General features: G+C 68.0%; 47 protein-coding genes (1 of these 47 only partly in view). 28 read left to right on the top strand and 19 right to left on the bottom strand.

Translation table 11 applies throughout. From position 1 onward, the window contains the following. Nucleotides 1–243 precede the first annotated feature (243 nt). Nucleotides 244–678 carry a DUF1893 domain-containing protein gene (locus B5F85_RS06800; RefSeq protein ID WP_087315676.1) on the bottom strand — a complete coding sequence of 145 codons (435 nt, stop codon included), beginning with the start codon at nt 676–678 and terminating at the stop codon, nt 244–246. Between the two features lie 312 nt (nt 679–990). Between B5F85_RS06800 and B5F85_RS06795 the strand changes: the two genes are divergently transcribed. Further along, nucleotides 991–1764 (top strand): transposase, encoded by a 774-nt coding sequence (locus tag B5F85_RS06795; RefSeq protein WP_087315674.1) that lies wholly within the window; start codon nt 991–993, stop codon nt 1762–1764. Between the two features lie 81 nt (nt 1765–1845). Here the strand turns inward: B5F85_RS06795 and B5F85_RS06790 are convergent, their stop codons facing one another. Together B5F85_RS06790 and B5F85_RS06785 are read right to left on the bottom strand one after the other, a co-directional pair. Continuing rightward, the gene (locus tag B5F85_RS06790; RefSeq protein WP_087315672.1) at nt 1846–2850 is read right to left on the bottom strand and encodes a GGGtGRT protein; all 1005 of its coding nucleotides are present in this window, start codon (nt 2848–2850) and stop codon (nt 1846–1848) included. Nucleotides 2851–2868: 18 nt separating this feature from the next. Next, on the bottom strand, nt 2869–3603 hold the full coding sequence (locus tag B5F85_RS06785) for a hypothetical protein (protein ID WP_087315670.1): 735 nt from the start codon (nt 3601–3603) through the stop codon (nt 2869–2871). Between the two features lie 220 nt (nt 3604–3823). Here B5F85_RS06785 and B5F85_RS06780 point away from each other — a divergent pair, with 220 nt between their 5' ends. After that, nucleotides 3824–4699 carry a DMT family transporter gene (locus tag B5F85_RS06780; RefSeq protein WP_158094574.1) on the top strand — a complete coding sequence of 292 codons (876 nt, stop codon included), beginning with the start codon at nt 3824–3826 and terminating at the stop codon, nt 4697–4699. Between the two features lie 346 nt (nt 4700–5045). Beyond that, on the top strand, nt 5046–5939 hold the full coding sequence (gene nudC / locus B5F85_RS06775; protein ID WP_087315666.1) for an NAD(+) diphosphatase: 894 nt from the start codon (nt 5046–5048) through the stop codon (nt 5937–5939). An 81-nt stretch (nt 5940–6020) separates the two neighbouring features. Here nudC and B5F85_RS06770 read toward each other — a convergent pair whose 3' ends face one another. The 3 genes from B5F85_RS06770 to B5F85_RS06760 form a co-directional block, all read right to left on the bottom strand. Next, complete coding sequence (locus B5F85_RS06770) at nt 6021–6281, bottom strand: helix-turn-helix transcriptional regulator (RefSeq protein WP_087315664.1); 261 nt, start codon at nt 6279–6281, stop codon at nt 6021–6023. Between the two features lie 42 nt (nt 6282–6323). Next, nucleotides 6324–6812, bottom strand: a complete 489-nt coding sequence (locus tag B5F85_RS06765) for a hypothetical protein (RefSeq protein ID WP_087315662.1) — start codon at nt 6810–6812, stop codon at nt 6324–6326. A 378-nt stretch (nt 6813–7190) separates the two neighbouring features. Next, nucleotides 7191–8021 carry a Cof-type HAD-IIB family hydrolase gene (locus tag B5F85_RS06760; RefSeq protein WP_087315660.1) on the bottom strand — a complete coding sequence of 277 codons (831 nt, stop codon included), beginning with the start codon at nt 8019–8021 and terminating at the stop codon, nt 7191–7193. Nucleotides 8022–8179: 158 nt separating this feature from the next. On the opposite strand from B5F85_RS06760, the gene B5F85_RS06755 reads away from it, so the two are divergent. From B5F85_RS06755 to B5F85_RS06720, 8 genes are all read left to right on the top strand, one after another. Next, nucleotides 8180–9715, top strand: coding sequence for a 2-isopropylmalate synthase (locus B5F85_RS06755; RefSeq protein ID WP_087315658.1), 1536 nt, complete (start codon nt 8180–8182; stop codon nt 9713–9715). Between the two features lies 1 nt (nt 9716). Continuing rightward, entirely contained in the window at nt 9717–10979 is a 1263-nt protein-coding gene (leuC, locus tag B5F85_RS06750; RefSeq protein ID WP_087315656.1) for a 3-isopropylmalate dehydratase large subunit, read from the top strand. A gap of 510 nt (nt 10980–11489) precedes the next feature. Next, nucleotides 11490–12515, top strand: a complete 1026-nt coding sequence (locus tag B5F85_RS06745; RefSeq protein WP_087315654.1) for a Gfo/Idh/MocA family oxidoreductase — start codon at nt 11490–11492, stop codon at nt 12513–12515. Nucleotides 12516–12663: 148 nt separating this feature from the next. Further along, nucleotides 12664–14142, top strand: a complete 1479-nt coding sequence (gene xylB / locus B5F85_RS06740) for a xylulokinase (RefSeq protein WP_087315652.1) — start codon at nt 12664–12666, stop codon at nt 14140–14142. A 206-nt stretch (nt 14143–14348) separates the two neighbouring features. Further along, complete coding sequence (locus B5F85_RS06735; protein ID WP_087315650.1) at nt 14349–15851, top strand: fucose isomerase; 1503 nt, start codon at nt 14349–14351, stop codon at nt 15849–15851. A 297-nt stretch (nt 15852–16148) separates the two neighbouring features. After that, the gene (locus tag B5F85_RS06730; protein WP_087315648.1) at nt 16149–16655 is read left to right on the top strand and encodes a 3-isopropylmalate dehydratase small subunit; all 507 of its coding nucleotides are present in this window, start codon (nt 16149–16151) and stop codon (nt 16653–16655) included. A 1-nt stretch (nt 16656) separates the two neighbouring features. After that, nucleotides 16657–17787: a 3-isopropylmalate dehydrogenase gene (gene leuB / locus B5F85_RS06725; RefSeq protein WP_087315646.1), complete on the top strand. Its 1131-nt coding sequence runs from the start codon at nt 16657–16659 to the stop codon at nt 17785–17787. A 509-nt stretch (nt 17788–18296) separates the two neighbouring features. Next, the gene (locus B5F85_RS06720; RefSeq protein WP_087315645.1) at nt 18297–19502 is read left to right on the top strand and encodes an aminotransferase class I/II-fold pyridoxal phosphate-dependent enzyme; all 1206 of its coding nucleotides are present in this window, start codon (nt 18297–18299) and stop codon (nt 19500–19502) included. Between the two features lie 42 nt (nt 19503–19544). Here the strand turns inward: B5F85_RS06720 and B5F85_RS06715 are convergent, their stop codons facing one another. From B5F85_RS06715 to nrdD, 5 genes are all read right to left on the bottom strand, one after another. Then, complete coding sequence (locus B5F85_RS06715; protein ID WP_087315643.1) at nt 19545–20246, bottom strand: hypothetical protein; 702 nt, start codon at nt 20244–20246, stop codon at nt 19545–19547. 131 nt (nt 20247–20377) lie between these two features. Next, a complete protein-coding gene (locus tag B5F85_RS06710; protein WP_087315641.1) occupies nt 20378–21013 on the bottom strand; it encodes a GNAT family N-acetyltransferase in 636 nt (211 codons plus the stop codon). A 125-nt stretch (nt 21014–21138) separates the two neighbouring features. After that, nucleotides 21139–23868, bottom strand: a complete 2730-nt coding sequence (gene mgtA / locus B5F85_RS06705) for a magnesium-translocating P-type ATPase (RefSeq protein WP_087315639.1) — start codon at nt 23866–23868, stop codon at nt 21139–21141. Between the two features lie 264 nt (nt 23869–24132). Continuing rightward, complete coding sequence (gene nrdG / locus B5F85_RS06700; protein ID WP_087315637.1) at nt 24133–24690, bottom strand: anaerobic ribonucleoside-triphosphate reductase activating protein; 558 nt, start codon at nt 24688–24690, stop codon at nt 24133–24135. Nucleotides 24691–24864: 174 nt separating this feature from the next. Further along, a complete protein-coding gene (nrdD, locus tag B5F85_RS06695) occupies nt 24865–27087 on the bottom strand; it encodes an anaerobic ribonucleoside-triphosphate reductase (protein WP_087315635.1) in 2223 nt (740 codons plus the stop codon). 379 nt (nt 27088–27466) lie between these two features. On the opposite strand from nrdD, the gene B5F85_RS06690 reads away from it, so the two are divergent. The 3 genes from B5F85_RS06690 to B5F85_RS06680 all read left to right on the top strand — a co-directional run bounded on the left by B5F85_RS06690 (nt 27467) and on the right by B5F85_RS06680 (nt 30172). Continuing rightward, complete coding sequence (locus B5F85_RS06690) at nt 27467–28627, top strand: aminotransferase class I/II-fold pyridoxal phosphate-dependent enzyme (protein ID WP_087315633.1); 1161 nt, start codon at nt 27467–27469, stop codon at nt 28625–28627. A gap of 9 nt (nt 28628–28636) precedes the next feature. Beyond that, nucleotides 28637–29464, top strand: a complete 828-nt coding sequence (locus B5F85_RS06685) for an HAD-IIB family hydrolase (RefSeq protein WP_087315631.1) — start codon at nt 28637–28639, stop codon at nt 29462–29464. A gap of 129 nt (nt 29465–29593) precedes the next feature. Further along, nucleotides 29594–30172: a nitroreductase family protein gene (locus B5F85_RS06680; protein ID WP_087315629.1), complete on the top strand. Its 579-nt coding sequence runs from the start codon at nt 29594–29596 to the stop codon at nt 30170–30172. A 185-nt stretch (nt 30173–30357) separates the two neighbouring features. On the opposite strand, the gene B5F85_RS06675 is transcribed toward B5F85_RS06680, so the two are convergent. The 6 genes from B5F85_RS06675 to B5F85_RS06650 all read right to left on the bottom strand — a co-directional run bounded on the left by B5F85_RS06675 (nt 30358) and on the right by B5F85_RS06650 (nt 39868). Next, complete coding sequence (locus tag B5F85_RS06675) at nt 30358–31017, bottom strand: NAD-binding protein (protein WP_087315627.1); 660 nt, start codon at nt 31015–31017, stop codon at nt 30358–30360. 9 nt (nt 31018–31026) lie between these two features. Continuing rightward, nucleotides 31027–31680, bottom strand: a complete 654-nt coding sequence (locus B5F85_RS06670; RefSeq protein ID WP_087219319.1) for a TrkA family potassium uptake protein — start codon at nt 31678–31680, stop codon at nt 31027–31029. 6 nt (nt 31681–31686) lie between these two features. Next, nucleotides 31687–34530, bottom strand: coding sequence for a cation-transporting P-type ATPase (locus B5F85_RS06665; protein WP_087315625.1), 2844 nt, complete (start codon nt 34528–34530; stop codon nt 31687–31689). A gap of 205 nt (nt 34531–34735) precedes the next feature. Then, a complete protein-coding gene (locus B5F85_RS06660) occupies nt 34736–35437 on the bottom strand; it encodes a response regulator transcription factor (protein WP_087315623.1) in 702 nt (233 codons plus the stop codon). Further along, entirely contained in the window at nt 35430–36941 is a 1512-nt protein-coding gene (locus tag B5F85_RS06655; protein WP_087315621.1) for an ATP-binding protein, read from the bottom strand. Before B5F85_RS06655 ends, B5F85_RS06660 begins: the two co-directional genes overlap by 8 nt. Further along, entirely contained in the window at nt 36938–39868 is a 2931-nt protein-coding gene (locus tag B5F85_RS06650; protein WP_087315620.1) for an insulinase family protein, read from the bottom strand. Before B5F85_RS06650 ends, B5F85_RS06655 begins: the two co-directional genes overlap by 4 nt. Before the next feature lie 119 nt (nt 39869–39987). On the opposite strand from B5F85_RS06650, the gene B5F85_RS06645 reads away from it, so the two are divergent. Then, nucleotides 39988–40941: a DMT family transporter gene (locus B5F85_RS06645; RefSeq protein ID WP_087315618.1), complete on the top strand. Its 954-nt coding sequence runs from the start codon at nt 39988–39990 to the stop codon at nt 40939–40941. A 159-nt stretch (nt 40942–41100) separates the two neighbouring features. Here B5F85_RS06645 and B5F85_RS06640 read toward each other — a convergent pair whose 3' ends face one another. Both B5F85_RS06640 and B5F85_RS06635 read right to left on the bottom strand, forming a co-directional pair. Then, nucleotides 41101–42207, bottom strand: a complete 1107-nt coding sequence (locus B5F85_RS06640; protein ID WP_239386747.1) for a hypothetical protein — start codon at nt 42205–42207, stop codon at nt 41101–41103. A gap of 204 nt (nt 42208–42411) precedes the next feature. Further along, nucleotides 42412–42873, bottom strand: coding sequence for a universal stress protein (locus tag B5F85_RS06635; RefSeq protein ID WP_087315616.1), 462 nt, complete (start codon nt 42871–42873; stop codon nt 42412–42414). 185 nt (nt 42874–43058) lie between these two features. Here B5F85_RS06635 and B5F85_RS06630 point away from each other — a divergent pair, with 185 nt between their 5' ends. From B5F85_RS06630 to B5F85_RS06570, 13 genes are all read left to right on the top strand, one after another. Continuing rightward, nucleotides 43059–43991, top strand: a complete 933-nt coding sequence (locus B5F85_RS06630) for an undecaprenyl-diphosphate phosphatase (RefSeq protein ID WP_087315614.1) — start codon at nt 43059–43061, stop codon at nt 43989–43991. A 13-nt stretch (nt 43992–44004) separates the two neighbouring features. Further along, a complete protein-coding gene (locus B5F85_RS06625) occupies nt 44005–45501 on the top strand; it encodes a D-alanyl-D-alanine carboxypeptidase family protein (RefSeq protein ID WP_087315612.1) in 1497 nt (498 codons plus the stop codon). Nucleotides 45502–45509: 8 nt separating this feature from the next. Beyond that, nucleotides 45510–45956, top strand: a complete 447-nt coding sequence (locus B5F85_RS06620; RefSeq protein WP_087315610.1) for a low molecular weight protein-tyrosine-phosphatase — start codon at nt 45510–45512, stop codon at nt 45954–45956. Between the two features lie 175 nt (nt 45957–46131). After that, nucleotides 46132–47157 (top strand): alpha/beta fold hydrolase, encoded by a 1026-nt coding sequence (locus B5F85_RS06615; protein ID WP_087315608.1) that lies wholly within the window; start codon nt 46132–46134, stop codon nt 47155–47157. A gap of 564 nt (nt 47158–47721) precedes the next feature. Next, a complete protein-coding gene (locus B5F85_RS06610) occupies nt 47722–48159 on the top strand; it encodes a PTS fructose transporter subunit IIA (protein ID WP_087315606.1) in 438 nt (145 codons plus the stop codon). Between the two features lie 59 nt (nt 48160–48218). Further along, a complete protein-coding gene (locus B5F85_RS06605) occupies nt 48219–48716 on the top strand; it encodes a PTS sugar transporter subunit IIB (RefSeq protein ID WP_087315604.1) in 498 nt (165 codons plus the stop codon). 129 nt (nt 48717–48845) lie between these two features. Further along, nucleotides 48846–49703 carry a PTS sugar transporter subunit IIC gene (locus tag B5F85_RS06600; protein ID WP_087315602.1) on the top strand — a complete coding sequence of 286 codons (858 nt, stop codon included), beginning with the start codon at nt 48846–48848 and terminating at the stop codon, nt 49701–49703. Beyond that, nucleotides 49703–50554, top strand: a complete 852-nt coding sequence (locus tag B5F85_RS06595) for a PTS system mannose/fructose/sorbose family transporter subunit IID (RefSeq protein ID WP_087315600.1) — start codon at nt 49703–49705, stop codon at nt 50552–50554. The genes B5F85_RS06600 and B5F85_RS06595 overlap by 1 nt, the downstream gene beginning before the upstream one ends. Nucleotides 50555–50657: 103 nt before the next feature. Continuing rightward, nucleotides 50658–50999, top strand: a complete 342-nt coding sequence (locus tag B5F85_RS06590) for a hypothetical protein (RefSeq protein ID WP_087315598.1) — start codon at nt 50658–50660, stop codon at nt 50997–50999. 9 nt (nt 51000–51008) lie between these two features. Further along, complete coding sequence (locus B5F85_RS06585; RefSeq protein ID WP_087315596.1) at nt 51009–52763, top strand: class I mannose-6-phosphate isomerase; 1755 nt, start codon at nt 51009–51011, stop codon at nt 52761–52763. Next, nucleotides 52763–53605: a Cof-type HAD-IIB family hydrolase gene (locus B5F85_RS06580; RefSeq protein WP_158094573.1), complete on the top strand. Its 843-nt coding sequence runs from the start codon at nt 52763–52765 to the stop codon at nt 53603–53605. The genes B5F85_RS06585 and B5F85_RS06580 overlap by 1 nt, the downstream gene beginning before the upstream one ends. 142 nt (nt 53606–53747) lie before the next feature. After that, complete coding sequence (locus B5F85_RS06575) at nt 53748–54203, top strand: MarR family transcriptional regulator (protein WP_158094572.1); 456 nt, start codon at nt 53748–53750, stop codon at nt 54201–54203. A gap of 104 nt (nt 54204–54307) precedes the next feature. Then, nucleotides 54308–56133: the 5' portion of a UvrD-helicase domain-containing protein gene (locus tag B5F85_RS06570; RefSeq protein WP_087315590.1), read on the top strand. Its footprint extends 682 nt past the window's final position; only the first 1826 of its 2508 coding nucleotides appear in the window; the start codon lies at nt 54308–54310; its stop codon lies off the right edge, out of view.

Genomic DNA, 56133 nt, shown 5'->3' with positions numbered 1-56133 from the left:
CTCCCGAGCGACGGCCCCCACCGGAGAAGCCGCCGGAGCGACCCCCGCCGGAGAAGCCACCTCCGCCCCCGCCTGATCTGCCCATGCGCCTGCCCTTCTCGTCAGTGTGCCTGCCGTCAAGTATGACTGATTTTGCCGTTGCCCGCGCGGGCTCAACTCGGCACGAAAAAAGCCGAGAAGAACGGTCCCTGAGGTCGTCCTTCTCGGCTGGCGATTGCGCGAGGCCGCTGCTTCGGCGCGTCCCTACACCCCGAGCGACATCTGGCGCGCGCGATCCATCAGGACGCCCACGGCCTCGTAGGGCTCCCAGACGTTGGTGACGGAGGAGTCCATGGGGCACTGGCCGTTGTTGGCGCGGTTCTGGATGTGACGGACGAGCGTGTCATAGCTCGTGGCGATGCCGGAGGCGAGAAGCACGGCGCGGCCGGTCCAGGACATGACGGGGGAGAAGACGGCGTCGGGGCCCAGCACGGCGTAGAGCAGCGCGGGCGCCTTGCCCACGACCTTGTCCGCGACGGAGAACCCGCGCAGGCTGCGACCGTCCTTGATCATCTTGAGGAGGGGCTTCACGCCGCGCTCGCGGCAGACGTGGATCTCGTCCCCGCGCACGGCGACGAGGGTCGCGTCCTTCTCGGCGATGAGCAGGGCGCGAGCAAGATCGAGGTCGGTGGCGTCCATGTCTTCAATCCTCCCAGATTCGTGGGTGAATCAAGTCAGCGGGTACTCTACCACAACGGCTTTTGCCGGCAATACCGCTCGCCGAAATCGATATCACAGGTCGGATGTGACAACCCAACCTGTCCTCGCTTGACACTGGCGTCAGGTTATATTGTCAACCCTTCTCTTGCCGCTTTCTGCCGCGCGGCTGTCACGTCTCTATCACACAGCTATCAGAATACTATTACACAACAAGATAAAAACACATCATAAAACTTGACTATTAGGAGGTTGAGAGGAACTATTCTGCCACCTATCGAAAGGGGGGAGAAGGTGGCTGTTGGCGGAAGATCGTTGTCGGAGTCCGGCTACTATCATGTGGTGTCAAGAGGCAACGGGCGGCAGAACATCTTCGAAAGCGACGATGATCGCCGCTCCTTTGTCGAACTCCTGAGCGTCTTTGCCGGGAGAAATGAAGTCGGCGTGATCGCTTGGTGCCTGATGGGCAATCACGTGCACCTGATTTTGCGAGATGACCAAAGTCGCCTGAGCGAAACCATGCAGTGCCTGCTCACGACATACTCTCGCAGGTTCAATCGCAGGGAGCGACATGCGGGACACGTGTTTCAGGCGAGGTTTAGCAGCGTCCCCATCGAGGATGACCGTTATCTGCTTGCCGCCGTGCGGTATGTCCACCTCAATCCCGAGCGCGCCGGGATTTGCCCGGCGTCAGAGTACAAGTGGAGCAGCTACCGAGAGTATGTCGGCACTACAGAGCCAAAGGTCTCGGATACCGCGGTCGTGCTTGACATGCTCGGTGGCCCCGCGGGGTTTGTCGAGCTGTGCGCCTCGGCTTCGGCGGGCATGGTCTCGTATTCGCCCCATTCGCTGTGCAGGACGCCCGACGAGGTGGGTGCTCTTGCGCGGTCGCTGCTTAGTGACGCGGGGCTGGCATCGCCATCGGATGTCAAGGCGCTGCCGCGTGCGGAGAGGAACGAGGCGCTGCGGCTCCTGCGGGCAGGCGGTCTCTCGATACGAGAAATCGAGCGGGTGACGGGGGTGGGCAGGGGGACGGTTCATAACGCCGTCCGGGAGACCGAAAGTTGACACTATAACCTGACGATATTGTCAAAAAAACGGGCCGCCACCCGGAGGTGGCGGCCCGAGCCAAGACGCTGGCGAGAAGAACTAGCCGTTGAGCGCGGCGTTGACGGCGACGGCGCAGGCGACGGTCGCACCGACCATGGGGTTGTTGCCCATGCCGATGAGGCCCATCATGTCGACGTGCGCGGGCACCGAGGAGGAGCCGGCGAACTGGGCGCTGGAGTGCATGCGGCCCATGGTGTCGGTCATGCCGTAGGAGGCGGGGCCGGCGGCCATGTTGTCCGGGTGCAGGGTGCGGCCGGTGCCGCCGCCGGAGGCGACGGAGAAGTACTTCTTGCCGGCGAGCACGCGCTCCTTGAAGTAGGTGCCGGCAACCGGGTGCTGGAAGCGCGTCGGGTTGGTGGAGTTGCCGGTGATGGAGATGTCGACGTTCTCGTGCCACATGATGGCAACGCCCTCACGGACGTCGTCGGCGCCGTAGCAGTTGACCTCGGCGCGCGGGCCGTCGGAGTACGGGATGGTCTCCACGACCTTGAGCTCGCCGGTGAAGTAGTCGAACTGGGTCTTCACGTAGGTGAAGCCGTTGATGCGGGCGATGATCTGGGCGGCGTCCTTGCCGAGGCCGTTCAGGATGACGCGCAGCGGCTTCTTGCGGGCCTTGTTGGCGTTGAGCGCGATGCCGATGGCGCCCTCGGCGGCCGCGAAGGACTCGTGGCCGGCCAGGAACGCGAAGCACTCGGTGTCGTCACCGAGGAGCATGGCGCCGAGGTCGCCGTGGCCCTTGCCGACCTTGCGGTCCTCGGCGACGGAGCCGGGGACGCAGAAGGCCTGGAGGCCCTCGCCGATCATGGCGGCGGCCTCAGAGGCGCTCGTGGCACCCTTCTTGATGGCGATGGCGCAGCCGCAGACGTAGGCCCACTTGGCGTTCTCGAACGCGATGGACTGGACGCCCTCGACGATCTCGCGCGGGTTCACGCCCTTGTCGAGGCAGATCTGCTCGGCCTCCTCGAGGGAGGAGATGCCGTTCTCAGCGAGCACCTTGTTGATCTTGTCGATGCGGCGCTCATAGCCCTCAAACGAAACTGCCATTTGGTTTTCCCTCCCTTTCTACTCGTGAACGGGGAAGACGTTGGCGACCGTGTGGGTCTCCTCGTCCGTGCGCGGATCGATGTACTTGGCGGCGTTCTCCCACTGGCCGTAGTGGCCCATGGCGCCGGCGATGGCGTCCTCGGGGGTCTTGCCGGCCTTGAGGGCCTCGGTGAACTTGCCGAGGTTCAGGAACTCGAAGGCGATGATCTCGTTGTTCTCGTTGAGCGCCATGCGGGTGACGTAGCCCTGGGCGAGCTCGAGGTAGCGGGCGCCCTTGGCCTTGGTGCCGAACATGGTGCCGACCTGGGTGCGCAGGCCCTTGCCGAGGTCGTCGAGGGAGGCGCCGACGGGCAGGCCGTCCTCGGAGAAGGCGGTCTGGGAGCGGCCGTAGACGATCTGGAGGAACAGCTCGCGCATGGCGACGTTGATGGCGTCGCAGACGAGGTCAGTGTTCAGGGCCTCGAGGATGGTCTTGCCCGGGAGGATCTCGGAGGCCATGGCGGCGGAGTGGGTCATGCCGGAGCAGCCGAGGGTCTCGACGAGGCACTCCTCGATGACGCCCTCCTTGACGTTAAGGGTGAGCTTGCAGGCACCCTGCTGGGGCGCGCACCAGCCCACGCCGTGCGTGAGGCCGGAGATGTCCTTGATCTCCTTGGCCTGGACCCACTTGCCCTCCTCGGGGATGGGCGCGGGGCCGTGATATGCGCCCTTGGCGACGGGGCACATATTCTCGACTTCTGCGGAATACTGCATGTAATGCTCCTCTCCGTGGTGTTGAGGTCGGTGCCATGCGACCGGTCCTTGCCAGTCAGGGTCTAGTTTACGGCAAAACGGTCCGCGCATGAGTCCCGACGGCGTCGTTTTTCGGGCGCTCGCTCGCCGGCGTCCCGCGAGTGGGCTGCTATAATCGCGCTCCATGAATGCGGAAATGGACAGAGCGGTTACGAGGGGCTCGCGCCCCGGGCGACGTGCCGTGCCCCAGTGGGCCTGGAAGGTCGCCCTCGCCTTCTCTGCCGCCATCTGGGGCGGCTCGTTCGTCGTGATGAAGGACACGCTCGACGTCATCCCGCCCGCGTGGCTGATGGGCATCCGCTTTCTCGTGTCCGCGCTCATCGTGGGCGCGCTGTTCTGGCGCACCTTGCGTGACAATTTCGACCTGAGCCATCTCGTGATGGGTACCATCCTCGGCGTGGCATCGGGATCTGCCTTCGTGGTGCAAAACATTGGCCTCGACGACACCACCCCTGGTCGCAACGCCTTTCTCACCGCCACGTATTGCGTGATGGTGCCGTTTTTCAACTGGGCCGTCACGCGCCGCAGGCCCGAGGCAAACAACCTCGTCGCGGCGGCGCTCGCCATCGTGGGCGTGGGGCTGGTCGCCCTCGGCGACGACCTCTCGCTGATCATGAGCGGCGGCGACTGGCTCACGCTCGCCGCCGCGGCGCTCTTCGCCGTGCACATCGTGCTCGTGGCGCGCTTCTCCTCTGCTCACGACGTGATGACGCTCACGGTGGTCCAGCTTGCCGTGAGCGCGCTCGTCGCGCTCGGGACGGCGGCTCTCACCGAGACCCCGCCCGACCCGGCCATCTTCTCATCCGCCGACGTGTGGCTCTCGCTGGCCTATCTCGTCTTGCTCTCCTCGTGCGTGTGCATGGTGGTGCAAAACCTCGGGCAGGCTCACGTGCCGCCCGCCCAGGCGTCGCTGCTGCTCTCTCTGGAGAGCGTCTTTGCCGTGGCCTCCAGTGTGATCTTCTACCATGAGCTCGTGACGCCTCGCATTGCCGTGGGCTTTGGAACCATTTTCGTGGCGGTGCTGGTGAGCGAGCTCCTCGTGCGTCGGCGGGACTAGGCCTGGTCGGACGCGCGGGCGCTGCAAAATCGAGTTCCAATCCATTTTGCTGATGGCGGCAACGCAAAACCTCGCTTCGATCCATGGAAAAATGGGCTCAAAGCGGGAGCGTGAGGGCGCCGTCAGGACAAAACCGCAGATGGCGATTATTCGTTTTGGCCCGGAGGCGTGAAAACCCATGGATCGAAGCGAGGTTTTGTTTTCGGCGCGAGCTCATTATGGATCGAAGAGCGGTTTTGCATGAAAGCGGCGTCTCCCGCCCATGGATTTCCGAGTCCGGGCCGGCCGTCAAGCGTCATGATGTCAGGTAGCAGCCATTTTTGTGGGACCCACGTTGGGAGGAAGCATGATTCAGGAGGTCGGTCCAGGGCACGTCTATGACAACCGCTTCTCGTCGCTCGAACCGGCGGATGCGGACTATGTCCTGCACTTCACGAGCGACGGCTGTCTCGCGCGGGTAACGCACGTGGGTCGCGCGGACGCCGACGCCGGCGACGCAGGCGAGGAGGTCGAGCTTCCGCGCCTGGGAGACTACACGCGCAGGCCGGGCCGCACGACCTACCTCTTCTCGCTAGGGGAGGACCGATTCTTCCTCGCCCTTGACGACCGGGTTGCCGCGCCTGCGGGCTTTTCGTACGAGTCCGTGAGCTGGCTGCGCCGAGCCGAGCCGCAGCATCTGCTGTTTGCTGCCGCCACGGGCTCCCAGCTCGACCGCTGGTATCGCGGCAATCGCTTCTGCGGCCGTTGCGGCGCGCCGACCGAGCTCGCCCCGGCGAGCCGCGAGATCGTATGCCCGGAGTGCGCCCACATCGTCTACCCCAAGATCTGCCCAGGCATCATCTGCGCCGTGACCAGCTGCGACGGCAATGACGAGAAGATCGTGCTCACGCGCTACGCCGGCCGCACCACGGCGCTCTGGGCGCTCGTCGCCGGCTTCACCGAGATCGGGGAGCCGCTCGAGGACACGGTGCGCCGAGAGGTGATGGAGGAGGTGGGGCTGACCGTCAAGAACCTGCGCTTCTACAAGAGCCAGCCGTGGAGCTTCACGGACACGCTGCTCGTGGGCTTTTGGTGCGAGGTCGACGGCGACCCGACCATCGCGGTGGACCGCACCGAGCTCAAGGAGGCGCGCTGGTTCTCGCGCGCCGACATCCCCCTCGAGCGGACGGGGGACCGGGCGAGCCTCACCGGCGAGATGATCGAGCGCTTCCGCCTCATGGGGCGCGCCGCCTGGGAGTGAGCGCCTCGTCATGACGAACGAGAGGAGGGGGCGGCGGGATGTCCCGTCGCCCCCTCTCGCGTAGAGCTCGCGTGGGTGAGTCTACTGGTAGTTGCGCTCGCGAATCTCGCCGAGGGACTGCTCGGCGGCGGCCTCCTCGGGCGACAGGTAGTCGACGAGGTCGCCGGGCTTGCAGTTGAGCACCTGGCAGAGGGCCTCGAGCGTCGAGAAGCGCATGCCGCGGATGTGCCCGTTCTTGATGTTCGAGAGATTGACCGTGGAGGTGCCGATCCGCTTGGCAAGCTCCGTCGACGTGATCTTCCTCTCCGCCATTACGCGGTCGAGCCTCATGACAATGGGCACCTCGTCACCTCCGTGAACGTTTTTTACATAGGACTATATTATCTAAACGAAGGCGTCGGAATCCTCCTTAAGAGCGTTTCCATATCGAACGACCATCGCCAGGCAGACGAGAAACACCATCAAGACGGCGCCCTTGAGATCGAGGTCGACGTCGAGGGCGAGCGACTCCAGGGCCCCTGCCGGCGCCGTCCCGGCGACCACAAGCTCGAGCAGCAGATGGCCGAGCAGCAGCACGGAGGTCATGACGAGGCGCGTCGACTGGGCTCCGCCGAAGGGGGAGTCGTCCCTGCAGAAGTGCCTCAGGAACTCCGCGAGCAGGAAGATCGTGCCCAGCGTCATGCACTGGGAGAGGACGAGGGGCACCTCGAAGAGCAGGATGTCCCGGACGTCCGGGAGGCCCTTCCTGACGAGCAGAAGGCAAAACGCGATCTCCGCGATAGTCCCGAGCCCTGCGGCGCCGTGAAGGGCGACGGCGCCAAAGCGCGACCAGCGCCGCGCGACGCGACATTCCCTGTTGAGTGATGAGTCCATGTTCTTCTCCTCATGATTGAAAACAGAATCAAGGTGATAACCGGGGGATGTGTTTCGTGCTGGCGTGTCGTTGCCTGACGGACATCACCTCCCTTAGCAACTTCACCGTGTTCAAATGAGAGTTCTTCAATGATAGTTTTCAAACTGAAAACGTTTTCAGCTATGCCGTCAGCGGTATGAATTAACGGTCAATTGGTTATAGCGCAATGCTAATTCGTACAAACAGAAAGTTTTAATTTCAAGCTATTGGAGTTGAAAAATGTGGGCCCATACGCAGAACGCGGGGCAGCGCTGGTCACAACGACGTCGCTACGCTGCGGCGTCGCCCGACGTCTCTTGTCAATTGTGAGCAGGGGGGCGTCCCGGGCGCCCGGCAGGTCACGCGCCGAGCACGAACCGCTCGATCGCCTCGGCGACCCCGCCGGCGTTGTTGTCGTCATCGCAGACGTAGCCTGCGGCGGCCCGGGCCTCCTCGGAGGCGTTGGCGACCGCCACGCCGAGCCCCGCGGCGCGGATCATGGGGACGTCGTTGGAGTTGTCCCCGATGGCCATGGTCTCCCCCGGAGCGATGCCCAGGTGCTCAGCGAGCGCGAGCAGGCCCGCGCCCTTGTTGATGCCGGGCGCGTTGAACTCGAGGTAGCGGTTGGAGGAGTAGACGACGTCGAGGCCCGCGGTGAGCCCGGCGGCGGCGAGCTCGCGCTCGGTGCGGCGCAGCTCCTCCATGTCGAGGCTCATGAAGAGGAGCTTGACGACGACCTCGCCGTTCTTCTCGACAAAGTCGAGCGTGGGCTCGTGGGTCTCGACGATGTTCATGCGGCCTTCGATGTAGGAGCGCTCGACGGGCCAGTAGTTGTAGAGGTAGACGTGGTCGAGCGTGTAGACGTGAACGCAGAGCCCGCGCTCGATGCCCGCCTGGTAGAGGGCCTCGGCCACGTCGGGCGCGAGCGAGCAGGTGGTGAGCGGGCGGGAGGTGTCTGCGTTCTCGGTGAGCACGCCGCCGTTGAAGGAGATGACGTACTCGCCGGCCGCGTCGAGGAGCCCGAGGTCGGCCAGGGTGTCGTTGACCGACTCAAACGGCCTTCCCGTGGCGGGGACGAAGCGCGCCCCGCGCTCGCGCGCCGCGGCGATCGCCCGGCGGACGCGCTCGGGAATGCGGTGCTCGTCGTCGAGCAGGGTCTCGTCGAGGTCGCAGGCGATGAGACGATACATGTGGCTCCTTTCGTCGGCCACGTCACATTGTAGACGCGCCCCTGTTTGTTACGGCGCAGAATCCATCTGCCGCCCACGCCGCCCCGACGCGCACCGTTTTAGGCATAATCGTGCACTAACACTGGGCCACTGCGCCGCAGACGAGAAAGGCCAACACCATGACCAGGAAGATTCACATCTTTGACACCACGCTGCGCGACGGGGAGCAGTCCCCCGGCGCCTCCATGAACACCGAGGAGAAGCTCGTCGTCGCCCAGCAGCTCATTCGCATGGGCGTCGACGTCATCGAGGCGGGTTTTCCCATCTCCTCCCCGGGCGACTTCCGCTCCGTGCAGGAGATCGGCCGTCTCGCGGGCGACTCCTGCGTGGTCTGCGGCCTCACACGCGCCGTCGAGAAGGACATCGACCGCGCGGCCGAGGCGCTCGCGACGGCCAAGCGCCCGCGCATCCACACCGGCATCGGCGTCTCGCCGAGCCACCTGCGCGACAAGTTGCGCATCACCGAGGACGAGTGCGTCGAGCGCGCCGTCCACTGCGTTGAGTACGCCAAGCGCTACGTCGAGGACGTCGAGTTCTACGCCGAGGACGCCGGCCGCGCCGACCAGGCGTTCCTCGAGCGCGTGATCCAGGCCGTCGTCAAGGCCGGCGCCACCGTCGTGAACATCCCCGACACCACGGGATACCAGCTTCCCGAGGACTTCGGACGGCGCATCAAGGGCCTCGCGGACAACGTCATTGGCATCGAGGACGTCATCATCTCCGTGCACACGCACAACGACCTTGGCATGGCCACGGCCCTTGCCCTCCAGGGCGTCAAGAACGGCGCCCGCCAGATTGAGTGCACCATCAACGGCCTGGGCGAGCGCGCCGGCAACACCGCGCTCGAAGAGGTCGTCATGGCCATCAAGATGCATGGCGAGGAGCTCGACGCCCACACCGACATCGTGACCCAGGAGCTCACCCGCGCGAGCCACCTCGTCTCCCGCATCACCGGCATGAGCGTCCAGGCCAACAAGGCCATCGTCGGCGCCAACGCCTTCGCGCACTCCTCCGGCATCCATCAGGACGGCGTCCTCAAGGCGCGCGACACCTACGAGATCATCGACCCCGCCGACGTGGGCGCCGCCGGCTCCGAGATCATCCTCTCGGCGCGCTCCGGCCACGCTGCGCTTCGCCACCGCCTCTCCGAGCTCGGCTACACCTTCGCCGACACCGAGTTCGACGAGGTCTACCAGCGCTTCCTCGAGATCGCGGACCAGAAGAAGGAGGTCTACGACGAGGACCTCGAGTCGATGGTCCAGGAGCGCCAGCGCGACGTCGCTGCCGTCTACACGCTCGATGCCCTGCAGGTCTCCTGCGGCGACCCGCTGATCCCCACGGCCACGGCCACGATCACCGACGAGCTCGGCGTGGCGCACGTGGTCGCCGCCACGGGCACCGGTCCGGTCGACGCCGCCTACCAGGCCATCGACAAGGTCGTGGCGGTCCACGGCGACCTCGCGGAGTTCTCCGTCAAGGCCATCACGCGCGGCATCGACGCCATCGGCGAGGTCACGGTGCGCATCACCGCCGAGGACGGCCGCGTCTACACCGGCCGCGGCGCGGACAACGACATCATCGTCTCGAGCGCCAAGGCCTACGTCAACGCGATCAATCGCATGATCCAGACCACGCGTTCCAAGGAAGGGAAGTAGCATGGCACGTCCCCAGACGATGGCCGAGAAGATTCTCGCCGCCCACGCCGGCCTTGAGGAGGTCGTCCCCGGCCAGCTCATAGAGTGCGACCTCGACCTCGTGCTCGCCAACGACATCACGGCGCCCATCGCCATCAAGACGGTGCGCGAGATCGGCGCTGGCGTCTTTGACCGCGACAAGGTCTGCCTCGTTCCCGATCACTACGCTCCCAACAAGGACATCAAGAGCGCCGAGCAGACCAAGGTGACCCGCGACTTTGCCTATGAGATGGGGATCACCCACTACTACGAGCAGGGCTGCATGGGCATCGAGCATGCGCTGCTCCCCGAGCGCGGCGTCGTGGTGCCCGGCGACCTCGTCATCGGCGCCGACTCCCACACCTGCACCTACGGCGGCATCGGCGCCTTCTCCACCGGCGTGGGCTCCACGGACGCCGGCGTGGGCATGGCGACCGGTCGCGCCTGGTTCAAGGTGCCCGAGACCATCCGCATCGTCGTCGACGGCGAGCTGCCCGAGGGCGCCTCTGCCAAGGACATCATCCTCTACGTCATCGGCAAGATTGGTGTGGACGGCGCGCTTTACTGCGCTATGGAGTTCGCGGGCTCCACGATCGAGGCGCTCTCGGTGGAGGGACGCCTCACCATTGCCAACATGGCCATCGAGGCCGGCGGCAAGGCGGGTCTGTTCGAGGTCGACGACACGTGCCGCGAGTACGTGAGGCGCCGCACCCAGCGCGCCTTCGTCGAGTATCACCCCGACGAGGACGCCGTCTACAAGCAGGTCATCCACATCGATGCCGCCGACATCGTGCCGTGCGTCTCCTGGCCGCACCTGCCCTCCAACACCCATCCCGTCACCGAGAGCCGCCACATCAAGATCGACCAGGCCGTCATTGGCTCCTGCACCAACGGCCGCATCGAGGACATGCGCGCCGCGGCCGAGGTGCTGTGCGGGCGCACCGTCGCCGACGGCGTGCGCTGCATCGTCATCCCCGCGACCCAGGGTGTCTGGCTCCAGTGCGTCCACGAGGGCCTGATGGACATCTTCATCAACGCCCACTGTGTGGTCTCCACGCCCACCTGCGGCCCGTGCCTGGGCGGCTACATGGGCATCCTCGCGGCGGGGGAGCGCTGCGTCTCCACGACCAACCGCAACTTCGTGGGCCGCATGGGCGACCCCACCTCCGAGGTCTACCTGGCGAGCCCCGCCGTCGCGGCCGCTTCGGCCGTCGCGGGTCACATCGCCCTGCCGTCCGACCTGTAAGGTCTCTGACCTGCCCGGGAGCCCCCGGTCTTTCTCACCAAGCTCAGCGCTCGCTGCGCTCGCTCGCTTCGTGATTCGCTTGGCTAGAAGGACCGGGGGCTCCCTGCTGCCTCGCGTTCTTCTCGCATGCGGCATATGCCTGCAAAATCGATCTTCGGTCCATATTCCTATCCCGCGAAAAACAAAAGTCGCCTCCGATCCATGGAAAAATGCGACTGCGACGGCTTCTCGACGAGGGTCCGAGAGAAAAAGTCCAGTTGAGCAAAAGCACCCGCGTCCTTGAGTCTCCATTTTTCATGGATCGGAGGCGACTTTTGTTTTCGTCGACGACTAAAAATGGATCGAAGGTCGATTTTGCGGCCATGTGCCGCTCGCGCCGGAATCGGGGCCTCTGGCCGCGCCGCGCGCCGCGCCCGCCGGGTTCCCCCTTCCCTGAAATCGATATCCGGGTACTAGAGTCGGCCCCGAGGTCGGCCGCATCGGACGGCCGCGCGAGGGCAGGGAGCAACGATGGAGAAGGTCAAGGTTGTCCAGTACGGGTGCGGAAAGATGTCCAAGTACATCCTGCGCTACCTCTACGAGCACGGCGCGCAGATCGTGGGCGCCATCGACGTGGACCCGGCCGTCGTTGGCCAGGACGTGGGCGATTTCGCCGGCCTCGGCGTCAAGACGGGCATCGTCATCTCCGACGACGCCGACAAGGTCCTCGACGAGTGCGACGCCGACGTGGCCGTCGTGACCCTCTTCAGCTTCATCAGCGACATCTACGACCACGTGGAGAAGTGCGTCTCGCGCGGCATCAACGTGATCACCACCTGCGAGGAGGCCATCTACCCCTGGACCACCGCCGCGGCGCAGATCAACCGCCTCGACGCGCTGGCCAAGGAGACCGGCTGCACCATCACCGGCAGCGGCATGCAGGACATCTACTGGATCAACATGGTGGGCATCGTCGCCGGCGGCATCCACAAGATCGAGAAGATCAAGGGCGCCTACAGCTACAACGTCGACGAGTACGGCCTGGCGCTCGCCAACGCCCACGGCTGCGACCTCACGCCCGAGGAGTTCGAGGCCAAGATCGCGCATCCCGCCGAGTTCGAGCCGTCCTACGCGTGGAACGCCGTCGAGGCCATCTGCAACAAGCTCGGCCTCACGATCAAGTCCATCGAGCAGAAGCACGTCCCGTACGTCGCCGATCAGGACACCTACTCCGAGACCCTCGGCAAGACCATCGAGGCCGGCCGCTGCCTCGGCATGTCCGCGGTGGTCACGGCCGAGACCATGCAGGGCATCACCGTCGAGGAGGAGACCATCGGCAAGGTCTACGGCCCCGACGACGGCGACATGTGCGACTGGTGGATCTCCGGCGAGCCCGACACCGAGTTCCACGTGGTCAAGCCCGCCACGGTCGAGCACACCTGCGCCACGATCGTGAACCGCATCCCGCAGCTGCTCGCGGCGCCCTGTGGCTACGTCACGGCCGACCAGCTCGAGCCCAACGCCTACCTCACCTACCCGATGGAGTACTACTGCTAGGAACCGCTCGCCAGAGCCTGACCGCGCCCGGGGCCGACCGCTCGACCCCGGGCTTTTGCGTCGGCGGCTTTGACGCTATAACCTGACGTCAGTGTCAATTTGACGATGACGTCAGACGACAATGTCAAGTTCAGATGAGGGGGCTGCCATGTACTTCATCGGCGTCGATCTGGGAACGTCCGCCTGCAAGTTCCTGCTCATGGACGAGAAGGGTGCGATCCTCAACATCACGAGCAGGTCCTACGACGTGAAGTATCCGCATCCCGGCTGGAGCCAGCAGGACCCGGCGGACTGGTGGCGCGCGGTGCGCGAGGGCGTGCCGGAGCTGCTCGCCGGCTTTGACGCCTCCCGGGTGGCGGGCATCGGCTGCGGCGGCCAGATGCACGGCCTGGTTGCGCTGGACTCCGACGACCAGGTCATCCGTCCCGCGATCCTCTGGAATGACGGCCGCACCGCCGAGCAGGTCCGCTACCTCAACGAGGAGGTAGGAACCGCTCGTCTGCTCGAGCTCACCGGCAACATCGCCTACGCTGGCTTCACCGCGCCCAAGCTCCTGTGGATGCGGCAGGAGGAGCCCGAGCTCTTCTCGCGCATCGCGCACGTGCTGCTGCCCAAGGACTACCTGAATCACCTGCTCACCGGCGCGTACGCCACCGACGTCTCCGACGCGTCCGGCACGTTGCTCTTTGACGTGGCGCGGCGCACGTGGAGCGACGAGATGCTCGCGCTCTGCGGCCTCACCGCGGCGCAGATGCCGCGCGTCCACGAGAGCTACGAGCCCATCGGCACGCTGCGCCCCGAGGTCGCCGAGGAGCTGGGGCTCCCCCGCGGCGTGGTCGTGGCCGCCGGCGCGGGCGACAACGCCGCCGCCGCGGTGGGGACGGGCGCCGTGGGCGCGGGCACGATGAACATCAGCCTCGGCACGTCCGGCACCGTGTTCATCCCCACGGCGAGCTTCTCGGCAGGCGTGGGGGACCGCATCCACTCCTTCTGCCACGCGGACGGGGCCTGGCACCTCATGGGGTGCATCCTCTCGGCGGCGAGCTGCAACGCCTGGTGGGTGAACGACGTGCTCGGCACGGACGACATGGCGGCCGAGCAGGCGGGGATCGACCCCGCGAGCGCGCCGGCAGACCTCCCGTACTTCCTGCCGTACCTCATGGGCGAGCGCACCCCGCTCAACGACGTCAACGCCCGCGGCGCCTTCGCGGGCATGAGCATGTCCACCTCGCGCGCCGACCTCACGCGCTCCGTGCTCGAGGGCGTGGCCTTCGCCGTGCGCGACTCGGTGGAGATCGCGCGTTCGCTCGGCGTCGACGTGGCGTCCTCGACGGTGTGCGGCGGCGGCGCGAAGAGCCGTCTGTGGCTCCAGATGCTCGCCGACATCCTGGGCATCGAGCTCGTCCTCCCCACCACCGAGCAGGGGCCGGGCTACGGCGGTGCCATGCTCGCCGCCGTAGCCGCGGGCGCGTGTGGCTCGGTGGGGGAGTGCGCGCGGGAGCTGGTGAGCGAGCGCGAGCGCATCGCGCCCAACGCCGCCCTGGCGGGGGAGTACGAGCGGCGCTATCAGATCTGGCACGGGCTCTACCCTGCGCTCAGGGAGTCGTTCGCGCGGATGGGGGCGTAGCGGGCGGACGTTCTTCTCGCCAAAACATATAAACGTTTATAAACACCGAGAAGAACGACGGCTTGCTCAGAGACTGCCGATACCGACAGAAAAGCTACCGTTCGCAGATTTCTGACGCTACTAAACGTTTTCTAAACGGACCCTAGAGATAGCGCAATTTCAAAGGGGCGCCGCCGTCTGCGGCGTCTCGGGGAGAGGAGATAGACATGGCACTCAAGTCCAGCAACATCCCTGACGTCAAGCTCGGCATCGTCGCGGTCTCGCGCGACTGCTTCCCGATCGAGCTCTCCGAGCGTCGTCGCGCCGCCGTCGCGGCCGCCGTCGCCGAGCTCGGCGTCGACGCCGTCGAGGTCAAGAAGACCGTCGAGTCCGAGGCCGACGTCGAGCCCGCGCTCGCCGAGGCCGTCGCCGCCGGCGCCAACGCGCTCGTGGTCTTCCTCGGCAACTTCGGCCCCGAGACCCCCGAGACCCTGCTCGTCCAGAAGTTCGACGGCCCCGCGATGTGCGTCGCGGCCGCCGAGGGCGACGGCGACCTGGTCAACGGCCGCGGCGACGCCTACTGCGGCATGCTCAACTGCAGCTACAACCTCGGCATGCGTCATCTCGCCGCCCACATCCCGGCCTACCCGGTGGGCACCGCCGCCGAGGTCGCCCAGATGATCAAGGACTTTGTGCCCGTGGCCCGCACGATCATCGGCGTGCGCAACCTCAAGATCATCACCTTCGGCCCGCGCCCGCAGGACTTCTTCGCCTGCAACGCCCCGATCAAGGGCCTCTATCAGATCGGCGTGGAGATCGAGGAGAACTCCGAGCTCGATCTGCTCGTCGCCTACAAGGCCCACGCGGGCGACCCGCGCATCGCCGACGTCTGCGCCGACATGGCCGCCGAGATGGGCGAGGGCAACTACTACCCCGACCTCCTCGAGCGCATGGCGCAGTTCGAGCTCACCCTGCTCGACTGGGCCGAGCAGCACAAGGGCGCCCGCAAGTACGTGGCCTTCGCCGACAAGTGCTGGCCGGCCTTCCCGGAGGAGTTTGGCTTCGAGCCGTGCTTCGTGAACTCGCGTCTGGCCACCCGCGGCATCCCCGTGGCCTGCGAGGTCGACATCTATGGCGCCCTCTCCGAGTACATCGGCATGTGCGCCTCCGATGACACGGTGACCCTGCTCGACATCAACAACTCCGTGCCCGCCTCCCTCTACCAGGAGCAGATCGCCGGCAAGTTCGAGCACGACTGGCAGCTCACCGACACCTTCATGGGCTTCCACTGCGGTAACACCCCGAGCTGCAAGCTCTGCGCCGACCGCGCGGTCAAGTTCCAGCTCATCCAGCACCGCCTGCTCGAGCCCGAGGGCTCCGAGCCCGACTTCACCCGCGGCACCCTCGAGGCCGACATCGCCCCGAGCGAGATCACGTTCTACCGCCTGCAGTGCGACTCCGACGGCGTCCTGCGCAGCTACGTCGCCGAGGGCGAGGTCCTGCCGGTCCAGACGTGCTCCTTCGGCGGCCGCGGCGTCTTCGCGATCCCGGAGATGGGCCGCTTCTACCGTCACGTCCTGATCCAGAAGCGCTACCCGCACCACGGCGCGGTGGCCTTCAACCACTGCGGGCGCGCCCTCTTCGACGCCCTGCGCTTCCTCGGCGTCGAGGACATCGCCTACAACCAGCCCAAGAGCCTCCCGTACCCCACGGAGAACCCCTTCGCGTAAGGGCCCTTGCCGCTGACATGGCCTGATCCTCCGGACGGGTTCTCCGAGCAGTTCCGTTAATGCTCGAAGAACCCGTCCCCCTTTCGGTAAGAGCTCCCCGGCCCCGACGCTAGAATGGCGCCAACGAAAGTGAGGTGGGGTCCGCATGGCGCGAGCCGCGTCAGACGGTTCCCTCCCGGCAGCACGTTCTTCTCGACCACGAGCCGCCGGGGCCATTCCCGCGCGCAGTTTTGCGAAGCAACTGTTTGAGCACGGGGATGGCCCCGGCGGCACCGAGAGCGACCAGAAAGGACAACGATGCAGTTCAAAGGGACCGTCTTCCGCTACGGGCGCGACATCGACACCGACGTCATCATTCCGGCGCGCTACCTCAACACGTCTGACCCGGCCGAGCTCGCCAAGCACTGCCTCGAGGACCTCGACCCCACCTTCGTCAGCCGCGTGAAGCCGGGCGACATCGTGGTGGCCGACGAGAACTTTGGCTGCGGCTCGTCCCGCGAGCACGCGCCCGTGGCGATCAAGGCCGCCGGCGTCTCCTGCGTGATCGCCAAGAGCTTCGCGCGCATCTTCTACCGCAACTCGATCAACATGGGCCTGCCCATCCTCGAGTGCCCCGAGGCCGCGGAGGCCATCTCCGACGGCGACGTGGTCTCCGTCGACGCAGACACCGGCACCATCACCGACGAGACCACGGGCGCCATCTTCCAGGCGCAGCCGTTCCCGCCGTTCATCCAGGAGATCATCACGGGCGGCGGCTTGGTCGCGCGCACCAAGCGCGTCATGGCCCAGAAGGGCGGTAGGTAGCATGGCGAGCAGGACCTATCACGTCTGCACGCTGCCGGGCGACGGCATCGGCCCCGAGATCATCGCCGAGGGCAAGAAGGTCCTCGCCGCGCTGGGCGAGAAGTACGACGTCGAGTTCGTCTGCGAGGACCAGCTGATCGGCGGCGCCGCGATCGACGCCACCACGGAGGCGGGCGGCCCGGTCTCGGCGCTGCCTCCCGAGACGCTCGAGGCGGCGCGCGCCTCCGACGCCGTCCTGCTCGCCGCGGTGGGCGGGCCCAAGTGGACCGACACCAAGGTGGGGGCCGTGCGCCCTGAACAGGGCCTTCTTGCCATCCGCAAGGAGCTCGGGCTCTACCTCAACCTGCGCCCGGTGCGCATGTTCGACGCGCTGATCGACGCCTCCTCGCTTAAGCCCGAGGTGCTGCACGGCGTCGACCTCATCATCGTCCGCGAGCTCACGGGCGGCCTATACTTTGGCGGCCACGAGCGCACGATGGGCGTCGAGGGCGCCGGCGTGGGCGGCACGCGCGGCGAGTACGCGCGCGACGTCCTGGAGTACTCCGAGTACGAGGTCGACCGCGTGGTACGCTGGGCCTTTGACGCGGCGCGACGCCGTCGCGGCGTGGTCCACTCCGTCGACAAGGCCAACGTGCTCGACACCTCGCGCATGTGGCGCGAGGTCGCCCACAACATCGCCGCCGAGTACCCCGACGTGACGCTCGAGGACATGTACGTCGACAACGCCGCGATGCAGCTCATCGCCAACCCGGCGCAGTTTGACGTGCTCGTGACCGAGAACACCTTCGGTGACATCCTCTCCGACGAGGCCTCGATGCTCACGGGCTCGCTCGGCATGCTCGCCTCCGCGAGCCTGGGCGACGGCACGGCCCTCTACGAGCCGAGCCACGGCTCGGCGCCCGACATCGCCGGTCAGGGCATCGCCAACCCGATCGCGCAGATCCTCTCCGTGGAGCTGATGCTGCGCTACAGCTTTGGCATGGACGCCGCGGCAGACGAGCTTGCCGCCGCGGTCACGCGCGTGCTCGACGAGGGCTGGCGCACCGTCGACATCGCCGACGAGTCCACTCCCGCAGACAAGGTGCTCGGCACAGCCGCGATGGGTGACAAGATAGTGGAGGCCCTGGGCTAGACGCTCCAGGCTAGGGGGCCCAGGAGGTCCGGCGCTCAGACAGCTTGCCGTGAAGGGCGCGGCAAGAACTCGCGGCGGACCTCCTGGGCCTCCTTTCTGTCGGTGGACATTCCGGCGGAAGGTGCGTGACGTCCGTGGCTGTCTTCGGCATGGCCCAGACGGGAATCGCAGCTGCAAAAGCTGCCTCCAATCCATATCTCTGGTGCGCCGGGAACAAAAGTCGCCTTCGATCCATGAAGATTGGCGACAAAACCCTGCCAAAAATAAACTTAGATTCTTGATATTCAATCTACCTGCGGATCTTCTTGACCGACGTTTCGGGGACACCTTTTGTCGTGGCCAAACATGTCGAAATAGCATGGATCGAAGACGGGTTTTGCTTTGGCCGGGCGTGGAATATGGACTCAAGGCTCGTTTTGCAGCGACGACGGCCGATTCGCCGCCGCACGGTGCGGAGCCCGATGAGACCGAGTATCCTAACGTGTTGAACTCGCGACGAGAGGACCGCCATGACCTACGACTTCACCACCATCTTGGACCGCGCGGGCCACGACGCGCTCGCCGTCGATGCCATCGGAGCGCCCGGTTCGGGATATCCCGCGCCGGACGCCGGCTTTGACGCCATCCCCATGTGGGTGGCCGACATGAACTTCCCCGTCGCCCCCTCGATCATCCGTGCGATCAAAGATCGCCTGCAGTATCCCACGTTTGGCTACTTCAGCCCGAGCGACGCCTACTACCAGGCCATCATCGACTGGCATCGCGACCGCAAGGGCGTGGGCGAACTGCTTCCGGAGCACATCGGCTACCAGAACGGCGTTCTGGGGGGCGTGGTCTCCGCCCTCACGGCGTTTGCCGCGCCCGGTGACCCGGTGCTCGTGCACAGCCCCACCTACGTGGGCTTCACGCACAGTCTCGAGGACAACGGCTTCAAGATCGTGCACTCGCCGCTCGTGCGCGATGCGGACGGCGTCTGGCGCATGGACTATGAGGACATGGAGCGCCGCCTCGCCGAGGAGCGTATCCACGTGGCCATCTTCTGCTCGCCGCACAACCCCTGCGGCCGCGTCTGGGAGCGCTGGGAGATCGAGCGCGCCATGGAGCTCTACGCCGCCCACGACTGCGTGGTCATCTCCGACGAGATCTGGTCCGACATCGTGCGGCCGGGCGTCACGCACATCACCACCCAGTCCGTCTCCGACGACGCTCGCCGGCGCACCATCGCGCTCTACGCCCCGTCCAAGACCTTCAACCTCGCCGGCCTCATCGGCAGCTATCACGTCATCTATGATGACTACCTGCGCGACCGCGTGACCACCAAGGCCAAGAAGACGCACTACAACAGCATGAACGTCCTCTCGCAGCACGCGCTCATCGGCGCGTACGGCCCCGAGGGCCGCGTCTGGGCAGACGAGCTCAACCAGGTCATCGCCGGCAACGTCGACTGGGCGTGCGACTTCATCGAGAGCCGCCTGCCCGGCGTGAGCGTCTCCCGTCCCCAGGGCACCTACATGCTCTTCCTCGACTGCACGGAGTGGTGCGCGCGGAGCGGGCGCACGATCGACGAGGTCCTGGGCGCGGGGCACCGCGCGGGCGTCTGCTGGCAGGACGGCCGCGCCTTCCACGGTCCGTGTCACATCCGCGTGAACCTCGCGCTGCCCCTCGCGCGCGTTCAGGAGGCCTTTGGTCGCCTGGAGGGCCACGTCTTCTGCTGACGATCGATCGGGGCATCCCAGACGGTGCCCCGATCGGTTCCCCTACAGGAGCAGGCCGCTGGCAAAGCCCCGGTCAACCTCTCTCTGAAAGCGCTCCGTCACGAGGTTCTCGTCGTCGGAGATCCTTCGACCATAGGCTATAAGCTGGCCGGACGCTGCTATGACGGTGCGCTCGGCCAGCTCCTTTGCCTGTTGGGCAATGAGGGGGACGGCCCAGCTTGCCGGTTCCTGGGAGAGGTGGATCGTCATGCCGCTCGTCACGATGCCTCCTTTGAAGGGCAGCAGCGTGAGGAGCATGAGCGAGGGGATGTGGTGCACGTGGCTGTCCGCGGGGTCTTGGCTCGCGCCCACGGCGAAGAGGTGGGTGCGGTTCATGTAGACCGCGCTGTCGACGTCGGCGTCCACGACGGTGAACATGTCGCGCAGCGCCCAGCGCCAGGGACGCGCGCAGTCGAGCTGCTCCTGGCTCAGGTGCAGGGGATTGTCGCGCACGAAGTCGTCAACGAGCCAGCGGTTTCTCCAGAGCATGTCCGCGACCTGCCCGCCGTGCTCGTAGAGCATGCACGGAGCCCCCTTCCGCTCGCGCAGGGCGCCGGGGTCCACGATGCCCAGCCGCTCGTTGGCGTAGACGAGCAGCGCGTTGATGGTGTCGTAGAAAAGACGCGCGTCATCGTCGTCCATGTGGGAGTAGGGGACGTAGACGGCCGTCACGGGGCCGTTTGGCGTCTGCCAGTGCAAGCTCATGGGACCTCCTTCGATCGGGTTCGAAGGAGGCTAGCAGCTTGTGCGTTCCCGCCGTCCGCCTCACGGCAGACGCGGAGCTGCGAGCCGAGGTCGGGAGGGTCGCGCAACGTCGAGCCGGCGCGGGCAATCCGTCAGCGGCGCGCTTTCGGCCGCGGGCGGCCGCTCTCCTCGAGCTTCTTGCGGATGATGCGCCACGCCTCGTCGTTTTTCTCGTCAAACGTTGCCGGCTCTGCGGCAAAGCCAGTCGGCATGGGCCCCACATAGGGAACAAAGCCCAGCTTGAGATACATGCCGCAAGCCGGCCAGCTCTCCGTCTGCGTGGTGAGGTAAAGCGGCGGCTCGCCCGAGGGCACGAGCTCGTCAAAGAGCCGGATGGTCTGGAGCATGAGCGCGCGGGCCAGACCGCGGCGCTGATGGGCCGGGTCCACGCCCACCCAGTGCACGCGCAGGCGAGGCTCGCCAAAGTGATCGGCCCGCCAGAGCGAGCTCGTGCCGGCAAGTGCGCCTCGCTCGTCCGTCACAAGGATCATCTGGCGCTCGAGCGCCTCGGGGTCCGTCTCGTAGGTTTGCTCGAAGTAGGCGAGCCCCTCCTCGAAGGAGGGCAGCTGGCCGAGAAGAACGTGCAGCCGCACCCACGGCTCGCGGAAGCGCGGCTCCCAGGTCGCGAAGCGATAGCCTGCCGGCAGCGCGACGTCGGCGGGCGGCTCGTGGTCCCCGAGCACCATGAGCACGGGGATGTGGGCAACGCTGGTGTCGAGCACGGTCATGGGCATCCTCTCGGGACGGGTGACGATTAGGCGTGACAATTAGGACAGGTTAAATTGTCACATAGCAGAGCGTGTGACAATTTATCCTGTCCTAATTGTCACGCCTAATCGTCACACAAGGGGTCCTACAGCAGCGTCCCGTTGCGGCGGACGAAGCGCCGGCGGACGACCAGGAGCGCCGCCGCGTAGAGGGCGACGATTGCCGCGAGCAGCGCGAAGCATGAGAGGGGCAGCGGTGCGAGGTCGAGCGCCGCGCCGAGCGGCGTGAACGGCAGCGCCGTCACGAGCGCGACGCCCGCCGCGCCGAGGGCGGCGAGCTGAGCCGACGCCCGGCTCTCAACAAACGGAACGCGCTGCGTTCGGACGAGGTGGACCGCCAGCGTCTGCGTCCACATGCTCTCGACGAGCCAGCCTGCCTGGAACGTCGCCACAAAGAGAGTCCGTCCGGCATCTCCGAGGGCGCCCCAGGGACCGCCCGCGACGCCGGGGCACACCACGAAGAAGAGGGCGGCAAACGTGAGGAGGTCGAAGACGGAGCTCACGGGACCCAGGGCGACCATGAAGCGGCGGATGGAGGCGCTGTCCCACCTGCGCGGGGCGCGAACCAGCTCGTCATCGACGCTGTCCCAGGGTATCGCGGTGCAGGTGAGGTCGTACACCAGGTTGAGGAGCAGGAGCTGGACCGCGCTCATGGGGAGGAAGGGCAGCAGCAGCGAGGCGGCCAGCACGGAGAAGATGTTGCCAAAGTTGGAGCTCACGGTCATCTTCACGTACTTGGTCATGTTGGCGAGGGTCCGGCGGCCGCAGACGATCCCGTGCTCAAGTACGAGGAGGTCCTTCTCCAGCAGGATGAGGTCAGCCGCCTCGCGGGCCACGTCCACGGCGGAGTCGACGGAGATTCCGCAGTCGGAGGCCGCCATCGCCGCGGCGTCGTTCACCCCGTCGCCCATGAAGCCCACGGAGCGCCCCTCGCCCCTGAGGACGCTCACCACCCGCGCCTTCTGGGAGGGCGAGAGCTTGGCGAGGACCGAGACATCCCGCAGGCGGCGGGCGAGCGCCTCGTCGTCAAGAGCCTCGACCTCGGAGCCCGTGAGCACGTCACCCGCGGGGATGCCGATCGCGCGGCACACGTGCGCCGCCACGCGCGGGGAGTCCCCGGTGAGGACCTTGGTCTCGACTCCGTGCTCCGCGAGCGCCGCCACCGCCTCGGCCGCGCTCGCCTTGGGCGGGTCGAGAAACGCGAGAAGCCCAACGAGCGTCATGTTCTTCTCGTCTGCCACGGTGAGCCTGCCGACGCCCTCCGGGCTTTCCCTGAGGGCCACCCCGAGGACGCGCATGCCCTGGGTCGCAAGAACCTCGGCGCGGGCGGTGACGTCGTCTGCCAGCGAGGCGGAGAGGGGCACGGCTCGTCCGTCCAGCTCGGCGAAGGCGCAGGCGTCGAGCACCTCCTCGAGCGCCCCCTTGCAGATCATGAGCGTCTCTCCCGTCCCGTCGCCCACCACGACGCTGAGGCGCCTGCGCTCGAAGTCGAAGGGAAGCTCGTCGACGAGGTCGTACCGCTCGCAGAGCTCCTCCACGGAGGGGTCGAGCTCGAGCGCCCGGCGCAGGATGGCCGAGTCGATGAGGTTCTTGACGCCCGTCCCGAAGAAGCTGTTCACGAAGGCGGCGCGCAGCACGCCCGGGTCCTCCGCGCCCCGCACGTCGAGGTGCCGCTCGAGGGCCACGCGATCCTCGGTGAGCGTCCCCGTCTTGTCGCAGCAGAGCACGTCGATGGCCCCGAGGTCGGAGACGGCGTCGAGCCTCTTCACGATGACCCTGTCGCGCGAGAGGTCGACCGCGCCCTTGCCGAGGCAGCACGTCACGAGTACGGGGAGCATCTCCGGCGTGAGCCCCACGGCCACGGAGAGCGAGAAGAGCACGGCGTCGACCCAGTTGCCCTTGGTGAGGCCGGACACGAGAACCACCGCCGGCACCATGACGAGCATGAGGACCACGAGCAGGCGGCTCGTGCGGGCGACGCCCTCTCCCGAAGCGGTCGTGCGCCCGCGCCCTTCCGCGGAGGCGAGGCCCGAGGCGGTCTCACCGATGAGGGTTGCGGCCCCCGTTGCCACCACCACGCCCGTGGCGGCGCCCGAGATCACGCTGCTGCCCAGGAAGGCGAGGTCATCGAGGTCGGTGACGGAGGCGCTGGCGGCGTCTCCCGCGGAGAGCTCCCGGTGCTTCTCGACGCTCTCGGACTCCCCCGTGAGCGCAGACTGGCTCACAAAGAGGTCGCGCGAGAAGATCAGGCGCAGGTCCGCCGGAACGAGGTCGCCCGAGGAGAGGTGCACGACGTCTCCCACGACGAGCTCGTCGACCGGCAGCTCCACACGGCCGGACTCCGCGCGCTCCACGCAACAGGTGGTCTCGACCATCTCGGCGAGGGCGGAGGCGGCGTCGCTGCTCCGCTCGTCCTGAACGAAGCGCAGCACGCCCGAGACCAGCACCATAACGGCGATGATGGCGGGCGTGGTGAGGTCGCGCGCGCCCGGCCGCGCGAAGACCCAGTCCGTGAGCACGGAGACGACGGCGATGAACACGAGAATGCCGGTGAAGGGGTCGAGGAACGCGGCAAGCACGCGCCGCGGTAGCGACGGGCGCTCGGTGCCTCCGAGGCTGTTCTCTCCCCAGAAGGCGCGCATCTGCGCGACCTCTTCCTCCGTAAGGCCGGAGGCGCGCGTCCCGATCTCCGCGAGGAGCTCGTCGGGCGAGATGCTCGCCACGTGGCGGAGCCAGTCGGCTCCGGGACGGGGCGCGCTCGGGGTGACGTTTGTGCGGCGTGCGAGGGCACGCGAGAGGAGGGTGGCCAGCAGCATGGCGCCACCTCACAATCCCGGGATACGAAAAGGGCCGCTCGTGGCAGCCCGTGGGAGTGCTTCTTGAGCGTGCGCTATGCGCGGCGGCGCCAGCCGTCCCGACCGGCAGGCGTCTCTCCCATGGACCTTGGTGCTACGTGTTTGCGACTGTGACTGTCACTCATGGGAAAACCACCTCCCTCGGGTCCGGGCGCGTGCCCGCCTCTCTGCTCTGGTCAGTATGCCCAATTCTTCCGGGTTCTACAACCTGCCTTCATGTCGTGCCTACATCGTGTGCGTGGAGAAGATCGGCTCGTCCTCCCACCAGACCACGTCGTCGCCCGGCGCCTCGAGCGTGGCGGGGACGTCGATGAGCCGCTGGTTGGAGGAGCCGCGGAAGCGCAGCGTGATGTCGTGGAGGTCCTGCACGAAGGGCCCGTCCACGAGGACGTCCAGCGTGTCGAGCAGCCGGTCCGTGACGTCCCCCAGGTTCCAGGCGCCTCCGGGCGCGAGCTGGTCCCAGGTGTGGCCCGAGAAGAGCCAGATGGACTTGGAGTCGCCAAAGCGCTCGCGCACCGCCTCGAGAAAGCCCACGAGCCCGGCCTGGTTCTCCGGCTCCATGGGCTCGCCGCCCAGGATGGTGAGGCCGCCCACGTAGGGCACGTCCATCGAGTCCATGATCTTCTCGGCCACCTCTGCCGTGAAGGGCTCGCCGGCCTCGAAGTCCCATGCCTCCTCGTTGAAGCAGTTGGGGCAGTGCAGGCGGCACCCGGAGACGAAGAGCGTGGTGCGCACGCCCGGTCCGTTTGCGATGTCGCAGTACTTGATGTTCGCGTAGTTCATTCCAACTCCAATTTGCTGAGAAGAACCGCAGGGACGCGCCGGGCCAAGGCCCGCGTGCCGCACCCCGATAACAGTGCGCGCGGGACCGGAGGTAAGGTCCCGCGCGCAGTTTCGCAGCGCGAAGCGCGAGAATGTCTGAGCACGGGGCCTTACCTCCGGTCCCGCGGGAGAATGCTACAGGTGCAGCACGCGGTCCTTGATCTCCTCGGTGCGGCCCTGGTTCCAGAACTGGGTGCCGATGTAGCCGCACGTCCTTCTCGCCACGTTCATCTTGGACTGGTCGCGGTTCCCGCAGTGCGGGCACTCCCACACGAGCTTGCCGTCGTCCTCGACGATCTGGATCTCGCCGTCGTAGCCGCAGACCTGGCAGTAGTCGCTCTTGGTGTTGAGCTCGGCGTACATGATGTGGTCGTAGATGTATTGCATGACGGAGATGACGGCCTCGAGGTTGTCCTGCATGTCCGGCACCTCCACGTAGGAGATGGCGCCGCCGGGGGAGAGGCGCTGGAACTCGGACTCGAAGCGCAGCTTGGTGAAGGCGTCGATCGGCTCGGTCACGTGGACGTGGTAGCTGTTGGTGATGTAGCCCTTGTCCGTGATGCCCGGGACGATGCCAAAGCGGCGCTGCAGGCACTTGGCGAACTTGTACGTGGTGGACTCGATCGGCGTGCCGTAGAGCGAGTAGTCGATGTTCTCGGCGGCCTTCCACTCGGCGCACTTGTCGTTCATGTGCTGCATGACGGCCAGGGCGAACGGCGTGGCCTCCTTGTCGGTGTGGCTGTGGCCGGTCATGGCCTTGACGCACTCGTAGAGGCCGGCGTAGCCGAGGCTGATGGTGGAGTAGCCGCCGTAGAGGAGCTTGTCGATCTTCTCGCCCTTCTTGAGGCGCGCGAGGGCGCCGTACTGCCACAGGATCGGGGCGGCGTCCGAGGTGGTGCCGAGCAGGCGCTCGTGACGGCAGCGCAGGCCGCGGTGGCACAGCTCCAGGCGCTCGTCGAAGATCTCCCAGAACTTGTCCATGTCGCGCCCCGCGGAGAGCGCCACGTCAACGAGGTTGATGGTCACGACGCCCTGGTTGAAGCGGCCGTAGTACTTGGGCTTGCCCGGCTCGTAGTTGCCGGCGTTGGCCACGTTGTCGTAGCCGTTGCCCGAGCGGTCCGGCGTGAGGAAGGAGCGGCAGCCCATGCAGGTGTAGCAGTCGCCGTTGCCCTCGGTCTCGCCCTTGGAGAGCTTGAACTCGCGCATCTTCTTCTCGGAGATGTAGTCGGGTACCATGCGCTTGGCCGTGCACTTGGCGGCGAGCTTGGTGAGGTAGAAGTACGGCGTGCCCTCGCGGACGTTGTCCTCCTCGAGCACGTAGATGAGCTTGGGGAAGGCGGGGGTGATCCAGACGCCGTCCTCGTTCTTGACGCCCTGGTAGCGCTGCTTGAGCATCTCCTCGATGCACAGGGCCAGGTCGGCCTTCTCCTGATCGTTCTTGGCCTCGTTGAGGTACATGAAGACCGTGATGAAGGGGGCCTGGCCGTTGGTGGTCATGAGGGTGACCACCTGGTACTGGATGGTCTGGACGCCGCGGGCGACCTCCTCGCGCAGGCGGCCCTCCACGATCTGGGCGATCTTGTCCTCGCCGGGGTGGGCGTCGATGGCGGCCATCTCCGCCTCCACCTGGCGGCGGATCTTCTGACGGGAGACGTCCACGAAGGGCGCGAGGTGCGTGAGGGAGATGGACTGGCCGCCGTACTGGCAGGAGGCCACCTGGGCGATGATCTGCGTGGCGATGTTGCAGGCGGTGGAGAAGCTGTGCGGGCGCTCGATGAGCGTGCCGGAGATCACCGTGCCGTTCTGCAGCATGTCCTCGAGGTTGATGAGGTCGCAGTTGTGCATGTGCTGCGCGAAGTAGTCAGAGTCGTGGAAGTGGATGATGCCCTCGTTGTGAGCCTCCACGATGTCGGCGGGGAGCAGCTCGCGCATGGTGAGGTCCTTGGAGACCTCGCCGGCCATGTAGTCGCGCTGGACGGAGACCACCGTGGGGTTCTTGTTGGAGTTCTCCTGCTTGACCTCCTCGTTGTTGCACTCGATGAGCGCGAGGATCTTGTCGTCGGTCGTGTTCTTGTGGCGCTTCTGGTTCTGCACGTAGCGGTAGATGATGTACTTGCGGGCCACCTCAAAGTGGTCGAGGGCCATGAGCTGGTCCTCGACGAGGTCCTGGACCTCCTCGACGGTGACGGTGTGGCCGGCCTCCATGCACTCGTCCGTGACGTTGAGGGAGGCGAACTTCACCTCGCGCTCCGTGAGGCGCTCGCTCTGGGGCACCTCGTTGTTGGCCGCGCGGATGGCGTTCTCGATCTTCGAGATGTCGAAGGTGACCTCCGAGCCGTTGCGCTTGATGATCTTCATTGCGGCCTCTTCTCCCCGATGAAAGGGCGCGCCCGCAAGGACGCGCCCGGTCTGACGTATCAAGTGGTAGAAGCTACTATGACACAATTTCTAGTGGGTATGGTCGTGAAAATACACTACATATTGTAAACAACCTGCTGAATGCTGTTGATAAGTCATATCGCGGCAGGTAGCAAATGCACCGCCGCAAAAAGCTTTTTCCTAATGCGGGGTCCACCGAAACTTGACTCCTTTTGAGCCCGCCGCTCGCCGCCCTGTGAACGGTCGGAAACGTGAGCGGGAGGCGCCGTCCCGTGGCGGCGGCGAAGGGGTAGAGTGGACGTGCCGGACGCGACGACGTCCGGCGTCACTGGCGCGACCTGCTCACGGGAGGGACCACATGCAGTTCTCAAGGCGGCTCGATCTGTTTGGCGACGAGGTGTTCGCGGCGCTCAACGTGCGGCGGCGCGAGCTGGAGGCCGCCGGTCGGCAGGTCTTCGACCTCTCGGTGGGCACCCCGGACTTCGAGCCCCCCGCCCACGTGGTCGAGGCCCTGCGCGCGAGCGCCGCGGACCCCGCCAACTGGAAGTACTCGCTGCACGACAAGGACGAGCTGCTCGATGCCGTCTGCGGGTACTACGAGAGCCGCTTCGGCGTGACCGGCGTCACGCGCGACATGGTCATGAGCTGCCGCGGGACCCAGGAGGGCCTGGGCCACGTGGTCGCGGCGCTCGCCGACCCCGGCGAGGTGGGCCTGGTGCCCGACCCGTGCTACCCCGTCTTCCAGAACGCGACGCTGCTCGCCGGCGCCCGTCCTTTCTACTACCCGCTCACCGCCGAGCACGACTTCCTGCCGCACCTGGCCGACGTCCCGGCCGAGGTTGCCGACGCCGCCAAGTACCTCATCCTGTCACTTCCCGCCAACCCGGTGGGGTCGGTGGGGACGCCGGCGGTCTACGAGGAGGCCATCGCCTTCGCCCGCGCCCACGACCTCGTGGTCATTCACGACAACGCCTACTCCGACATCGTCTTCGACGGCGAGCCGGGCGGGTCGTTCCTCTCGTATCCGGGCGCGCTCGAGGTGGGGGTGGAGTTTCTCTCGCTCTCCAAGTCCTTCAACGTCACCGGGGCGCGTCTCTCCTTCCTGGTGGGTCGCCCGGACGTGGTGGCCGCCGCGCGCAAGCTCCGCGGCCAGGTCGACTTTGGCATGTTCTACCCCGAGCAGGACGCCGCCATCGCCGCGCTCACGGGCCCGCGCGACTCCGTCGAGCGCCAGCGCCTGCTCTACCAGGAGCGTCGCGACGCCCTCTGCGACGGGCTGGAGGCCATCGGCTGGGAGCGTCCCAACGCCCACGGCTCGATGTTCGTCTGGGCGCGCCTGCCGCACGGCCGCACGGACTCCGTGCCCTTCTCGCTCGAGCTCATGGACCGCGCGGGCGTGATCGTGACGCCGGGGGCGAGCTTTGGCCCCTCGGGCGAGGGCTACGTGCGCATGGCCCTGGTCATGCCGCCCGAGCGCCTGCGCGAGGCCGTGGCCGCCATCGCCGCCTCCGGGCTCTAGGGGGCGCTCATGGACGAGAAGAGCCTCGAGGCCGCGCCGGTCGTGCCCGGCAGCTGGTCCACCCCCGCCAAGGTCCGCGCCGTCCTTCTCGACGTGGACGGCACCACGCTCAGCCTGGGCCAGAACTGTGAGCCCGCCTCCACGCGCGAGGCCATCCGGCGCCTGGCGGAGAACGGCGTCATGCCGCTTCTTGCCACGGGGCGCACGAGCTACCTGCTGGACAAGATCGACCTCACGGACTTTGGCGGCTTTGTCACCTTCAACGGGCAGCTCGTCGAGATTGGCGGGCGCACCGTCCACTCCAACCCGCTCGACCGCGCGGACGTGCGCGCCGTGGTGGAGCAGGTGCGCTCCGGGCTCTACAGCTGCCTGTTCATGGAGCGCGAGCGCATGTACGTCAACGTCATGGACGATCGCGTGCAGGCCATGATCGAGCTCACGCACAACCACTACGAGCCGGGTGACGTGGCGTGGGCGCTCGAGAACGAGGTCTACCAGCTCAACGCGTTTCTCGCCCCGGGGGAGGAGCACCTGATCCTCAACGGCACGCGCCGCTGCAAGTGCACCCGCTGGAGCGACATCTTCTGCGATGTCATGCCCGTCGAGGGCGGCAAGGACGCCGGCGTTCGCATCCTCATGGACGCGCTGGGGCTGGCGCCCGAGGAGTGCGTGGCGTTTGGCGACGGCGGCAACGACGTCGACATGTTCGGGGCCGTGGGCACCTCGGTGGCCATGGGCAACGGCGGGGCCGAGGCCAAGGCGGCGGCCACCTACGTGACCGACCACATCGACGCCGACGGCTTCTGGAACGCCTGCGTCCGCCTCGGCCTTCTGTAAAAAGGGGACGTGTTTTTTCGTGCAGACGAAAAGGGACAGGTTTGGCTTCCGCGAGGGGAGACCTGTCCCAAACGGTCTGCACGAAAAAACACGTCCCCAATTGGCATAACCAGTGGAGAGGGGAGTCACATGAACGGAATGGAGTTCCAGGACCTGGTGGCGGCGTCGCGCACCTATCGGCGCTTCAGCGACAAGCGCGTGGGGCAGACCGTGCTCTCGGGCCTCGTGGACGCGGCGCGCCTGGCCCCGTGCGGCAACAACATGCAGCTGCTGCGCTTTCGCGTGGTGGGCGAGAAGGACGCGTGCGACGCGGTCTTCCCGCACCTGCGCTGGGCGGCGCTCTACAAGGACTGGGACGGCCCGGCCGAGGGCGAGCGCCCGCACGGCTACGTAGTGATCTGCCTGCCCGCCGAGCTCGCCGACAACCCCATCCGCCTCATCGACGTGGGCATCGCGGCGCAGACCATGGCGCTCGCCGCCTGCGCGCGCGGACTTGGCTGCTGCATGCTGCGCAGCTTCGATGCCGGGCTCGCCGACGAGCTCGCGCTTCCCGAGGGCCTCGTGCCGGCGCTCGTGCTCGCGGTGGGCGGGCGCGGGGAGCGCGTCGTGCTCGAGGGCCCGGACACCGAGCACGGCCTGACCTACTGGCGCGAGGCCGACGGCACCCACTGCGTGCCCAAGCTCAACCTCGAGGACCTGCTCGTCTAGCGCGCGAGCAGCGCTGGTCGCTCTGAGGGTATGTACACCACCCACTGAGGGTATGTACACCGTCCCAGCCCACCCGTTCTTCTCGGCAGACCATCTACCAGCGAATTTGCAAGCCGATAAGAACGGCGGGGTGTACATACCCTAAAGAGACGGTGTACATACCCTCAAAGGGCCTCGTCCGCAGCCTACGCGAACGCGCGGTGCAGTCGCTCGCGCCCCGCGGCGTCGGTGAAGGCGATGATCTTGTCGCCCGCAGCGAAGCGCGTATCGCCCTTGGGCACGATGATGTCTCCGTCGCGGTCGATGGCCACGAGGATCGTGGTGCCGGGCAGCGGCACGTCGCGCAGGGCCTCGCCCACCACGCGCGACCCGGGGCGCACCTTCACGCGCACGACGGCGTGGCCGTCCTTGCCCAGGCGCAGAATCGTGAAGACGTCGCGCAGATCGAGCCCCTCCTGCACGGAGCGGGCCAGAAGCTCGGCCTGGTTGATGCCCACGTCCACGCCCATGCCCTCGTTGAACATCCAGGCGTTGACCGGGTTGTTCACGCGCGCCACCACGCGGCCGACGCTGTACTCCATCTTGGCCAGCGTGGAGACCACGAGGTTGACCTCGTCGGAGCCCGTCGCCGCAACGACGACGTCTGCGTGGAGGATTCCGGCGCGCTCCAGCATGATGGGGTCCGCGCCGTTGCCCAGGATCACGTCGCGCTCGCCAAACTGCGCGCGCAGCCGCGCCACGTGGTCCTTTCGGCTCTCGATGATGCGGATGCGGTAGCCGTCCTCGGCGAGCAGAGACGCGAGGTAGGTGCCGGTCTTGCCGCCGCCAACTATGATGATGTCCATGGTGACCTCCTACTCGCTCTTGCCGATCATATAGCGGAACTTGGCCGAGGCGCTCGATGCCACGGCGGCATAGATCACGTCGCCGTGCTCGAGCACGGTCCCCAGCGTGGGGATGAAGGTCTCGTTGTTGCGCGAGACCGCCACGACCTCGACCTCGCCGATGGCCGTGACCTCCCGCACGGGGCGGCCCTCCAGGAGGGCAGGCACGTCGCTGCGCACGAGCTGCACGTCCCCGGAGCCCACCTCTAGGACCGTGTCCATCTCCTGGTAGGTGAGCAACTCGCAGGCGTGGCGGATGCCCCAGTCGGTGGTCGAGATGGTCTGGATGCCCAGGCGGCGGTAGGCCTCGGCCTTGCTGATGTCGTAGAGGCGGGCGATGACGCGGGGGACGCGGTAGGTGTCGCGCGCCACGCGGGCGATGACGATGTTGGCCTCGTCGGACGAGGTGCAGGCGATGACGGCGCTCGCGCGGTCGATGCCCGCGTCCGCGAGGACGTCGCGGTCAAAGCCGACGCCCGTCACGCGCCTCCCGGCAAAGTCCTCGCCCAGCGCCTCGAGCTCCTCGGGGTCGCGGTCGATGACGGTTACCTCGTGTCCCTGGCGGCAGAGCCTCTCGGCGAGGCCTCGCCCCATGTGACCGGCGCCCACAACGATGACGTTCATGATGACCTACCTTCCCTCGGCGACCGCGCGCGGCGCGCGGCGACGCCTGATCTGACGGAACAGGGCCTTGCGGGCCTCCTCGACTGCCAGCACGAGCGGCGGCAGGCAGCAGAGGAAGACGTAGTCCCAGACCCCGAGCGGGCTGGTGTGGAAGACCGCCTGGAACGGCGGGAAGAGCGTGATGAACACGATAAGGCAGATTTCGAAGACGATGCCCACGTTGATGTGGCGGTTGGAGAAGAGCCCTCGCGAGAAGACCGATGCGGTCTCGGTGCGGCAGTTCAGGACCTGGCCTATCTGGGCAAACACGATGGCCGCGAGGCACATGGTCGTGGCGCGCACGTAGACAGGGTCGAGGTCCGCGCCCACGCCAAACATCTCCAGCCCCGGTGCCCAGCCGGCCTCCAGCTGCGCGAAGACGTAGGCAGCCATGGAGACGATGCCGCCTATGAGGCCGTACCAGAGGAAGGCCTTGCGCATGAGCCTGCCGGTGAGCAGCGGCTCCTTGGGGTCGCGCGGCGGGCGGTCCATGACGTCGTCCTCGGGCGGCTCGCAGCCCAGGCCCAGCGCCGGCAGCATGTCGGTGCCCAGGTCGATCGTGAGGATCTGCATCGTGGTGAGCGGCAGCGGTACGGCGCCCCCCGAGAGCAGGTAGACGGCCGAGGGAACGGCCTCGGGCATGTTGGAGTTCAGGATGTAGAGCATGAACTTGCGGATGTTGGCGTAGACCGCGCGGCCCTCCTCGATGGCGTGCACGATCGAAGCGAAGTTGTCGTCGGTGAGCACCATGTCCGCGGCCTCCTTGGCGACGTCGGTGCCCGTTATGCCCATGGCCACGCCGATGTCGGCCTTCTTGAGGGCGGGGGAGTCGTTCACGCCGTCGCCGGTGACGGCCACGATCTCGCCCATCTGCTGGAGGTTCTCTACCACGCGCAGCTTCTGCTCGGGCGCCATGCGGGCAAAGACCACCTCGCCGCGCAGGGCCTCCTTGAGCTCGTCGTCGCTCGTGCGCTCGAGCTCCACGCCAGAGAACACCCGCGGGTGCTCGCCGCGCACGATGCCGATCTTGCGGGCGATGGAGACCGCGGTGAGGCCGTAGTCGCCCGTGATCATGATTACGCGAATGCCGGCGCGGCGGCACTGCTCCACGGCCGCGGCGACCTCCGGGCGCGGCGGGTCCTGCATGACCTCGAGGCCCACGAACGTGAGGTCGCGCTCGATGGTCTCGGGCGAGTACTCGCTCATGGAGCGCGGCACGCTCGGGTCGTCCGCGGCAAGGGGGCGGTACGCCACGGCAAGCACGCGCAGGCCGTCGGCGGCGTAGGCGTCGTTGGCCGCCATGATCTTGTTTCTGAGCTCGTCGGTCATGGCCTCGGGCTCGCCGTCGACACGCACGCGGGTTGAGAGGCGCACGACCTCGTTGGGGGCGCCCTTCACAAATGCCACGCGCCGGGCTCCGTCGAGCGGCTCGGAGAGCTGGTGAATCGTCGTCATGCGCTTGCGGCGGCTCTCAAAGGGAAGCTCGCGCACGCGGGGCCACGCCGCCTCCTGCTCGGAGGGCTCGATGCCGGCCTTCTGCGCGGCAACGAGCAGGCACGCCTCGGTTGGGTCGCCCAGCACGGTGTAGCGCCCGCCCTCCTCCTCGGGCGACAGCAGCCGCGCGTTGGAGCACAGCGCCCCTCCCGCCACCAGGAGCCGCAGGTCGTCGTCCATGTGGGCGTCCACGCTCTTCTCGCCCAGGCGCACCTCGCCCACGGGCGCGTATCCGACGCCGGTGACCTCGTACTCGTGGCTCGCGGTCCAGAGGTGGTTCACGGTCATCTCGTTCTGCGTGAGCGTGCCCGTCTTGTCCGTGCAGATGACCGAGGTCGAGCCCAGGGTCTCCACGGAGTTGAGCTTCTTCACGAGCGCGTTTCTCTTGCTCATGCGCTGCACCGCCATGGCAAGCGAGAGCGTCACGGTGGGCAGCAGCCCCTCCGGGATGAAGGCCACCACCATGCCCAGTGAGAAGATGAACGCCGCGGCGAACTCGCTGCCCACGAACATCTGGTCAAGCAGGAAGAAGCCCACGCCCATGCACGCCGCGAAGATGGTGATCTGCTTGGTGGTGCGGTTGAGCTGCAGCTGCAGCGGGCTCTGGACCTCCTCCATGTTCTGCGTGAGGTGGGCGATCTTGCCAAACTCCGTGTCCATGCCGATGCGCGTGACCACGGCGCGGCCGTTCCCCTCCGAGACCGAGGTGCCCGCAAAGATGAGGTTGGGGGTCTCGGCCTGGGTGAGGTCGTCCTCGAGCACGGCGTCGGCCGTCTTGCGCACGGGGTTGGACTCGCCCGTGAGCGTGGACTGGTTCACCTGCAGGTCCGAGGCGCGCACCACGCGGGCGTCCGCGGAGATCTTGTCGCCCTCGGCAAGCACCATGACGTCGCCGGGGACGAGGTCCTCCGCCAGGATCTTCTGCTCCTGCCCGTCGCGGATGACGCTCGCGTAGGACGGCAGCATCTTCTTGAGCGCGTCGGTGGCCTTGCCGGCGCGGTGCTCCTGCCAGAAGCTGAAGCACCCGTTGATGACGTTCACGAGCCACACCGCCACACCCAGCTCCGGAAGCCCCGCCACGAAGGCGATGATGCCGGCAGCCCACAGCAGGATGGCCATGAGGTGCGTGAAGTTTGACAGAAACGCCAGCACCGGGGACTTCTTCTTCTCGGTCTGGATGAGGTTCTTGCCCTGCCTGGCCTGGCGCGCCTCGGCCTCGGCCTGCGTGAGGCCCGCGCTTGACGTCTCCAGTGCCGAGAAGACCCTGTCGGGTGTGAGGCGCTCGACGGCAACGGGTGCCGTCTGAGTCTCGTCCATAGTCCTCTCCTTCCCGTGTTCCCGGCGCGCCTCGTGCTGCGGCGCGCCCTCGTACGCGGCTAGGGTAGGGCAGGGCGGAAGAGGGGCGCGGCGTGGGTCCGGCAGCTGGACAAAACATCACGCGCTGAGCATAAAGACGCAGTTAAGAAGAGGTGTCTTGAGATTAAGGTCGCATTAAGGCCGCAGGTTGCGGCGTCGCGGCCGGTCACTCCGCCTGCACCATGCGGTAGCCCACGCCCACGTGCGTCTGGATGAGGCCGGCGCCGACCTTCTTGCGCAGCGACGCCATGATCACGCGAAGCGACGCGAGGTCCCCCACCTGCCCCTCTCCCCACGCGTGCTCGAGCAGGTACTGGTGGGTGAGGACCTTGCCCTCGTTTCTGGCAAGAAGGGCAAGCAGCCGGTGCTCGATCGGGGTGAGGTGCACCTCCTCGCCGGAGAGCCGCACGATTCCCGAGGCGTAGTCGATGGAGAGCGCCCCGTTCTCGAAGGCGGCCCCCTCGGCGGCGCCGGCCGGCTCCTGGGCAACGCGCCGCAGGGCCACGCGCACGCGCGCGAGCAGCTCCCCGACCGAGAAGGGCTTCACGAGGTAGTCGTCCGCCCCGGCGTCGAGCGCGCCGATCTTGTCAGTGTCGTCGGCGCGCGCAGAGACGACGATGATGGGCAGGTCGTCCGACCAGGTGCGTACGCGGCGCACAACCTCGATGCCGTCGGCGTCGGGCAGGCCGAGGTCGAGCAGGATCACCTGCGGCGCGAGCTCGGCCGCGGCGGTGATGGCCTCGGCCGCCGTCGCGCAGACGCGGCGGCGCAGGCCGCGGGAGTCGAGCGCGGCGCAGACGAGGCTCGCGATCGGCGCGTCGTCCTCGACCACGAGGACGAGCGGGGCGTCGGGCAGGGCGTCAGACATCGGGAACCTCCTCGGCGGGCAGGGTGAGGGAGAAGACCGCTCCGTGCGGCATGTTGTCGCGCACCGTGATGGTACCCCCGTGGGCGCGCGCGACGGCGCGGCAGACCGAGAGGCCCAGGCCGACGCTGCGCGTTCCGTCCGCGAGCGCGCCGCCTGAGGTGTGGAACGCCTCGAAGACGCGGTCCTTCTCGGCATCCGGGATGCCCGGCCCGTCATCGGCCACGATGATGCTCACCTGGGCGCCCTCGCGCGCGGCGTGGACCGTGACGCGGCTGCCCGCAGGCGTGTGCGCGACGGCGTTGTTGACGAGGTTGACGAGCGCCTGGACCGCGAGGGCGGGGTCGACGCGCACGAGCAGGGGTTCCGGCGGCGCCTCGAAGGTCACGACGTGGCCGGCGTCGCCGGCGGCGTGGCGCAGCGCCTCCTCGACGAGGTCGTCCACGAGCTCCGCGTCCGCCTGCGGGCGCACGCCGCCCTCCTCGAGGCGCGTGACGGTGAGGAGGTTCTCCACGGTGGCGCGCAGCCAGGAGGCGTCGTCGCGGATGGTGGCCAGCAGCTGCCGGCGCGTGCCCGCGTCGAGGGCGGCTCCGGCGTCGAGAAGGACGTCTGCGTTGCCCGAGATTGAGGTGAGGGGCGTGCGCAGGTCGTGGGAGATCGAGCGCAGCAGGTCCGCGCGGGTCCTCTCCTCGCGGGCGCGGACGGCGGCCTCCTCGCGGGCCCTGAGCGCCGCCACGCGGTCGAGGGCGAGCGCCGCGAGGCCGCAGACCGAGCGCCAGAGCTTGAGCTGCTCGGGGGAGAGGTCGGCGGCCGGCAGGATGCCCGCCACGCCCCGCGGCGCGGCTGACGGGCCTACGGGCAGGTAGAGGCCCGCGGCGGAGCCGAAGGCCTCCGTCGAGGCGCCGGTCGGGCTCCCGTTGGCGAGCGCCCGCAGGGCGACGGTGCGCTCGTCCGCCACGGTCGCCCCGGTCGGGAAGGGGAAGGCGGCGCGGTCGCCGAGGGAGCGCGCGTCGCCGCGGGCGGGATACCAGACAAACGAGCGGCCGAGCAGCTCCGCCGCGCTTCTCGCCATCGCGGCCACCACGTCGTCGGGGGCGGTGCAGTCCTGGAGCCGCCCGCTCAGGTCCAGGAGGGCCTGCGCCTGGAGGCGGGCGGCCTCGGCGGCGCGGGCCTGGAGGCGCAGCCGCGCGGCGACGTGGCCGGCGAGCAGCGCGACGACGAACATGACCGCGAAGGTCCCCGGCATCGCGGGGTCGAGGGCCGCGAGCGAGAGCGTGGGCGCGGCGAAGAAGAAGTTGAAGGCGAGGACGGAGAGCGCGGCGGCGATCAGGCACCAGGGGCCGCCCGGGGTGGCGAGCGCCACCCCGATGACGGCGAGCACATAGGTGACGACGACCGTGGCCTCCTGAAGGCCCGCGGCGCGCAGCAGCGCGCCCGCGGCCGTGGCGGCTGCGAGCAGTCCCGCGGTCACGAGCAGTGATACGAAGGGACTGTCCCTTCGTATCATCGGACGAGCTCGGTCACGGCGTCGAAGGCCACGTCGCTCGCCTCGACGGCGTCGCGGCCGCCGAAGACGCAGACCCCGCGCGCGGCACGCTCGTCGGCGAGCGCCGCCGCGAGGGCGCGGACGTCGTCGGGGGTCGTGGCGAGCTCCTCGGCGCGCACGGCGTCGCGCCAGCCGGCCGGCTTGCCCCCGAAGCGCGCCACGTCCTGGCGGCGCGCCAGCTGACGGGGCTTGACCGGCGCGTCGTGCGCGGCGACGGTGGCCACGACGTAGCCCTCGAGCTCCTCGGGCGAGCCGTCCCACGCGGCGAGCCACGCCGCCGCGCCGTCGTAGCGCGCGAGCGTCGCGTCCACGGACGGGTCGCGGAAGCTCCAGAAGCCGCTCAGGCCCTCGCTCGTGCGGCGGAACCCGCAGCCGTAGGCGCCGCCCTTCACGCGCACCTCGTTCCAGAGATAGTCGTAGGAGAGGGCGCGCGTGGCGACCTGCCAGCACCCGATGGTCCCCGCGTCCGCCTCGCTGCGACCGTTGCCGCGGACCACGTAGCTCACGTCGGAGGGGATGAGGAAGGCCTCGTTTCTCGGCACGGGCGCGGGCACGACCAGGCGCTGCCCGGCGTCCTCGGAGGGCGCGAGCCCGAGCGTGCCGCCCGTCGCCCAGAAGCGCTCGCGATCCTCGGCGGTTCCGGTGAAGCTCACCGTGACGGCGTCGGCGGTGAAGACGCGCGCCGCGAGCGCGGAGAGCCGCTCCGGCAGCGCGCTGGCCCGCTCCTCCCAACCGTCCAGGAGCTCGCGCAGGAAGAGGTAGTAGTCGAGGCCGGCCATCGCGCTCGATGCCACGGCGGCGGACGAGAAGTACGCGTTTGCCCGTGCGGCAGCCGCGGTGTGGCCCGAGCTCACGAAGTACTGCTCGAGCGCCACCCGGCGCTGCGTGAGGATGTCGCGAGCGCGGTCGAGGTCGGTGAAGCGCGTGGTGCCCCAGACCTCCGCGGGCAGCGTGGCGAGCGCCTTGACCTTCTCGGAGAGGGCGGAGGCGCCCACCACGAGCGTGGGGGCGGCGTAGGCGAGGTCGGCGTCGCGGGCGTAGGTCTCGGTGAAGAAGTCGAGCCCGCCGAGGTTGGTCTCGATGGCGGTGTCGAGGTCGGAGGCCGTGTGCCATTCGGTGTCGAGCTTGCCGAGCAGGTCGGTGAGCACGCCCACGTAGGGCAGGTCGTCAAAGTCGAGCCGGCGCAGGTCGAAGTAGTGGTAGACGTAGGCGATGCCGTGGGTGTCGAGCTCGTGGGCGATGCAGGGCAGCGGTGCATCCGTCTCGAGCGCGGCGGGCTCCGGCGCCGGCGGCTCCACGTCGGCCACCCCGAGGCGCGGCAGACTGGCGAGCGCCTCGGGCGCGTCCGGCGCCTCCTGCTCCTCACGCAGCGCGGCCACCTCGGCGCGCACGGCCTCGAGGTCCCCCTCGCTCATGCCCGCGCGCAGGGCCGCGAGCTCGGCCTCCTCCTCGGCGGCGTCGCCCCCCTCGACGGGCGCGATCTCGACCTCGGCGCAGTGCGCGCTCTCGCAGACGAGCTGGCGCAGCAGCCGCTCGAAGTAGCCGCCGTCGAGCCCGGCCTTGAGCTCGGCCAGGGCGTCCTCGTAGCGCAGGTAGTCGAGGGGGCGGTCGTCGTCATAGAGCCAGCCCGACATCGCGAGCATCGAGAGCGCGATGCCGTCGGGGTAGCCGCCCCAGTCGCCCTCGCGCAGGTTGAACTCGGCCTGGGCGAGGGCCGCCGCGAGCTTGTCGCGCGGGATGCCGTCCTCGGCGAGCTCGGCGCAGACGGACTCAACGAGCGCGCGGAACTTCTCGCCCGCGCCCTCGCGCAGGCCGCGCAGGACGAACATCGCCTGGGGCTGGAGCACGCCGTCGGCGAGCATCGCGGAGAAGTCGTCGGCGAGGCCTGCGTCGAGGACGGCGCGCTTGAGCGGCGCCTCGTTGGAGCCGCAGAGGGCGTCGAGCAGCACGTCTGTGGCCAGCACGCGCGTGCGGTCGGCAGCGGTGCCCAGCACGTAGGCGAGGCCGATCGATGAGTTGCTCGGGGCGGTGGCCATGGGCACGACGCGTCGCTCCGCGCGCACGGGAGCCTGGGGCGCGAGGGGGTTGGGCGCTCCGGCCCCACGCTCCGCCGCCCCGCGGAAGCGCTCGTCCACGAAGGCGAGCTCGCGGTCGATGTCGAGGTCGCCGTAGATGACGGTGTAGCTGTTGGCCAGCGCGTAGTGGCGCGCGTGGCTGTCGAGGAAGGCCTCGTAGGTGAGCGTGGGGATGGCGCGCGGGTTGCCGCCCGACTCGTGGCCGTAGCAGGTGTCCGGGAAGAGCGCCCGACCCAGCTCCTGGTAGAGGACGTCGTCGGGATCGGAGAGGGCGCCCTTCATCTCGTTGAAGACCACGCCGTTGTAGCTGAGCTCGCCGGCGTCGTCGACCTCGAGGTGCCAGCCCTCCTGCTCGAAGATGCGCGGGCGGTCGTAGATGGCGGGGTGCAGCACCGCGTCCAGGTAGACGCCCATGAGGTTCTCGAGGTCGGCCACGTTGGTGGAGGCCACCGGGTACATGGTCTTGTCGGGGAAGGTCATGGCGTTGAGGAAGGTCTGCATGCTCGTCTTGAGCAGGTTGACGAAGGGCTCCTTCACGGGGTAGCGCTCCGAGCCGCACAGCACCGAGTGCTCGAGGATGTGAAAGACGCCCGTGTCGTCGGCGGGCGGGGTCTTGAAGGCGATGGCGAAGGCACGGTTGGTGTCCGCGCAGGCAAGCCACAGCGCCCGGGCGCCGGTGGCGTCGTGGCGCATGAGGTAGGCCTGGCCGGATATCTCGGGCAGCGCCTCCACGCGCGTGACGGTGAAGCCGGCGTGGGTCGTGCCCGCGGCGAGCGCGGGGTCCGGGGCAGCAAAGCGGTTCTTCTGGGACATGAGGGCTCCTTGTGGTCGTGCTTTCTCGCTGCCCAGCATACCCCATGTGACGGACGCCTCGGAGGTTCTGTCACGCATGTGGTAGGCTATCGCGGGCCGTTGCGAGTGGGGGAGGATCTGTGGTCGAGAAGAGCGAGCTTACCGTGGCAGACGCCGAGAAGGGCCAGGCGCCCGGGCATGACGCCGAGCGCCGCAGGCGCGTGCGTCGCGGCATCGTGGCCACCCTCGTGGGCGGCACCTTCTGGGGCCTCAACGGCACCGTCTCCAAGTGGCTCATGGATGCCTACGCCATCGACCCCCTCTGGCTGGTGTGTCTGCGCGAGCTCACGGCGTGCTGGCTCTTCCTCGCCGCGGCCGCCGCGACGTCTCGCGGCCGCGAGCAGCTGCGGGGCGTGTGGAGAAGCCCGCGCGACCTGCTCGCCATCCTCGGCGTGAGCCTGGGCGCGATCCTCTTCTCGCAGGTGGCCTACCTCGAGGCCATCGACTGGACCAACTCGGCCACGGCCACCATCATGCAAAGCCTGGGCATGGTGCTCGTTCTGGGCTATGTGTGCGTCAAGATGCGCCGGCGGCCGCGCCGTCGCGAGGCGCTCGGCGTGGTGCTCGCGCTGACGGGGACCTACCTCGTGGCCACGGGCGGCAACCCCGGGCAGCTCAGCCTGCCGCCGCAGGGTCTCTTCTGGGGTCTCGCCTGCGCGGGGGCGGCCGCGTGCCTCTCGATCCTTCCCGCCGCGCCGATGGCCAAGTGGGGCAACTTCACGGTGAACGGCCTGGCGTTTCTGCTCTCGGGCGCGATCCTTGCCGTGGTGTATAGGCCCTGGGAGCACATGCCGGCGCTCGACGGCGTGGCGGTGGCGGTGCTCGCCGCGTGCGTCGTGGTGGGGACCTTCGGCGCGTACGCCCTCTACCTGCAGGGCGTGAAGGACGCCGGGTCCATGCGCGCGAGCCTGCTCGGCACCATCGAGCCCGTCACGGCGACCATTGCCACCGTGGTCTGGCTGGGCACGGCCTTCTCGCCCGCAGAGATCGTGGGCTTTGGGCTGATCATCGCCATGGTGTACCTCACGGCGTAGGGCGCTCCCGCCGCCTTGCCCGGGACGCGCGGAGGTGCCCGGCCTTTGCGACGGGCGGCGCCCATTACGCACCGTCGCCGCCCCTCGAGACGAGGAGGCGGCGACGGGAGCCGTGCGTATGACAGGTCTTGCGCGAAACCGACGGAGGGGCCGGTAACGCTAGATGCTCAGCATGTTGGCGAGGACGCTCGCGTACCAGGCGTCGGCGTTGGGCGGGCAGTACTTCTGCGCGCCGGCGTAGGTGAGCTGGCCGCCGTAGCCCGCGGCGAGGCCGGCGACATGCGCCCAGATGGCCTCCTCCCAGCTGCTCCAGCTGGAGCTGCCCCAGCCCCAGGCGTTGTGGGGGAGGAAGCACACGCGGCCCGTCGAGCTCTCGACGGTGGAGATGGCGGGGGAGAGGCGCGGGTCGCAGCCGTACTCCCAGGCGGCCTCGGCGAAGGTCGTGCCCTGGCCGGCGAGCGGAGAGCCGGCGAGGTAGGCGTCGATGCGCGCGGACCACTCGGAGACGAAGGCGTCCTTGTCGCTGTCCGGCACCACGATGTCGGGGTCGGGCAGGTCGGGGACCTCGACCGTCGCGTCGTTGCCGGACTCGGTGGTGAAGGTCGGCGTCTGCTGCTCGCTTTGGGCCGCGAGCTCCGCGGCGCGCTGGGCGGCCTCGATGGCGGCCTTGCGGGCCGCCGCCTCGGCTGCCGCCTGCGCGGCGATCTTGGCCTCGAGCTGGTCGCGAGCCTCCTCGGCCTCGTCGCGGGCCTCGTCGGCGCGCTGCTTCTCGGCCTCGGCCTCGTCCATCTGGGCGTTGAGGCTCGCCTGGGTGAGAGCCAGCTCGTCGGTCAGCGAGACGAGCTCGCTCACGGCCTCGGAGTTGCGGGACTGGATCACGTCGAGGTACTGGATCGTGGAGACGAGCTCGTAGAAGTTGTCGGCGGAGAGGAGCAGCTCGACGAGGCTCCCGGAGCCCTGCTGCATCTTGTAGAGCGTGCGCAGCGAGTCGGTCGCGCGGTCCTGCGCCTCGGGGAGCTGGGCCTCGATGTCGTCGATGCGGTCCTGGTTGGCCTCGATCTGCGCGTCGAGCTCCTCGACGCGCGCGTCCGCCTGCTCGCAGGCCTGGTTGGCCTCCTGGACCGCCTGCTGGGCGCTCTGGAGCTCGGCGGCGGTGTCTGCCAGGGCCGTCATGGGCAGCGTGGGAACGGTCGCGAGCAGGCCGGCGAGGCCGACGGTCACGAGCGCTCGGGCGCGCCGCCCGCGCGATGTAGTCTCTGACGACAAGAACAAACCTCCACGTTCGCGGTCCCCCGAGGGGGCTGTCAAACATAGCAGCCTTTCTATTTTACGGTTTATGTGACCCAATCACCGTTTCTGCACGACTCGGGCCGACGCGGCCGCACGAAAGGCGCCCCGCAGCGCGGGGGACGCTGCGGGGCGTGGGGGTCTTGCCGGGTGCGCTGCCCCGGCGTGAGGGGTCACCGGGCGCTACTTGATGATGAGGGTGTCGCACTCCGTGTTTCGGGTGAGGAAGGTCGAGATGGAGCCCAGGATCGCGTACTTGATCGAGGACAGGCCGCGGGCGCCGCAGATCACGAGGTCCGGCTCGATCACGTCGAGCATCTCGTCCTTGAGGGTCTCGCGGATGCGCCCGGCGCGGACGATCACCTCGACCTTCTTGATGTCGGGGTTGGCCTCGGCGGCCTTGACCTTGGCGTCGATGGAGTCGCGGAAGGTCTTCTCGAGCGAGGGGATGATGTCGACGGGGAAGGTCCCGGCGGCCTCGAGCGCGGTCGAGTCGATGACGTAGCCAATGTAGAGCTCGGCGTTGTCGTTGGCGGCCATGACGATGGCGCGGTCGAGCACCTTGTCCTGCTGGTCGGACCCGTCCAGGGAGACGAAGATCTTGTCGTAGCCGAGGTCTTGATACGAGGTGGTGGTTTCGGCCATGGTGGCTCCCTTCTCGCGTCCCGCGGACGCTGACTCGCGGACTGGCTGAGATATTCCCCGAACGCCCGCGACCTTGCCGCTTCTCTCGCCAAACGGCATAGTTTTTCGGTGGGGGAGCACGCGGGCGGGCAAGGAGCGCCCCGCATGCGCGATGATGGGACGGTTTGTCGCGGGAAAGGAAGGCTGTGGATATCATTGAGCTCGTGAAGGCCGCCGTCTTTGGCCTCGTCGAGGGCATCACCGAGTGGCTGCCCATCTCTTCGACGGGCCACATGCTTCTGCTCAACCAGTTCCTCACCATGAACGTCTCTGAGGACTTCTGGAACATGTTCCTCGTGGTCATCCAGCTCGGCGCGATCCTCGCCGTGTGCGTGATCTTCTTCCGCCGGTTGAATCCCTTCTCGCCGAGCAAGGACAAGGCCGAGAAGCGCGACACCTGGCTGCTCTGGGCCAAGACCGTCATTGCCTGCCTGCCCGCCGCGGTCATCGGCATCCCGCTCGACGACTGGATGGAGGCCAACCTCGGCAGCCCCTTCGTGATCGCCGCGGCGCTGATCGTCTACGGCGTCGCGTTCATCGTCATCGAGACCGTTCGCGAGCGCCGCGCCGATCGCGCGCTGGCCGAGAAGGGCGCCCGGCCCGCCGCCCGGCACTTCTCCGCCGATGTCGCCCTCGAGCCCGCCTCTCGCTCGGAGCTCGCCGACGAGGACGCCCGCGTGCAGAGCCTCGAGGAGCTCGACTGGAAGACGGCCATCGGCATCGGGCTCTTCCAGGTGCTCTCCATCGTCCCCGGCACCTCGCGCTCGGGCTCCACGATCATCGGCGGCCTCATCCTCGGCTGCAAGCGCACCGTGGTGGCCGAGTTCACGTTTTTCCTCGCCATCCCCGTGATGGTGGGTGCGAGCGGCCTGCGCCTCGCGAAGTACCTGCTCGCCGGCAACGTCCCCACCACGATGGAGGCCGCGGTGCTCGGCGTGGGCTGCCTCGTGGCGTTTCTCGTCTCGCTCGGCGTCATCCGCTTCCTCATGGACTTCGTGAGGCGCCACGACTTCAAGCCCTTCGGCTGGTACCGCATCGCCCTCGGCGTCGCCGTCATCGCGTGGTTCGCGCTGCACTAGGGAGGTTCTCACGATGAGACTGCACACGTTCGCCGGTCGCGCCGCCTCCGCCCTTCTCGCCGCCGTCCTCTGCGCCGGCGCGCTGGCGCCGGCCGTCGCGCCGGCCGTCGCGCTCGCCGACGAGGTCGCGGCCGCCCCCAACGACCCCGTCTACTCCGCCGAGCAGCCGCCCGAGGTGTCCTCGCCCGCGGCGATCCTCGTCGAGGCCAACTACGGCACGGTCCTTCTCGACAAGAACGCCGACGAGCGCCGCGAGCCCGCCTCGACGACCAAGGTCATGACGGCGCTCGTGACGCTGGAGCACGTGGGCCTGGACGAGCTGGTGACCGTCGAGGAGGCCGACTTCGACGAGGTCACCCCCGAGAGCTCCGTCGCGGGGCTCGTGGTCGGGGAGACCCTCTCTGTGCGCGACCTGCTCGCGTGCCTGCTGCTGCCCTCCGGAAACGACGCGTCCTACGTGCTCGCCCGCTACGTGGGGGGCGGGGACTGGCACGCCTTCGTGGACCTGATGAACCAGAAGGCGACCGAGCTCGGTTGCACGGGGACGCACTTTGCCAACCCCTGCGGCCTGCCCGACGAAGATCACTACACCACCGCCCGCGACCTCGCGACCATCATGAAGGCGGCGATCGCCTACCCCGAGTTCTGCGAGATCGCGGGCTCCGCGACGTGGGACCTGCCCGCCACGAGCGGCAATCCCGCGCGCACGCTCGAGACCACCGACCAGCTCATCGACCCCGAGAGCCCCGTCTACGTGGGCGAGGGCGTCGTGACGGCGGGCAAGACCGGCTACACCGACAACGCCGGCCGCTGCCTGGTGGTAAGCGCCGAGAGGGACGGGATGACCCTCGTGGGCGTCACGCTGGGCGCCTCCGGCGTGCCCGACGACCAGGGCGTCACCGAGAACTTCTACGACATGCGCTCGATGCTCGACTGGGGCTTCGGCGCCTGGCAGGCGGGCGCGCTCGTGAACCCGGGGGACGTGCTGGGCGTGGCGGACGTCATGCTCTCCGACGACGGCGAGACCGTCCAGGCGCTCTCCAGCGGCGGCTTCTCGGCCGTGGTCCCGCGCGGGACGACGTTTGCCGACCTCACCCTCACGCCCACGTGGGAGGGGACCGACCCCGAGACCGGGGCCTTCATGGCGCCCGTCGAGGAGGGCCAGCAGCTCGGCACCGTCGACGTGTCGCTGGACGGCCAGTGGATGGCGTCGTTTACCGTGTCCGCCGCGCAGGCCATGGAGCTCTCCATCCCCGCCTACGTGATGTGGTGGCTCTCTGACCCGGTGCACGCCGCCATTGCGGTGGCCGCCGTGGTAGCGCTGTTCGTGGTGGTGGGGCTCGTGTCCTGGGCGGTTCGCCGGGGCAAGAGGGGTGACTCCCGCTATCAGATGGCGGTGGGCGAGCGTCCGCGCGTGAAGCCCGGCGCCGGCGGCCAGCGCTTCGACCTGCCCGAGAAGCCGCGCAAGGCGGGCAAGCACGCGGCGCCCGGCAAGCACGCGCGCCGGTAGGGGGAGCCATGACCCGCATCCTGTTCATCTGCCACGGCAACATCTGCCGCTCGACGATGGCGCAGTTCGTGATGGAGGAGCTCGTGCGCCGCGCGGGCCGCGTGGACGAGTTCGTGATCGACTCCGCGGCGACGAGCTCCGAGGAGCTCGGCAACCCGCCGCACCACGGCACCGTGTCCAAGCTGCGCGCGGAGGGCATCCCGGTGGGGCGCCACCGCGCCCGGCGCATGCGGCGCGACGAGTACGAGAGCTGGGACCACATCGTCTACATGGACGCCGAGAACGCCCGCGGTCTGGGGCGCATCCTCGGCGGGGACCCGGACGGCAAGGTGAGCCGCCTGCTCGACTGGACCGCGCGCCCGTGCGACGTGGCGGACCCCTGGTACACGGGCGACTTCGACGCCACCTACCGCGACGTGCTCGCCGGCTGCGAGGCCCTGCTCGCGGCGCTGTAGCTCGGGCGGGCGCGTGCCCCGCTTTGAGGGTTTGTACGGTTTTCCGCCTCGCCCGTTCTTCTCGGCATGTCTTTTACCTGCGGAAACGCTAATCTCTTAAGAGGGTGAAGTGTACATACCCTAAAATGCCAGTCGGGTGCGGCGAGGGCGGCGGTCGACGACGGAAGGGGGCCTCATGGGCGAGAAGAACGGCCTTCGGGCGCTGGCGCGCGCGTGCGCGGGCCTGGGCGCCGCCGTGGTCGTGGGCAGGCTGCTGCCGGCCGTGCTCGGCCCGCAGCGCGACCTTGGCTCCGAGGAGCTCGGTCCCTACCTGGGCGGAGGCGGGGACGTCCGCGTGCGCGACATGTCCCCGGGGCTCAGCGCCCACGAGGGCGAGGTCATCGAGTGGGACCGCGCCGAGGAGGCGGACCGCACCTGGCGCTGGCTGCACGCGCAGCCCGTGGGCGTCGAGGATGTGTGGGCGACCTCCGACGACGGCACGCGCCTCGCCGGTCATGTGCTCGCGTGTCGCCCGGACTCTCCGCGCTGGCTCGTCTTTGTCCACGGCTACCACGACAACTGGCGCGCCGGCCTCACCTACGCGCGGCGCTACGCTGAGGCTGGCTTCAACCTGCTCTTTGTTGACCTGCGCGCGCATGGCGCGAGCGGGGGCGACTGGGTCGGGTGCGGCTGGCTCGACCGGCGCGACCTCGTGGCCTGGGCCCGCTGGGTCGTGGGCCGGGCGGGGGAGGGCGCGCGCGTGACGCTCATGGGCATCTCGATGGGCGCCGCCTCCTGTCTCATGGCCTCGGGCGAGCAGGACCTCCCGTCGCAGGTCCGCGCCTGCGTGGCGGACTCGGGCTACTCCGACTTCTGGCGCACGGCGGAAAACGTGGTGGAGACGGGCTCGCTCGGGACGCCTCCCGTCGCGGCGCACCCGCTGCTCGACGTCGCGCGGCGCCGCCTGATGCGCGCGCCGGGTGGCTACGACCTGCGTCTTGCCCGGCCGGTGGAGGCGCTCGCGCGCACGCGCGTGCCGGTGCTTCTGCTCCACGGCGAGCTCGACTGCGTGGTGCCCGTCGAGATGGCCCGCGAGCTCGCGGGCGCGGGCACCGGCCACGAGCTGCTTACCTTCCCGGGCGCCGGCCACTGCTGCGCGGTCTTCGCCGACCCGGCGCGCTACTGGGACGCCGTGCTGGGGTTCCTGGGTCGCTGGGCGTAGAGGAGCACGTGCCTCCCGCCGCGTTCTTCTCGGCCGCGCCTGAAAAGCACTGCCCGTCGCATGGCGTCGGTCCGCGGCGCTTACGAAAGCCCGCCCGTCGCGCGGGCGGCTCCCGCTCGCTTAGACTTCGCCGCCCGTCGCATCGGATTGAGACCAAATTGCTTACGAAACCGCGCGCATCGCAAGGGGGAGGGGCGGGAGCGCCCGTCTCGCGAATGGCCTCGTGCGACAAACGCTGTTTCGTAAGCGCAATTACCGTTCGCCGCGCGATGGGCGCGATTTCGTAATCTCTTCTCCTCACGCTGGCAAGGCGCCCGACAAGTGCCATTCTCCTTCGAGAGCACTATTTGCGCAGCTAGACGCCCATACAGATGCGTTGACGGGGGACAGGGGCCGGTCTGCCGACGCCGCGATAATAGTTGTTCACGCGAAATAGTTGCTACCGTTAACCGACGAATAGTTACCGCTGACAACTATCTGATTGTGCCGTTAATAGTTAATAACGACAATCAATTTCAGCGAGAGTTAAGCTTCGGCAAGCCAGCAAACGAAAGGAACCCCAAGATGAGATACCTGCTTCTCGTTAGCCACGGAACCTTTGCCCCGGGCCTGCACAGCGTGCTCGACATGCTGGTGGGGAAGCGCGACGACATCCTGAGCTGCAGCCTTCGTGACGGCGAGGGAGCCGACCAGTACGTGAGCGAGCTCGAGGAGGTCATCGCCCCCATCACCACGAGCGACCGCGTGATCGTCCTCGGCGACCTCATCGGCGGCTCGCCGCTCACCAACGCGCTCAACACGCTCGCCGCCCATGGGCTTCTCGCCCAGACGCGCGCCTTTGGCGGCGTGAACCTGCCCATGGCGCTCACGGCGGCCTTTGACCTCCAGACCGATGACGAGGACGCCCTCTGCGCCTCCATGGTCTCCGAGGGCCAGGCGGCCCTCTCCGAGATGGCCCTTGACCTCGGTGGCGAGGACGAGAGCGAGGACGAGGACCTCTAGCGGCGGATAAGGGCGGGCGTGCCCGCCATAAGGATAGGAACACGCGTAAGGAGAAGAACATGGCAGTTTCGTTTGTCCGCATCGACGATCGCATGATCCACGGCCAGACCGTCACCCGCTGGGCCCTCGAGTACCCCTGCGACGGCATCATCGCCGTCAACGACGCCGCGGCGTCCAACCCCGTCCTCAAGAGCGCCTACAAGAGCGCCGCTCCCGACAAGAAGACCTTCGTGTGGACGATGGAGCACTTCAAGGAGAAGGCCCAGACCGTCCGCGACTCCAAGACCCGCTACTTCCTCATCACCAAGAACCCCGTCGACATGGCCGAGATCCTCGTGAACTTTGGGTTTGTGCCCGATGACGTCAAGACCGTCATCGTGGGGCCGTGCAACGACCGTCCCGGCACCACCAAGATCGGCAACAACCAGTCGATCACCCAGGAGGAGGCCGAGGCGCTCGAGGCCATCTCCAAGAAGGGCTACACCGTCGACTTCCGCCTGATCCCCGACAAGGAGACCGGCACCTGGGACAAGTTCCGCGGCCAGTTCGGCTTCTAGCCGACATGATGAAAAGGGACAGTCCCTTTTCATCACTCACGTTGCTTCGCGGCGGCACGTCCCGGGATGCCGCCGCTCCGGCAAGGATAATGTCCCTAGGGGACACCACTCACGGAAAGGTGGTAAGCAATGGTTATTAACGTGTTCCAGGCGGCGCTGCTGGGACTGTTCGCCTGCCTGGCGTCGATGCCCGGCCTCGGCGGCACGTCCATCGGCAACTACACGCTCGGGCGCCCGCTCGTCGCCGGCCTGATCGTCGGCCTCATCCTGGGCGACATGACCCTCGGCATCATCGTGGGCATGGCCATCCAGGTCGTCTACATCGCTCTCGTCACCCCCGGCGGCACCGTCTCCGCCGACGTCCGCGCGGCCTGCTACATCGGCATCCCGCTGGCCATGATGGCCGTCAAGGCCCAGGGCCTCGACCCCAACAGCGCCGACGCGGCCGCTCTCGCCACGACCCTGGGCGCCACCTGCGGCACCCTCGGCGCCATCCTCTTCTACGGCACCGCCACCATCAACCTCGCCTGGCAGGGCATGGGCTGGAAGTGGCTCGAGAAGGGTGACACCCACAAGCTCTACCTCGTGGACATGGTCCTGCCCTGGATCTCCCACATCGTCTGCTCCTTCATCCCCACGTTCGTCATCGTGTACTTTGGCCAGGACATGGTGAGCTTCATCATGAACAGCCTGCCCATGGACGGCCTGCCCATGAAGACGCTGTTCGCCCTCGGCTCCCTGCTTCCCTGCGTCGGTATCGCCATCCTGCTCAAGCAGGTCATCGCCAAGCCCACCGACTTCCTGACCTTCTTCTTCGGCTTCACGCTCGCCGCGGTCATGGGCTGCAACCTCATCGCCGCCTCCGCGATCGCCTGCTTCTTCGCGCTCATCAACTTCCAGATCTCCACGCTCAAGAACCGTCCCGTGGTGGCTGCCGCGTCCGGCGAGCTCACCGCAGCTGACGACGAGGAAGAGGAGGACATCTAATGGCTGACACCACCGCCGCCAAGGGAGGCAGGAAGGTCTCCAAGAAGGCCCTCGCCAAGTCCTTCCGCAACTGGTACTACGGCAACCTCACGTGCTTCTCGCAGGAGCACATGCAGACCTTCGGCTACCTAGTCTCCATGCTGCCGATCGTCGAGGACCTCTACGACAAGAAGGAGGACCAGCAGAAGGCCCTCACCACCTACTCCGCGTTCTTCAACACCGAGCCGCAGATCGGCTCCATGATCGTCGGCGTCACCGTGGGCCTCGAGGAGGCGCGCGCCAACGGCGAGGCCATCGACGACGAGACCATCAACGGCATCCGCGCCGGCCTCATGGGCCCGCTCGCCGGCATCGGTGACTCCCTGATCGTCGGCACGCTCATCCCGATCCTGCTCGGCATCGCGATGGGCCTCTCCGAGGGCGGCAGCCCGCTCGGCGCCATCTTCTACATCGTGGTGTGGAACCTGCTCGCCTACTTCGGCATGCGCCTCGCGTACTATCGCGGCTATGACCTCGGCGGCGCCGCGGTCGAGGCCCTCGTCGGCCCCAACGCCACTGCCCTGCGCGACGCCATCGTGATGGTCGGCACCATGGTCATCGGCGCCGTCTGCGCCACCTGGGTCTCCATCTCCACGTCGCTGCAGCTTCCCGGCGGCGGCACGCTCCAGGGCACGCTCGACGGCATCTACCCCAAGCTGCTTCCGCTCGGCTTCACCATCCTGTGCTGGTGGCTCATGACCAAGAAGAAGGTCAGCCCCATCGTCACGATGCTGATCCTGCTCGTCATCGCCTTCGTCGGCGCTGCCGTGGGCTTCTTCGGCGCCGCCACGATCGCTGCGCCGACCGCGTAAGCCCCGCTCGGCACACCGCACCTTTAGGTTCGCATACCTCCTTCTGCCCGGGCCGCCGTCTCCCCCTGTGCGGCCCGGGCACGCCGCTACCGAGAGGAAGACCATGGCACTCGACACCTCCAACTGGTCCCGCGAGGACCTCGTCCGCGAGGCCAAGCTCCAGACCGACGCCATCCAACGCCTCAACGTCTGGCTGCGCCTGGGCTACTCGCTCGTGGCCGCCGGCTTCCTCGTGGGCTACTGGGGCTTCTACGACGGGGGATCGACGGGCTTTGGCGTGCTCGGCGTCATCGTCTTGGTGGTCGGCGCGGTCATGTCCGTCGTCCTCAAGGTGGGCACGACCAACGCCAAGAAGAACGTGCGGGCGATTCTCGACGCCGCAGGCGTGGACCTGGACGCGCGGGGCAAGAAGGGCTCGCGTGCCGAGAAGAACGGGCGGGGGTGACGCCTCCCCATGGGCTCGTACGACCGCTTCCCCACCGTTCCCGTTCCGGGGCACGAGGTCCTTCTTGGCTATGGCGCCCTGCTGGCCGCACTGGCCCGCCGCGTGGACGAGCTCCGCGCGGCGGGCCCGTCGCGCGTCGTGGTCTCGTGCGAGTGCTACCCGGGCGTGCGGGAGGACGAGCTGCTGGACGTCCTGCGCGGACTGCGGCCGGACGTCCTTCTCGATACGCGGGAGCTCTTCCCTGAGCCGGCGGAGCTCACGCGCCGCATGGCGCCCTTCCTCACGGACGACCGCGTCTTCGGGCGCATGTGCTTCGGCGAGCTCGAGGACTTCATGGACGCCGACGCGCTTGCCGCCGCGCGCGAGCGGGTGGCGAGCGCCGAGGGGCTCGTGGTGGTCTGCGGCTTTGGAGCGACGCTCGTCCACCCCGGTGACGTGCTCGTCTACGCGGACGTGACGCGCTGGGAGATTCAGCTCCGCTACCGCGCCGGCATGCCCAACTACGGCTGCGACAACGCGGGCGAGGACGTCCTGCGCAAGGTCAAGCGCGGCTACTTCGTGGAGTGGCGCCTGGCGGACCGCGTGAAGGCCCGCGTGCTGCCCCGGGCGGACTTCGTGGTGGACACCGTGGAGGCGGGCGCGCCCCGCGCCGTCACAGGCGAGGCGCTCCAGGACGCATTGGACGTTGCGGCGAGCCGTCCCTTCCGCACGGTTCCGTACTTCGACCCCGGCGTGTGGGGCGGCCAGTGGATGCGCGAGCGCTTTGGACTGCCGGATGACGCCCCCAACTACGCCTGGGCCTTCGACGGCGTTCCCGAGGAGAACGCGCTCGCCCTGGCCTTTGACAACGCCGTGGTGCGCGTGCCCGCGATGGACCTCACGCTCCTGTGCCCGCTGCCGCTGCTGGGCGAGGGGGTCTATGCCCGCTACGGGGCCGAGTTCCCCATCCGCTTTGACTTCCTGGACACCATGGGCGGGCAGAACCTCTCCCTGCAGGTGCACCCCACCACGGACTACATCCGCCGGGCGTTTGGCATGGCCTACACGCAGGACGAGAGCTACTACATCCTGGACGCGGGAGAGGACGCCTGCGTCTATCTGGGACTTCGCGAGGGCGTGGACCCGGCGGAGGTGATGGGCGCCCTCGAGGAGGCCAACGCGGGCGGCGAGCCCTTCGATGCGTCGCGCTACGTCAACCGCATCCCGGCGCGAAGGCACGACCACTTCCTCATTCCCGCGGGGACCATCCACGGCGCCGGGGCCAACACGATGGTCCTGGAGATCAGCGCCACGCCCTACATCTTCACGTTCAAGCTCTGGGACTGGGGCCGACTTGGCCTGGACGGCCGGCCGCGCCCGGTGCACCTCGAGCACGGGCGCGAGGTCATTCGATGGGACCGCACCACGGGGTGGGTTGAGAAGAGCCTCGTGGACCAGGCGGCGGACGTCGACGAGCCCTGCGGTGCGGCGCGGGTGGAGCGCACCGGGCTCCACGCGCTGGAGCCGCTGGAGACCAGGCGCTACACGGTGGGGCCCGGCGGGCGCGCCCTTCTCGACACGGCGGGCACCGTCAACGTGCTCAACCTGGTGGAGGGCGAGGAGGTCCTCGTGGAGAGCCCCGAGGGCGCCTTCGAGCCGATGAGGGTGCACTACGCGGAGACGTTCGTGGTCCCGGCGGCGACGGGCGCCTTCGCGATAAGAAACGACGGACGATCGACTGCGATGCTGATGCGCGCGCACGTGCGCGGTACGGAGGAGAGATGATGGCTGACGCGCTTTGCGGGGCGTCGGGCGACGGTGCCCTGCCCTCGGTGGTGTTCTCGGACGTTGACGGGACCGTCCTCGATGCGGCGCATCGGGTGAGCCCGCGGACCGCCGCGGCGGCGCGCGAGCTCGCTGCGCGCGGCGTGCCGCTCGTGCTGGTCTCGGCCCGCATGCCGGAGGCGCTGGAGGAGATAAGGCGCGAGCTGGGGTGCTCCGGTCCCACGGTGTGCTACAGCGGGGCCTACGTCATCGATGCCGCCGGCGAGGAGCTTCTGAGCAGGCCCATAGCGCTCGGGTGCGCGCTCGAGGTCCGTGACCACGTTGCCTGCGAGTTCCCCGAGCTCTGCTGCATGGCGTATGGCTACCACACGTGGGTGACGACGGACCGTCGTGACCCGCGCGTGGCGCGCGAGGAGCGGATCGTGGGCGTGGAGTCCGTCGAGGGGACGCTCGAGGAGCACTTCTCGGAGCGCGGGCTCCACAAGTTCCTGCTCGTGGGCGAGCCCGCGGCCATCGAGCGTGCGGAGCGCGAGCTGGGCGCGGCGTTCCCGCAGCTCTCCGTGGTGAGGTCCTCGTCCATTCTCTGCGAGGTCATGGACGGGCGCGCGAGCAAGACGGAGGGCATCGGCGTCGTGTGCGAGCACCTCGGCGTGCCCCTCGAGCGCGCTGCGGCGTTCGGCGACGGCCGCAACGACATCGACATGCTGCGTGCGGTGTCGCAGAGCTGGGCCATGGCCAACGCGCCCGCGGAGGTGCGCGCCGCGGCCGCGCGCGTGACCGCGCTCGACAACGACCACGACGGCCTCGCTGAGACGATCTTCTCGCTTCTCGGGGAGTCGTGACGTCCCGACAGGATCGTTTTTCTCGCTTTCACGGGAGGTGTTCTTCATGCAAACTCAGGAAAAAGTTGCTACCATTAACCAACTTGAGTTTGGTGGGGCGACAAGCTCCGTGTGCTCGCTGGAAGGGACGAGTAGCGCGAGGATGGACTACGAGGACGCGGCTAAGAAGCTCATCATGTACTCCCGAGGCGTCGCCAAGGGCTCCATTGGCACGGCCTATGGCATGTCGATGGGCGAGGACCCGGTGCTCGAGTATCTTTCTCGCCAGGACGAGGGGATGAACCCGTCCGACCTTGCCAGCAAGCTCGGCTACACCCGCCCCCGCATGACGCGCATCCTGGACTCGCTGGAGGCCAAGGGCTACGTGAAGCGCGTCCCGGACGAGAACGACCGTCGCCGCGTGATCGTCTACTGCACCGACGAGGGGCGCGCATACGCCCATGACAACAGCTCGGGCGGGGTCTCGGGCCTCGCCGCGACCCTGAGCAAGATGGGCGAGCACGATGCGCGCGAGCTGCTGCGCGGCCTCGAGATCGCCTACAGCCTCACCTACGACAAGGACATCTCGATCGGGGAGTCCGACAAGAAGCGCGCGTAGCTTCCGCCCAAGGCCCTGTGTTCTTCTCGCTCCTCGGCAGTTTCTGTCCGGTCGGGCCGCTACACTCGTAGGGCATCAGTTGCCGAGAAGAACGTGGGAGCTCCATGACCCAGGACCAGCAGACCCTCTTTCCGCAGGCGGGCGGCTTTGCGGCGCCTGCGCCCGCACCTGCCCCGACCATCGACCTCTCGGGGCTCAACCCCGCCCAGCGGGAGGCCGCCGAGTGCACGCGCGGGCCGCTGCTCGTGCTCGCGGGCGCGGGCTCGGGCAAGACGCGCGTGCTCACGTACCGCATCGCGCACATGATCGCCGACGAGGGCGTGCGCCCCTGGCAGGTCCTTGCCATCACGTTCACCAACAAGGCCGCCGCGGAGATGCGCGAGCGCCTGGAGGCCCTGCTGCCCTACGGCACGCGTGGCATGTGGGTCTGCACCTTCCACGCCATGTGCGTGCGGATGCTGCGCGAGGACCCGGAGCTCGTGGGCTACCGGCCCAACTTCACCATCTACGACGACGATGACTCGCGCCGCCTGGTCAAGACCATCATGGCCGACCTCGACATCGACCAAAAGCAGTTCCCGATGAACGCCATCCGCTCCAAGATCTCCTCCGCCAAGAACGCGATGGTGGGCCCGGACGAGATGGCGAGCTCGCCCAACCCGGCCGACCGCGCGGCCGCCCGCGTCTACCGCGAGCTGGACCGGCGCCTCGCCAAGGCCAACGCCATGGACTTCGACGACCTGCTCGTCAAGACCTTCGAGCTGCTCTCCCGCCGCCCCGAGGTGCTGGAGCGCTACCAGGATCGCTTCCGCCAGATCAGCGTGGACGAGTACCAGGACACCAACCACGTGCAGTACGCGATCACCAACCTCTTGGCCGGGCGCTATCGCAACCTCATGGTCGTTGGCGACGACGACCAGTCGATCTACAGCTGGCGTGGCGCGGACATCCAGAACATCCTAGACTTTGAGAAGGACTACCCGGATGCCCGCGTGGTGCGCCTCGAGCAGAACTACCGCTCGACGGGCCACATCCTCGCCGCGGCCAACGCCGTGGTGGCCAACAACGCCCGCCGCAAGCCCAAGCGCCTGTTCACGGACGCCGGGGACGGCGAGAGGATCCGCGTGTTCCAGGCCTCCGACGAGCGCGACGAGGGCCGCTGGATCGGCTCGGAGATCGAGAAGCTCCACGACGGCGGCACGAGCTACGACGACATGGCCGTCTTCTACCGCACCAACGCGCAGTCACGCATCCTCGAGGACATGTTCCTGCGCGCGGGGGTGCCCTACAAGATCGTGGGCGGCACGCGCTTCTTCGACCGCGCCGAGGTGCGCGACGTCATGGCCTACCTCAAGCTCGTGGTGAACCCCGACGATGACGTGGCTGCCCTGCGCGTGGTCAACACGCCGCGCCGCGGCATCGGTACCACCTCCATTAACAAGATTCGCGAGCTCGCGGCCGACGAGGGCATCTCGTTCTTCTCCGCCTGCGAGATGGCGATCGCGGAGACGGGGCTGCTCGGCGCCAAGGTGCGCCAGGCGCTCGCGGAGTTCACGGGCGTGATCGAGGCCGGGCGCCACTTCACCGGCGAGCTGGCCGACGTGGTCGACGCGATCGTGGACCGCTCCGGCCTCATCCGCGCCCTCGAGGCCGAGCACTCCGTGGAGGCGGACGGCCGCATCGAGAACATCAAGGAGTTCATGGGCGTCGCCGCCGAGTTCGACGAGACGCACGACGCCGTGGAGACCCTCGAGTCTCTGGAGCAGCTGCGTGCCGCGGGCGCGATCGAGCCGTCCGGCGCTGAGGCGGCGTCCCCGACGGGCTCAGCGCTCGCTTCGCTCGCTCGCCAAGGCGATTCGCCCGCTGGGGACGCCGCCTCGGCGCCTGTCCCTCTCAGGCCGCCCGTCGCGTCCGAGAAGCTGCCCGCGCT

The sequence above is a fragment of the Olsenella sp. An293 genome (assembly GCF_002159495.1).
In the GTDB taxonomy this organism is placed as follows: Bacteria; Actinomycetota; Coriobacteriia; order Coriobacteriales; family Atopobiaceae; genus Thermophilibacter.
The sequence above is the reverse complement of the archived record's forward strand: the minus strand, read 5'-3'. Positions and strand labels throughout refer to the sequence as shown.

Bases quoted from the DNA above. Each gene is read 5' to 3' on its own strand.
- B5F85_RS06765 (WP_087315662.1), bottom strand. From the start codon at position 6,812: ATGGACTCATCACTCAACAGGGAATGTCGCGTCGCGCGGCGCTGGTCG.
- B5F85_RS06610 (WP_087315606.1), top strand. From the start codon at position 47,722: ATGAGATACCTGCTTCTCGTTAGCCACGGAACCTTTGCCCCGGGCCTG.
- B5F85_RS06735 (WP_087315650.1), top strand. From the start codon at position 14,349: ATGGCACTCAAGTCCAGCAACATCCCTGACGTCAAGCTCGGCATCGTC.
- B5F85_RS06620 (WP_087315610.1), top strand. From the start codon at position 45,510: ATGACCCGCATCCTGTTCATCTGCCACGGCAACATCTGCCGCTCGACG.
- mgtA (WP_087315639.1), bottom strand. From the start codon at position 23,868: ATGCTGCTGGCCACCCTCCTCTCGCGTGCCCTCGCACGCCGCACAAAC.
- B5F85_RS06590 (WP_087315598.1), top strand. From the start codon at position 50,658: ATGGCACTCGACACCTCCAACTGGTCCCGCGAGGACCTCGTCCGCGAG.
- B5F85_RS06800 (WP_087315676.1), bottom strand. From the start codon at position 678: ATGGACGCCACCGACCTCGATCTTGCTCGCGCCCTGCTCATCGCCGAG.
- B5F85_RS06720 (WP_087315645.1), top strand. From the start codon at position 18,297: ATGACCTACGACTTCACCACCATCTTGGACCGCGCGGGCCACGACGCG.
- B5F85_RS06715 (WP_087315643.1), bottom strand. From the start codon at position 20,246: ATGAGCTTGCACTGGCAGACGCCAAACGGCCCCGTGACGGCCGTCTAC.
- B5F85_RS06790 (WP_087315672.1), bottom strand. From the start codon at position 2,850: ATGGCAGTTTCGTTTGAGGGCTATGAGCGCCGCATCGACAAGATCAAC.
- B5F85_RS06580 (WP_158094573.1), top strand. From the start codon at position 52,763: ATGGCTGACGCGCTTTGCGGGGCGTCGGGCGACGGTGCCCTGCCCTCG.
- B5F85_RS06760 (WP_087315660.1), bottom strand. From the start codon at position 8,021: ATGTATCGTCTCATCGCCTGCGACCTCGACGAGACCCTGCTCGACGAC.
- B5F85_RS06605 (WP_087315604.1), top strand. From the start codon at position 48,219: ATGGCAGTTTCGTTTGTCCGCATCGACGATCGCATGATCCACGGCCAG.
- B5F85_RS06670 (WP_087219319.1), bottom strand. From the start codon at position 31,680: ATGAACGTCATCGTTGTGGGCGCCGGTCACATGGGGCGAGGCCTCGCC.
- B5F85_RS06585 (WP_087315596.1), top strand. From the start codon at position 51,009: ATGGGCTCGTACGACCGCTTCCCCACCGTTCCCGTTCCGGGGCACGAG.
- B5F85_RS06595 (WP_087315600.1), top strand. From the start codon at position 49,703: ATGGCTGACACCACCGCCGCCAAGGGAGGCAGGAAGGTCTCCAAGAAG.
- B5F85_RS06600 (WP_087315602.1), top strand. From the start codon at position 48,846: ATGGTTATTAACGTGTTCCAGGCGGCGCTGCTGGGACTGTTCGCCTGC.
- B5F85_RS06675 (WP_087315627.1), bottom strand. From the start codon at position 31,017: ATGGACATCATCATAGTTGGCGGCGGCAAGACCGGCACCTACCTCGCG.
- B5F85_RS06745 (WP_087315654.1), top strand. From the start codon at position 11,490: ATGGAGAAGGTCAAGGTTGTCCAGTACGGGTGCGGAAAGATGTCCAAG.
- B5F85_RS06635 (WP_087315616.1), bottom strand. From the start codon at position 42,873: ATGGCCGAAACCACCACCTCGTATCAAGACCTCGGCTACGACAAGATC.
- B5F85_RS06615 (WP_087315608.1), top strand. From the start codon at position 46,132: ATGGGCGAGAAGAACGGCCTTCGGGCGCTGGCGCGCGCGTGCGCGGGC.
- B5F85_RS06730 (WP_087315648.1), top strand. From the start codon at position 16,149: ATGCAGTTCAAAGGGACCGTCTTCCGCTACGGGCGCGACATCGACACC.
- B5F85_RS06625 (WP_087315612.1), top strand. From the start codon at position 44,005: ATGAGACTGCACACGTTCGCCGGTCGCGCCGCCTCCGCCCTTCTCGCC.
- B5F85_RS06575 (WP_158094572.1), top strand. From the start codon at position 53,748: ATGGACTACGAGGACGCGGCTAAGAAGCTCATCATGTACTCCCGAGGC.
- nrdG (WP_087315637.1), bottom strand. From the start codon at position 24,690: ATGAACTACGCGAACATCAAGTACTGCGACATCGCAAACGGACCGGGC.
- leuC (WP_087315656.1), top strand. From the start codon at position 9,717: ATGGCACGTCCCCAGACGATGGCCGAGAAGATTCTCGCCGCCCACGCC.
- B5F85_RS06665 (WP_087315625.1), bottom strand. From the start codon at position 34,530: ATGGACGAGACTCAGACGGCACCCGTTGCCGTCGAGCGCCTCACACCC.
- B5F85_RS06650 (WP_087315620.1), bottom strand. From the start codon at position 39,868: ATGTCCCAGAAGAACCGCTTTGCTGCCCCGGACCCCGCGCTCGCCGCG.
- leuB (WP_087315646.1), top strand. From the start codon at position 16,657: ATGGCGAGCAGGACCTATCACGTCTGCACGCTGCCGGGCGACGGCATC.
- B5F85_RS06755 (WP_087315658.1), top strand. From the start codon at position 8,180: ATGACCAGGAAGATTCACATCTTTGACACCACGCTGCGCGACGGGGAG.
- B5F85_RS06710 (WP_087315641.1), bottom strand. From the start codon at position 21,013: ATGACCGTGCTCGACACCAGCGTTGCCCACATCCCCGTGCTCATGGTG.
- B5F85_RS06660 (WP_087315623.1), bottom strand. From the start codon at position 35,437: ATGTCTGACGCCCTGCCCGACGCCCCGCTCGTCCTCGTGGTCGAGGAC.
- B5F85_RS06690 (WP_087315633.1), top strand. From the start codon at position 27,467: ATGCAGTTCTCAAGGCGGCTCGATCTGTTTGGCGACGAGGTGTTCGCG.
- B5F85_RS06685 (WP_087315631.1), top strand. From the start codon at position 28,637: ATGGACGAGAAGAGCCTCGAGGCCGCGCCGGTCGTGCCCGGCAGCTGG.
- B5F85_RS06785 (WP_087315670.1), bottom strand. From the start codon at position 3,603: ATGCAGTATTCCGCAGAAGTCGAGAATATGTGCCCCGTCGCCAAGGGC.
- xylB (WP_087315652.1), top strand. From the start codon at position 12,664: ATGTACTTCATCGGCGTCGATCTGGGAACGTCCGCCTGCAAGTTCCTG.
- nudC (WP_087315666.1), top strand. From the start codon at position 5,046: ATGATTCAGGAGGTCGGTCCAGGGCACGTCTATGACAACCGCTTCTCG.
- nrdD (WP_087315635.1), bottom strand. From the start codon at position 27,087: ATGAAGATCATCAAGCGCAACGGCTCGGAGGTCACCTTCGACATCTCG.
- B5F85_RS06655 (WP_087315621.1), bottom strand. From the start codon at position 36,941: ATGATACGAAGGGACAGTCCCTTCGTATCACTGCTCGTGACCGCGGGA.
- B5F85_RS06680 (WP_087315629.1), top strand. From the start codon at position 29,594: ATGAACGGAATGGAGTTCCAGGACCTGGTGGCGGCGTCGCGCACCTAT.